Origin of the sequence: Methylocella tundrae, from assembly GCF_901905185.1 — a bacterium.
In the GTDB taxonomy this organism is placed as follows: Bacteria; Pseudomonadota; Alphaproteobacteria; order Rhizobiales; family Beijerinckiaceae; genus Methylocapsa; species Methylocapsa tundrae.
This window is the reverse complement of sequence record NZ_CABFMQ020000098.1, coordinates 1-55,995: the sequence shown is the minus strand read 5'-3', so window position 1 is coordinate 55,995 and position 55,995 is coordinate 1. Positions and strand designations below refer to the sequence as shown.

The 55,995-nt window shown below is 61.1% G+C and carries 54 protein-coding genes (1 of these 54 only partly in view); 22 read left to right on the top strand and 32 right to left on the bottom strand.

Going from position 1 to position 55,995, the window contains the following annotated elements; translation table 11 throughout:
- A protein-coding gene (gene bamE / locus MPC4_RS15265; protein ID WP_174513264.1) for an outer membrane protein assembly factor BamE domain-containing protein crosses the window boundary here: on the bottom strand, positions 1-463 show its 5' portion. 26 nt of this gene lie to the left of the window's left edge; the window shows 463 of its 489 coding nt (coding positions 1-463); the start codon lies at positions 461-463; the stop codon falls past the left edge of the window.
- 221 nt (positions 464-684) lie between these two features.
- Here bamE and MPC4_RS15260 point away from each other — a divergent pair, with 221 nt between their 5' ends.
- The 6 genes from MPC4_RS15260 to MPC4_RS15235 all read left to right on the top strand — a co-directional run bounded on the left by MPC4_RS15260 (position 685) and on the right by MPC4_RS15235 (position 5,674).
- Positions 685-1,212, top strand: a complete 528-nt coding sequence (locus tag MPC4_RS15260) for a ubiquinol-cytochrome C chaperone family protein (protein WP_174513263.1) — start codon at positions 685-687, stop codon at positions 1,210-1,212.
- A 28-nt stretch (positions 1,213-1,240) separates the two neighbouring features.
- The gene (locus MPC4_RS15255) at positions 1,241-1,858 is read left to right on the top strand and encodes a YceD family protein (RefSeq protein WP_174513262.1); all 618 of its coding nucleotides are present in this window, start codon (positions 1,241-1,243) and stop codon (positions 1,856-1,858) included.
- Positions 1,859-2,233: 375 nt separating this feature from the next.
- Positions 2,234-3,313, top strand: coding sequence for a phosphate acyltransferase PlsX (gene plsX, locus MPC4_RS15250; RefSeq protein ID WP_134488182.1), 1,080 nt, complete (start codon positions 2,234-2,236; stop codon positions 3,311-3,313).
- Positions 3,314-3,337: 24 nt separating this feature from the next.
- Positions 3,338-4,330, top strand: a complete 993-nt coding sequence (locus MPC4_RS15245) for a beta-ketoacyl-ACP synthase III (protein ID WP_174513261.1) — start codon at positions 3,338-3,340, stop codon at positions 4,328-4,330.
- A 358-nt stretch (positions 4,331-4,688) separates the two neighbouring features.
- Positions 4,689-5,024, top strand: coding sequence for an integration host factor subunit alpha (locus tag MPC4_RS15240; protein WP_134488178.1), 336 nt, complete (start codon positions 4,689-4,691; stop codon positions 5,022-5,024).
- A gap of 89 nt (positions 5,025-5,113) precedes the next feature.
- On the top strand, positions 5,114-5,674 hold the full coding sequence (locus MPC4_RS15235) for a MerR family transcriptional regulator (RefSeq protein WP_174513260.1): 561 nt from the start codon (positions 5,114-5,116) through the stop codon (positions 5,672-5,674).
- Positions 5,675-5,848: 174 nt separating this feature from the next.
- On the opposite strand, the gene MPC4_RS15230 is transcribed toward MPC4_RS15235, so the two are convergent.
- A complete protein-coding gene (locus MPC4_RS15230; protein ID WP_174513259.1) occupies positions 5,849-6,415 on the bottom strand; it encodes a hypothetical protein in 567 nt (188 codons plus the stop codon).
- Positions 6,416-6,523: 108 nt separating this feature from the next.
- The gene (locus MPC4_RS15225) at positions 6,524-7,393 is read right to left on the bottom strand and encodes an EcsC family protein (protein ID WP_174513258.1); all 870 of its coding nucleotides are present in this window, start codon (positions 7,391-7,393) and stop codon (positions 6,524-6,526) included.
- A gap of 351 nt (positions 7,394-7,744) precedes the next feature.
- On the opposite strand from MPC4_RS15225, the gene MPC4_RS15220 reads away from it, so the two are divergent.
- Positions 7,745-8,389 (top strand): transglutaminase-like cysteine peptidase, encoded by a 645-nt coding sequence (locus tag MPC4_RS15220; RefSeq protein ID WP_174513257.1) that lies wholly within the window; start codon positions 7,745-7,747, stop codon positions 8,387-8,389.
- 134 nt (positions 8,390-8,523) lie between these two features.
- Here the strand turns inward: MPC4_RS15220 and MPC4_RS15215 are convergent, their stop codons facing one another.
- Positions 8,524-8,856, bottom strand: a complete 333-nt coding sequence (locus tag MPC4_RS15215) for a carboxymuconolactone decarboxylase family protein (protein WP_134488166.1) — start codon at positions 8,854-8,856, stop codon at positions 8,524-8,526.
- A gap of 141 nt (positions 8,857-8,997) precedes the next feature.
- Here MPC4_RS15215 and MPC4_RS15210 point away from each other — a divergent pair, with 141 nt between their 5' ends.
- Positions 8,998-9,594 carry a TetR/AcrR family transcriptional regulator gene (locus MPC4_RS15210; protein WP_174513256.1) on the top strand — a complete coding sequence of 199 codons (597 nt, stop codon included), beginning with the start codon at positions 8,998-9,000 and terminating at the stop codon, positions 9,592-9,594.
- A 69-nt stretch (positions 9,595-9,663) separates the two neighbouring features.
- Here the strand turns inward: MPC4_RS15210 and MPC4_RS15205 are convergent, their stop codons facing one another.
- The 7 genes from MPC4_RS15205 to MPC4_RS15175 all read right to left on the bottom strand — a co-directional run bounded on the left by MPC4_RS15205 (position 9,664) and on the right by MPC4_RS15175 (position 19,622).
- Positions 9,664-12,096, bottom strand: a complete 2,433-nt coding sequence (locus tag MPC4_RS15205) for a TonB-dependent receptor (RefSeq protein WP_244629046.1) — start codon at positions 12,094-12,096, stop codon at positions 9,664-9,666.
- Between the two features lie 361 nt (positions 12,097-12,457).
- Positions 12,458-13,474 carry an alpha/beta fold hydrolase gene (locus tag MPC4_RS15200; protein ID WP_174513255.1) on the bottom strand — a complete coding sequence of 339 codons (1,017 nt, stop codon included), beginning with the start codon at positions 13,472-13,474 and terminating at the stop codon, positions 12,458-12,460.
- Positions 13,475-13,773: 299 nt separating this feature from the next.
- On the bottom strand, positions 13,774-15,249 hold the full coding sequence (locus MPC4_RS15195) for a DEAD/DEAH box helicase (protein ID WP_174513254.1): 1,476 nt from the start codon (positions 15,247-15,249) through the stop codon (positions 13,774-13,776).
- A 354-nt stretch (positions 15,250-15,603) separates the two neighbouring features.
- Positions 15,604-16,437, bottom strand: coding sequence for an FTR1 family iron permease (locus tag MPC4_RS15190; RefSeq protein ID WP_174513253.1), 834 nt, complete (start codon positions 16,435-16,437; stop codon positions 15,604-15,606).
- 207 nt (positions 16,438-16,644) lie between these two features.
- Positions 16,645-17,700 (bottom strand): S1C family serine protease, encoded by a 1,056-nt coding sequence (locus tag MPC4_RS15185; RefSeq protein ID WP_174513252.1) that lies wholly within the window; start codon positions 17,698-17,700, stop codon positions 16,645-16,647.
- Positions 17,701-17,769: 69 nt separating this feature from the next.
- The gene (locus tag MPC4_RS15180) at positions 17,770-18,807 is read right to left on the bottom strand and encodes a glycosyltransferase family 4 protein (protein ID WP_174513251.1); all 1,038 of its coding nucleotides are present in this window, start codon (positions 18,805-18,807) and stop codon (positions 17,770-17,772) included.
- Positions 18,807-19,622, bottom strand: coding sequence for a UDP-2,3-diacylglucosamine diphosphatase (locus MPC4_RS15175; RefSeq protein WP_244629045.1), 816 nt, complete (start codon positions 19,620-19,622; stop codon positions 18,807-18,809). The genes MPC4_RS15180 and MPC4_RS15175 overlap by 1 nt, the downstream gene beginning before the upstream one ends.
- 294 nt (positions 19,623-19,916) lie before the next feature.
- Between MPC4_RS15175 and MPC4_RS15170 the strand changes: the two genes are divergently transcribed.
- Both MPC4_RS15170 and MPC4_RS15165 read left to right on the top strand, forming a co-directional pair.
- The gene (locus MPC4_RS15170; RefSeq protein WP_134492362.1) at positions 19,917-20,534 is read left to right on the top strand and encodes a helix-turn-helix domain-containing protein; all 618 of its coding nucleotides are present in this window, start codon (positions 19,917-19,919) and stop codon (positions 20,532-20,534) included.
- Between the two features lie 86 nt (positions 20,535-20,620).
- Positions 20,621-21,832 (top strand): MFS transporter, encoded by a 1,212-nt coding sequence (locus tag MPC4_RS15165; RefSeq protein ID WP_174513249.1) that lies wholly within the window; start codon positions 20,621-20,623, stop codon positions 21,830-21,832.
- Positions 21,833-21,835: 3 nt separating this feature from the next.
- Here the strand turns inward: MPC4_RS15165 and MPC4_RS15160 are convergent, their stop codons facing one another.
- From MPC4_RS15160 to MPC4_RS15150, 3 genes are all read right to left on the bottom strand, one after another.
- Positions 21,836-24,961, bottom strand: coding sequence for a multidrug efflux RND transporter permease subunit (locus tag MPC4_RS15160; RefSeq protein ID WP_174513248.1), 3,126 nt, complete (start codon positions 24,959-24,961; stop codon positions 21,836-21,838).
- 3 nt (positions 24,962-24,964) lie between these two features.
- The gene (locus MPC4_RS15155; RefSeq protein ID WP_244629044.1) at positions 24,965-26,056 is read right to left on the bottom strand and encodes an efflux RND transporter periplasmic adaptor subunit; all 1,092 of its coding nucleotides are present in this window, start codon (positions 26,054-26,056) and stop codon (positions 24,965-24,967) included.
- A gap of 335 nt (positions 26,057-26,391) precedes the next feature.
- On the bottom strand, positions 26,392-27,273 hold the full coding sequence (locus MPC4_RS15150) for a dienelactone hydrolase family protein (RefSeq protein ID WP_174513247.1): 882 nt from the start codon (positions 27,271-27,273) through the stop codon (positions 26,392-26,394).
- Between the two features lie 290 nt (positions 27,274-27,563).
- On the opposite strand from MPC4_RS15150, the gene MPC4_RS15145 reads away from it, so the two are divergent.
- Entirely contained in the window at positions 27,564-28,316 is a 753-nt protein-coding gene (locus MPC4_RS15145; protein ID WP_174513246.1) for a GlcG/HbpS family heme-binding protein, read from the top strand.
- 104 nt (positions 28,317-28,420) lie between these two features.
- On the opposite strand, the gene MPC4_RS15140 is transcribed toward MPC4_RS15145, so the two are convergent.
- A complete protein-coding gene (locus tag MPC4_RS15140; protein ID WP_174513245.1) occupies positions 28,421-28,615 on the bottom strand; it encodes a CsbD family protein in 195 nt (64 codons plus the stop codon).
- A 139-nt stretch (positions 28,616-28,754) separates the two neighbouring features.
- Here MPC4_RS15140 and MPC4_RS15135 point away from each other — a divergent pair, with 139 nt between their 5' ends.
- On the top strand, positions 28,755-29,558 hold the full coding sequence (locus tag MPC4_RS15135) for an ABC transporter permease (RefSeq protein WP_174513244.1): 804 nt from the start codon (positions 28,755-28,757) through the stop codon (positions 29,556-29,558).
- Positions 29,548-30,300: an ABC transporter ATP-binding protein gene (locus MPC4_RS15130; RefSeq protein ID WP_134488136.1), complete on the top strand. Its 753-nt coding sequence runs from the start codon at positions 29,548-29,550 to the stop codon at positions 30,298-30,300. The genes MPC4_RS15135 and MPC4_RS15130 overlap by 11 nt, the downstream gene beginning before the upstream one ends.
- Before the next feature lie 184 nt (positions 30,301-30,484).
- Here MPC4_RS15130 and MPC4_RS15125 read toward each other — a convergent pair whose 3' ends face one another.
- From MPC4_RS15125 to MPC4_RS15115, 3 genes are all read right to left on the bottom strand, one after another.
- Positions 30,485-31,630 (bottom strand): LptF/LptG family permease, encoded by a 1,146-nt coding sequence (locus MPC4_RS15125; RefSeq protein WP_174513243.1) that lies wholly within the window; start codon positions 31,628-31,630, stop codon positions 30,485-30,487.
- 17 nt (positions 31,631-31,647) lie between these two features.
- Positions 31,648-32,553 carry a hypothetical protein gene (locus MPC4_RS15120; RefSeq protein WP_174513242.1) on the bottom strand — a complete coding sequence of 302 codons (906 nt, stop codon included), beginning with the start codon at positions 32,551-32,553 and terminating at the stop codon, positions 31,648-31,650.
- Between the two features lie 111 nt (positions 32,554-32,664).
- Entirely contained in the window at positions 32,665-33,495 is an 831-nt protein-coding gene (locus MPC4_RS15115) for a sulfotransferase domain-containing protein (RefSeq protein ID WP_174513241.1), read from the bottom strand.
- Positions 33,496-33,844: 349 nt separating this feature from the next.
- Between MPC4_RS15115 and MPC4_RS15110 the strand changes: the two genes are divergently transcribed.
- On the top strand, positions 33,845-35,116 hold the full coding sequence (locus MPC4_RS15110) for a glycosyltransferase (RefSeq protein ID WP_244629043.1): 1,272 nt from the start codon (positions 33,845-33,847) through the stop codon (positions 35,114-35,116).
- Positions 35,117-35,206: 90 nt separating this feature from the next.
- Here MPC4_RS15110 and MPC4_RS15105 read toward each other — a convergent pair whose 3' ends face one another.
- Entirely contained in the window at positions 35,207-35,983 is a 777-nt protein-coding gene (locus tag MPC4_RS15105) for an FkbM family methyltransferase (protein ID WP_174513240.1), read from the bottom strand.
- Positions 35,984-36,405: 422 nt separating this feature from the next.
- Here MPC4_RS15105 and ahcY point away from each other — a divergent pair, with 422 nt between their 5' ends.
- Both ahcY and MPC4_RS15095 read left to right on the top strand, forming a co-directional pair.
- Positions 36,406-37,812 (top strand): adenosylhomocysteinase, encoded by a 1,407-nt coding sequence (gene ahcY / locus MPC4_RS15100; RefSeq protein WP_174513239.1) that lies wholly within the window; start codon positions 36,406-36,408, stop codon positions 37,810-37,812.
- Positions 37,813-38,156: 344 nt separating this feature from the next.
- On the top strand, positions 38,157-39,149 hold the full coding sequence (locus MPC4_RS15095; protein WP_174513238.1) for a cytochrome-c peroxidase: 993 nt from the start codon (positions 38,157-38,159) through the stop codon (positions 39,147-39,149).
- A 156-nt stretch (positions 39,150-39,305) separates the two neighbouring features.
- Here MPC4_RS15095 and MPC4_RS15090 read toward each other — a convergent pair whose 3' ends face one another.
- The 3 genes from MPC4_RS15090 to MPC4_RS21530 form a co-directional block, all read right to left on the bottom strand.
- Positions 39,306-39,719, bottom strand: a complete 414-nt coding sequence (locus MPC4_RS15090; protein WP_174513363.1) for an EVE domain-containing protein — start codon at positions 39,717-39,719, stop codon at positions 39,306-39,308.
- A gap of 92 nt (positions 39,720-39,811) precedes the next feature.
- On the bottom strand, positions 39,812-40,840 hold the full coding sequence (locus MPC4_RS15085; RefSeq protein WP_174513237.1) for an NAD(P)H-dependent glycerol-3-phosphate dehydrogenase: 1,029 nt from the start codon (positions 40,838-40,840) through the stop codon (positions 39,812-39,814).
- Positions 40,837-40,971, bottom strand: a complete 135-nt coding sequence (locus MPC4_RS21530) for a hypothetical protein (protein WP_280514820.1) — start codon at positions 40,969-40,971, stop codon at positions 40,837-40,839. The genes MPC4_RS15085 and MPC4_RS21530 overlap by 4 nt, the downstream gene beginning before the upstream one ends.
- Before the next feature lie 12 nt (positions 40,972-40,983).
- Between MPC4_RS21530 and ybgC the strand changes: the two genes are divergently transcribed.
- The 5 genes from ybgC to tolB all read left to right on the top strand — a co-directional run bounded on the left by ybgC (position 40,984) and on the right by tolB (position 45,482).
- A complete protein-coding gene (gene ybgC, locus MPC4_RS15080) occupies positions 40,984-41,430 on the top strand; it encodes a tol-pal system-associated acyl-CoA thioesterase (RefSeq protein ID WP_174513236.1) in 447 nt (148 codons plus the stop codon).
- 191 nt (positions 41,431-41,621) lie between these two features.
- Positions 41,622-42,365 carry a protein TolQ gene (tolQ, locus tag MPC4_RS15075; RefSeq protein WP_134488112.1) on the top strand — a complete coding sequence of 248 codons (744 nt, stop codon included), beginning with the start codon at positions 41,622-41,624 and terminating at the stop codon, positions 42,363-42,365.
- 172 nt (positions 42,366-42,537) lie between these two features.
- Positions 42,538-42,984, top strand: coding sequence for an ExbD/TolR family protein (locus MPC4_RS15070; RefSeq protein WP_174513235.1), 447 nt, complete (start codon positions 42,538-42,540; stop codon positions 42,982-42,984).
- Between the two features lie 6 nt (positions 42,985-42,990).
- The gene (locus MPC4_RS21525) at positions 42,991-44,121 is read left to right on the top strand and encodes a cell envelope biogenesis protein TolA (protein WP_174513234.1); all 1,131 of its coding nucleotides are present in this window, start codon (positions 42,991-42,993) and stop codon (positions 44,119-44,121) included.
- An 80-nt stretch (positions 44,122-44,201) separates the two neighbouring features.
- Positions 44,202-45,482 (top strand): Tol-Pal system beta propeller repeat protein TolB, encoded by a 1,281-nt coding sequence (gene tolB, locus MPC4_RS15060; protein ID WP_244629059.1) that lies wholly within the window; start codon positions 44,202-44,204, stop codon positions 45,480-45,482.
- A 64-nt stretch (positions 45,483-45,546) separates the two neighbouring features.
- Here tolB and MPC4_RS15055 read toward each other — a convergent pair whose 3' ends face one another.
- From MPC4_RS15055 to MPC4_RS15010, 10 genes are all read right to left on the bottom strand, one after another.
- The gene (locus MPC4_RS15055) at positions 45,547-46,263 is read right to left on the bottom strand and encodes a hypothetical protein (RefSeq protein WP_210253666.1); all 717 of its coding nucleotides are present in this window, start codon (positions 46,261-46,263) and stop codon (positions 45,547-45,549) included.
- Entirely contained in the window at positions 46,260-46,811 is a 552-nt protein-coding gene (gspM, locus tag MPC4_RS15050) for a type II secretion system protein GspM (RefSeq protein WP_134488104.1), read from the bottom strand. Before gspM ends, MPC4_RS15055 begins: the two co-directional genes overlap by 4 nt.
- On the bottom strand, positions 46,808-47,935 hold the full coding sequence (locus MPC4_RS15045) for a PilN domain-containing protein (protein ID WP_174513232.1): 1,128 nt from the start codon (positions 47,933-47,935) through the stop codon (positions 46,808-46,810). The genes gspM and MPC4_RS15045 overlap by 4 nt, the downstream gene beginning before the upstream one ends.
- Before the next feature lie 334 nt (positions 47,936-48,269).
- A complete protein-coding gene (locus MPC4_RS15040) occupies positions 48,270-49,199 on the bottom strand; it encodes a type II secretion system minor pseudopilin (protein WP_244629042.1) in 930 nt (309 codons plus the stop codon).
- The gene (locus MPC4_RS15035; RefSeq protein ID WP_174513231.1) at positions 49,196-49,954 is read right to left on the bottom strand and encodes a PulJ/GspJ family protein; all 759 of its coding nucleotides are present in this window, start codon (positions 49,952-49,954) and stop codon (positions 49,196-49,198) included. Before MPC4_RS15035 ends, MPC4_RS15040 begins: the two co-directional genes overlap by 4 nt.
- Positions 49,951-50,376: a type IV pilus modification PilV family protein gene (locus tag MPC4_RS15030; protein ID WP_174513230.1), complete on the bottom strand. Its 426-nt coding sequence runs from the start codon at positions 50,374-50,376 to the stop codon at positions 49,951-49,953. Before MPC4_RS15030 ends, MPC4_RS15035 begins: the two co-directional genes overlap by 4 nt.
- A complete protein-coding gene (locus tag MPC4_RS15025; RefSeq protein WP_174513229.1) occupies positions 50,354-50,815 on the bottom strand; it encodes a prepilin-type N-terminal cleavage/methylation domain-containing protein in 462 nt (153 codons plus the stop codon). The genes MPC4_RS15030 and MPC4_RS15025 overlap by 23 nt, the downstream gene beginning before the upstream one ends.
- On the bottom strand, positions 50,812-51,297 hold the full coding sequence (gene gspG / locus MPC4_RS15020; protein ID WP_174513360.1) for a type II secretion system major pseudopilin GspG: 486 nt from the start codon (positions 51,295-51,297) through the stop codon (positions 50,812-50,814). The genes MPC4_RS15025 and gspG overlap by 4 nt, the downstream gene beginning before the upstream one ends.
- 153 nt (positions 51,298-51,450) lie before the next feature.
- Positions 51,451-52,668: a type II secretion system F family protein gene (locus MPC4_RS15015; RefSeq protein ID WP_174513228.1), complete on the bottom strand. Its 1,218-nt coding sequence runs from the start codon at positions 52,666-52,668 to the stop codon at positions 51,451-51,453.
- Between the two features lie 137 nt (positions 52,669-52,805).
- On the bottom strand, positions 52,806-54,482 hold the full coding sequence (locus MPC4_RS15010) for a GspE/PulE family protein (RefSeq protein ID WP_174513227.1): 1,677 nt from the start codon (positions 54,480-54,482) through the stop codon (positions 52,806-52,808).
- Between the two features lie 296 nt (positions 54,483-54,778).
- Between MPC4_RS15010 and MPC4_RS15005 the strand changes: the two genes are divergently transcribed.
- The coding region (locus tag MPC4_RS15005) for a secretin N-terminal domain-containing protein (protein WP_280514819.1) at positions 54,779-55,995 on the top strand (1,217 nt) is incomplete at its 3' end.

The following is a 55,995-nucleotide window of genomic DNA, read 5'->3' as shown; positions in this document are numbered from 1 at the left end:
TTCCCTTGAGGAGGGTCGATTCGGCGCCGGCCGTCGGTGTCGTCCGCGAGACGAAATCGAACACTTTGCCGTCCTGAATGCCGTAATTGGCGACGCGCTCGACCTTCTTGTTCTTGTCGAAGTAAACGGCGAAGACGCGCTGGTCTATGAGCTTCGGCTGCATGAATGCGAGGCCGTGGTCTGTGACCTGCGTCACGTAGTACCAGGCGTCGCCGCCCACCGTCGACGTCGTGGTCGGCGTTCCAAGAAGGGTCAGGATCTGCTCCGCAGAGGAGCCTACTCTTACCTGATCGAAAGTGCGGGCGTCGGTCTGATAACCGTGGATGACCTGACCGTCATAGCCGAGGCAGCCGCCAAGGCCGAGCGAAAGCGCCGCCGCCAATGCGATTTTCAAGCTGACCGATCGGGAGCCTGAAGCCGGCGCCTTCTTGCTGCGAACATTGGCCGCGATGCCGAACCACATTCTTTGAAGCCTCCGGCTGAAGTCGTGTTGAAGAGATTGAAAGCCGGCCGTCAGTTGCATTTACGGCGAGGCTGAGCGATGCCTAACCTCCGGCTATGTCAAAAGCAAGATATCGCTCCAAGGCTCGAGCCGGAACCGTGCGGCCTTCGCCCCGCAGCAATTTGGCCATTCGAGGTTAAGCCGAGGTGAATTTCAGCCCGGCGAAACGTGGATATTTACGCATGCTTTCGAGCCTTTTCCGCCGCTCAGCCAACCGTCCGGTGCTTGATCGCCTGCATGGCGAGATCATAGCGGCCGCGCGCGAGCCCGCGCTTTACGCCGATTATGGCGTCCCCGACACTTTCGAGGGGCGCTTCGAGGCGATGACCCTCCACGCAACGCTTGTCTTGCGGCGCCTCAACGTCATGGCGGCTCCAGCGCCCGACCTCGCCCAGGACCTTGCCGACGCCATTTTCGCGCATCTCGATGCGACGCTGCGCGAAATGGGCGTGGGAGACGCGGCCGTTCCCAAGCGCATGAAAACTCTTGCCGAGGCTTTCCTTGGGCGCGGCGTCGCCTATGATCAGGCCTTGCGCGCGGACGCCTCGGCGCTCCTCGCGGCGCTCGCGCGCAATGTATATGCGGACCGCGCCGACGCGGCGCGTCTTGCGCGTTATGTAAAGGCTGCGAGCGCGGCCCTTGAGGAAGCTCCGTTTGAAGCTTTCGCCAAGGGGCCTGTTCCCTTTCCAAAGCCTGCGGCGATTATTTGACGACCATAAGGTCAAGGAGGCGATTGCGATGAAATCGAACAGCGACGCCGGCTCCAGGAAAGCGCCGCGAGGGGACGCCCATGCCCCCGCGAGCGAAGTCCCCAATCTGTCGCGCCTCGTCGAGGTGGATAATATTCCGGACGCAGGGCTAGACATTTCAGTGCGGGCCGATGCGGCTGAACGCGCGGCAATCGCTGAAGCCAACGGCCTCGTCGCCGTCGAAAGTCTTGAGGCCGACCTCGACGTGATCAAGGAAAGCGCAAAAAAATTCAGGATCACCGGCCCGCTGCGGGCGCGCATTGTGCAGACCTGCGTCATCAGCCTCGAGCCGTTTGAAAGCGAAATCGAGGCGCAGGTCGAAGCCGATTTTCAGAATTTTGTCGAAAAAGCCGCGCCGCGGGCAAGGTCTGCGCGGCGGGCGGAGGCCGAAGCCGAGCCGGAGCCATCCTTCGCCGCGCAGCTCGATGCGCCTGATCCCGTCGTTAATGGGCGGATCGACGTTGGCGCGCTTGTGGAGGAATTCCTTGTCCTCAGCCTTGATCCTTATCCGCGCAAACCCGGCGTCCAATTCGAAGGCGCCGAATGTCCCGGCGCGCCGGATGAACCAGCTTCTCCCTTCGCGGTTTTGAAAAAGCTGAAGGATTAAGCCTGAGCGGAGGACATCCCGCGGGCGGCGAATTTGGCAAGATTTGCGCCTGCGCCCTGAAACATGGGCTTTTCTCAGAATCCTGCGCCGCGTGTTTTGGGCGCCACTACCATCTCGTAAGTTTATCCTATATTTGAAGCCAAGGGAGCGTCAGAGTCCCATCGAAACTCCATAACGCTGAACGTCAGAAAGCCGGTTCACCTGAGAGCGCCTGATCTCGAAAGCCATGGGAATGACTGGATCAGGCCCTTTGGTTTGCCTCGATTTAGCATGGGCCGTCGCCGATCAGGACGAAATTTCAACTCCTTACCACCTAATCTTTAGATCTGCCGCGAACGTGGCGCCTTGGCGCGCATGACCTGAGTTGCGAACCTTATGATGAAGCCAGTGCGAATAGCGCTCGACGCGATGGGCGGCGATTTTGGACCGGAGGTTATGCTTCCAGGGGCCGCGCGCGCGCTTGAGCGAGGCTCGGATATCGCCTTCTCGATTTTTGGCGACGAAAAGCTGATCGGCCCTTATCTCGCAGCCAATCCAGGGCTCGCCGCCGTCTCCAGCCTGCGTCATACGGATGTCGCGGTCCGGATGGACGACAAGCCGAGCCAGGCGCTGCGCGCCGGACGGCGCAATTCGTCGATGTGGCTGGCGATCGAAGCTGTCAAGAAGAACCAGGCCGACATCGCCGTTTCGGCCGGCAACACCGGCGCATTGATGGCCATGGCGAAAACCTGCCTGCATACCATGCCGAACGTCGATCGGCCGGCGATCGCGGCCATCTGGCCGACCGTGCGGGGCCGGACGATCGTGCTCGACGTCGGCGCCTCGATCGGCGCCGATGCGCAGCATCTCGTCAACCTCGCCATCATGGGGGCTGCGATGGCGAGGATAGTTCTCTCCGTCGAGCGTCCGACCGTAGGCCTTTTGAATATCGGCTCCGAGGAGATGAAAGGGATCGACGAGGTGAAGAAAGCTTCGCGCCTTTTGCGGGAAGCCGCCTTGCCCAACCTTGACTATGTCGGATTCGTCGAGGGCGGCGACATCGGCAAAGGCACGGTCGATGTCGTCATTACGGAGGGGTTTGCGGGCAATATTGCCCTGAAGACGGCCGAGGGCACCGCCAATCAGATGGCGCAGTATCTCCGCGAGGCGCTGAGCGGCGACCTCCTGTCGAAGATCGGCTATCTTCTGGCGCGCAAAGGCTTTGCCGCGCTCAAGGTCAAGATGGACCCCCGCAACGTCAATGGCGGCGTCTTCCTCGGTCTTGATGGAGTCGTCATCAAGAGCCACGGCCATTCAGACGTTTTTGGCACCTCCGTGGCCATTGAAATCGCCTATAAAATCGCGCGCCACCAGCTTCTTGGCCAGATACGCGAGGCGCTCGCCAGATCGCATGAAGCGCGCGCGCCGAAGCTCAGCGGCGCCAGCCAACCTGCAACCGCGCCGTCTCAATCCTGACCGGCTTCGATTGGATCATTTGCTTTGATAGATGCAGCCAAAGGCAAGCTCCGTTCCGTCGTCGTGGGACTTGGCTCTTATCTTCCCAAACGGATCGTCAGCAACGCCGATCTCGAAAAGTCGCTCGACACGACCGATGAATGGATCGTGCAGCGGACCGGGATAAGGCAACGCCATGTCGCGGCCGAAGACGAGCCGACGTCAATACTTGGCCTGAACGCCGCGCGCGCCGCGCTGGCGGACGCAGGCTTGACCGCCGACGCCATTGATCTTGTCATCGTCGCGACCTCTACGCCCGATTATACTTTCCCAGCGGTCGCCACTCAGATTCAGGCTGGCCTTGGCATGCATCACGGCGCGGCCTTCGATCTGCAGGCCGTTTGCTCCGGCTTCGTCTTCGCCGTCGCCACCGCCGACAAGTTTCTTGTATCAGGCTCTCACAAGCGCGCGCTCGTGATTGGCGCGGAGACATTTTCGCGCCTGCTCGACTGGAACGACCGGACGACATGCGTTCTATTTGGCGACGGCGCGGCGGCGATCGTGCTTGAAGCCACGCCCTCCGCGGGAACTTCGAGCGATCGCGGCGTGCTCACCTCGCATCTGCGCTCTGACGGGCGTCATCGCGAAAAGCTCTACGTCGATGGCGGCCCATCCTCGACGAAGACCACCGGCGTGCTGCGCATGGCGGGGCGGGAGGTCTTTCGCCATGCCGTCGGCATGGTCACGGATGTCGTCACCGAGGCTTTCGCCGCGACCGGCACGACAGCGGCGGACCTCGACTGGTTCGTGCCACACCAGGCGAATCGCCGAATCATCGACGCCTCCGCTGAAAAACTCGGCATTGACGCGCGCAAGGTCGTCATCACCGTCGATATGCACGGCAACACTTCCGCGGCTTCGATTCCGCTCGCCCTCGCGGTCGCGCGCGACGATGGCCGGATCAAGCGCGGCGATCTCGTCATGATCGAGGCGATGGGCGGCGGCTTTACCTGGGCTTCCGCGCTGATCCGCTGGTAAAAGGCGCGGGCAATCCAGCGTCAGACGCCTTGATTTGACCTGTGATTTGCTCCAGACTTCGCGGGCCATCGTTTTCAATCAACCGGCGGCGTCAATCAATCCGATAGATTTCGTTTGATCTATACGCCTTCCCGGCCGACGGAAACCTGCGCGAAACGCTGGACTCGCGACTTTCCTCGGCTACACTTTATGTATCGCCTCGGATCGGCTCCGGTCAGGTCCCGGCTTTTGGGCACGGTCACATCGTCTGAATTAAGCTCAGACGCAAGGTTCGCTCGGACAGACAAGAGATTGAAGGATGACAAAGTTTGCAACCATATCCGCAGCAGGTAAGCTTGCAGACACGCCTGCGGAGCAAATGGTTGATGCGCTCCCGAAGCTTGACGCGCGGACGATTACGCGCGTGGATCTCGCCGAGGCAGTCTACCGCTGTGTCGGCCTGTCGCGAAAAGAATCCGGCGCCCTCGTGCAGATGGTTCTGAATGAGCTGTCGGACGCCCTGGCCCAGGGCGAAACCGTCAAATTGTCCTCCTTCGGCTCCTTTGTCGTGCGCTCAAAATCCGAGCGCGTGGGGCGCAACCCTAAGACCGGGATCGAAGTGCCGATTACGCAACGCCGCGTTCTCGTGTTCAAGCCGTCGAGCGTGCTCAAGGGGCGCGTCAATGGCCAGACCGTGACGGAGGACGACGCATAGCCGAAGCGCGCCCTGAATGCCTTGCATGATTTGATCGACATAACCGATTGGGAGCGCGATCGCGCCTACGGCCTGGAGCCCGAAGCGAAATGGACAAGAGCGCCGACGCTTTTCGAACAATCAGCGAAGTCGCCGAAGAGCTTGATCTGCCGCAGCATGTGCTGCGTTTCTGGGAGACGCGTTTTCCGCAGATCAAACCGATGAAGCGCGCTGGCGGGCGCCGTTTTTATCGCCCGAACGACATCGACATTCTTCGCGCTATCAGGCGGCTCCTTTATAGCGAAGGCTATACGATCAAAGGCGTGCAAAGGATCCTGAAAGAGCAGGGCGCGCGGGCGGTGATCGGCGCCGGACTCGCCGCCGCGGACGCCGGCGTTCATGCCGCCTCGCCAGCCGCGCCTCAAGCGCGCGCGGCGCGCGGCGACGATTTATTCAGCCGGCCCGCGGATCCCGCCGTACTCGACGAGGATTCAAATTACACTGTGCCAGAAGGACTGGCCGCGATGAGCGATCAGGCCGCGGCTCATACGGGCGCCGAAACGGGCGGCCGCGCCGGAGCCCTGAACACGGAAGCGATCGGGCGTTTGAAGTCGATCCTGCGCGAACTCGACGAGTGCGAGCGGATGCTCGACGCAGCCCGCCGGCGTTAGGCGGCATTTCCCGGACTGCTGTGATTTTGTACTCATTTCGTCCGAAAGTGGCGCGCGATTTTCGCCGCCGATACTTCGAGCAGAATGAGTCCCGGAATCGCATTCCGCGCTTTAAGCCTTTGTTTTACCGCATGATGTGGGTCAGGAAAGTCTGCAATTTTTCGGCCTCGTGCTTTAGGGGCCAACGTAGCGGATCCTGTGGCCTTTCGCGTCGGTGATCATCGCGCCTTCCGATAGTCCCGAATCGGCGACGGAACGGCCGATGAGGAGAGCGGAATCGCCGCTACCGCCGGAACTGCCGGCGTCGATGGCGAGCAGGGCGTTGCGCTCGCGGCTCGGGAGCCCTTTGATCTCGGATATTTTGGCGAAGTCGTCGGCGCTATGATGAGTGCTTGAGGATCCCGTGAAGATGCGGATGCCGTCCGGCGTCATCACCGCGTCGCCATCCCTCAGGCTGTCGTCATCCATGAAGCCCGTCACCCCATGCGCCGAGGAGGGGTGACTTCTGGCGACGACGATTCGCGGATGGCGCGCCGCGATTTTTCTTCTGTGCTGACGATGCTCATAGCGAAACCCGGGCGGGTAGCCAGGCGCGAGGGCAGGGGACGGCTGAGGCGGGAAAAGGAAATCGAAAAACCCGGCCTGCGCCGGGCTGACAGGCGCGATGAGGGCGACAAAGACTGCCGCGGCGACGCCGGCGCGGCCAGCGCAATTCGTCAGCGAACTTGTCAGGGATTTCATGGAAGCTCCATAGCTGATCGAAGACCAGCGCTATTCAGCCGGAGGAGACGCCTCTGAAGCGCCGCATTATTACCACAATGACGCCATCTCGGGCAAGGCTCCGGCCCGTTACATTTCGCGCGCGAGCCGATTATATTCGGCTCGAACCAGGCTGGCACCATAGATACGCTCCAGCCGGCGAACGGTGAAATGGCCGCGCGCCAACGTCTGGAAGTGATCGACGAATGCGTAATTGATGGCCGCGCCGCTGGCGGCGCCGATGATTGGGACGCTTTGAGCCGCGAGCTTCTGCGAAACCACGACGCCGAAACGCGTGCTGATCTGTGCGATGAGGCGCACGAGCATAGGGGCCGCCTGCTCGGTCAGCCCGCGATCCAGAAAATGGCGGGCCGACTCGCTGACCGACCTGGCGAGCATGACCCGCACCGCGAAATAGCCGGTTTCGAGTGCGCCGCCGCGCTCTTCCCGGCTGCTTGAGCCGGCGTCGCCGCCAAGGGCGAAGACCTCGAGACAGGCCAGGGCGACGTCTGGATCGGTCAGATCCTCGCCTTCGCTTCGGGCGACGTCCGCGATCGAGCGCAGCATGACCGTGGTTGTGAACGGAAGCTCGACCGGCAGCCCGGCGAGACCAAAAGCCCCGCCAGCGGCGCCGGCCATTGTCGCAAGGGATTTGTGCAGCCGTCGCCGATCGCGCATTCCCGCGCTTGAAAGGCTGCGCAAGGCAAGGCCCATGGCGGTATGAATGGCGGTCTCGGCGGCCTTGTTGACAACCTCCGCGACGGGCGCTGGAACGACAAGGCCGATCAAGCCGATCTGGCGGCCGATTAGCGACGTGAGCCGCATTGCGAGGCTCGAGCGCTTCAGTTCGTCGATGGCGCGCCGCAACGACGCCTCGTCGGTGGGCGACAGCGGAACGGCTTCGGCCGGGATGAGATCCCGGCTAGTCGGCGCCGGCTGAATGTTCGTCGAAGGGTTCAAAATGGCGCCTCGTTAACAATGTTTTAATTCTGTAGCGTGGCGAAAGGGCCTTGAGGTTGACCCTGCGTCAGCATCGCATTAACGATTTAGAAACGAATTGGGCAAGGCGCGGTTCGCCAGCTGGATCGTTGAATTGTAGGTGCTCCTGCGCGCTCAGTTCTACAAGAGGGCTGTCTGCGATCCGAAGTAAAATTACGTAAGATTGGGTTGGTTCCACGGAAGAACAGATTAAGCAACGTTCGGCTTCCGCCCAGTGTTCGCTCCGTTAGGATAAAATCCGAGCATCGCATTTAATCGCGCGACAAACCCCCGCTGCGAAGACTGCCGACATGTGACGTTGGAGGCTCGAAGATGGACAGTTGGGTTGCAGGCAGGAAATTGGCCGGGGGGCTTGTTTCGTTCGCAATGCTCTCGGTCTGCCTTTTGTCGCCAAACGCCGCGTCGGCGCATGCCGCGCTCCCCTCAACTGCTTCCTTCACGCCCGTCGGAGAGCCAACCAGCACGCCTTACGGTTGGGCCGATTTCTGCCGCCGTTACCAAGGCGAATGCGACGGCGCCCCGCTCGAGCCGGTCGATATCGTCGCCGCCTCAAAAACGTCGAAAGAGATCGAGCGTGTCAATAAATGGGTCAATGATCATGTCACGCCCGTGACCGACATGGAGCATTGGGGCGTCGTCGATCAATGGGACTATCCGACCGACGGCAAAGGCGACTGCGAGGATTTCGCGCTGATGAAACGCAAGATCCTGCTGGAGGAAGGCTTTCCGCGCCAGGCTCTGCTGATGACGGTGGTCAAGGATTCCAGTAACGAGGGCCATGCCGTATTGACCATCAAGATGAGCGACGGCGATTTCGTTCTCGACAATCTGTCGGGCGAGATGAAGCCCTGGGACAAAACGGGCTATCGCTTTGTCAAGCGCCAATCCCAGAGCGACCAGAACGTCTGGGTTCAGCTTGGCGATCCAACGCCCGCTCCCGATTATGTGTCGCGCTGATCGCTAGCGAGGGAGGTCTTTGCCCGGCGGCTTGAAGAGGACGCGTTTTCGCGAAAAACGCATCCTGCCTCCTAAGCTCTTGTCTAATCGCATGATTTGCGCCCAAAAGCCGGCGGCTTTTGGGCATAGATGCTTTAACCGGCGTCGAAGGCGTGCATCGCGCGTGCCGAGTAAACCAAAGCGGCGCCCGTGTTCAGCGCGATGGCGACGCCGAGCGTTTCTGCCAGCTCCTCCTTTGTCGCCCCCGCCTTGCGCGCCGCTTCCGTATGGAAGGCGATGCAGCCGTCGCAACGCGTCGTGACGGCGACCGCGAGCGCAATGAGTTCGCGCATCTTCGCGCTCAGAGTGGCTGTCTTTGGCGCCGCATCGGAAAGGATCTGATTTCCTTTGAGGATGTCGGGATTGATTTGACCGATCGTTCCGAAAGTTTCGGAGAGTTGCTCGCGGTAGGCTGCCCAATTTTGCATCAATTTTCCTCCTGTATCTATTTATTAGTAGATAGAACATTTATCTATTAATAGATAGATAGGCGGGGATCAAGAGGCAGTTTGCGCATCTTGCCGTGATGGCATACTGGCCTATCAAGGGAAGGTTCAGGCGCGCGACACATGAAAGACACGCGATTGGAGCTGCTGACGAAAGCGGAGGCGCTGGTCAGAAGCCGGGGCTACAGCGGCTTCAGCTATGCGGACCTTGCGCTTGCTGTCGGCGTGCGCACAGCGAGCATTCACTATTATTTCCCCGCCAAGAAGGATCTCGGCGTCGCGCTGGTCGCGTTTTACGACGAAAGATATGACGCGGAGATGGCCGGAATACTTCGCTCCACCGACGATGGGCTGGAGCGCGTCACTGCTTATGCGAGACTCTACCTGAGCGGATTGGAGCAAAAGCTCGGCTGTCTGTGCGCTGTGCTTGCGATAACGCCTGAATTTCTGCCCACTGAAATCAGGGACGCGGTGCGGCGCTTCTTCAGGAAGCATTTTTTGTGGCTCAAGACCGTCCTTGAAGAAGGTCGCGCCAACGGCAGCATCCGGAAAGACATAGACTGCGACCAGCAGGCCCGCGTCGCGATTGCGCTTCTGGAAGGCGCCTTGCTGATGGAGCCGATGCTTGACGGCTCCAGCGGATTCATGAGCGCCATCGCGGCGCTCCAGAGCCAGTTGCGGCCGGCTTCCAAAGGGGATCAGTCGCCGAAAGAGGCATGACCGCGCCGGTCTGGCGTGATCATGCCAAGGCTTCCGGAGGAGAGTCTCGCTTCGGGTCGCCGAAGCAAGCTAGAAAGTGACCTTGACGCCGCCATAGAGCGAGAGGGGCGTCATGGGCGTCTGATTGCGCGGATCGGTCAAAGCCGTGCCATTGGCGATCTGGGCGTTCGTTGTCGTATCGAAAAATGAGCCGTAGGTAGCGTTGCGGTTGTTGAATAGATTATTGACCAGCCCGAAGATCTGAATGTTGTCGGTGAGCTGGTAGGACGCGTGAATATTCGCCGTCCAGTAGAGCGGAAGCTGCGGATTTAGGTTTGAATTGTCGCCGATATAATATTGGCTGCCGACGATCAAAATATCCGTCCCTGCTTTGAACTTTGGCGTGAAGGCATATTCGCCGCCGAACTTCACCGTCTGCCGCGGAATGCCGGGGATATGATCGCCGGGAGTCACCAGCACATTGCCGTTGGCGTCGGCGTAAGGGTTGAAGGGAGACGCCAGCTCGCCGGTGAAGCGGTAGGTCGCGTCGGTGAAGGCGTAGTTCACATAGGCCATGAGATCGCCATTGTGATATTCGAGCCCGGCCTCGACGCCCTGGTGCAGGGTCGCGGGCACATTGGCGTAATAGCCGTGGCCGGTGATGGTGCTGGATAGAGAGATGATGTCGTTTGTGTTTTCGGTGTGGAAGTAGCCTGCCTTCCAGTTGATCCGTCCATCGCCGAATATGTTGTTCGAGGCGCCGCGCAGACCTGCTTCGATCGTGTGCGAGACGACTTGCTGCAGGGGCGGGTCCGAGACGAGAGAATTCTCCAGCAAGCAAGGATTGAGCTTGTTGGCGCAATCAAGCTCCAGCGGGGTCGGGGCGCGGTTGGCTTCCGAATAGCCGCCATAGGCGGAAATCCAGGGCTGGATCTGATAAGTGATCCCGACGACCGGATTGATGCGATCGAAATTATTGGAGCTGTTCAGCTCCGAATTGTAGCCGCCGCTGGCGTCCTGCGTGTCAATATTGGCGATATTGAGCCGGGCGCCCGCCGTCACCGCGAGATCCGGCGTGACGTTGAAGGTATCGAGCGCGAAGACGCCGTAATAGGTCGTCGTGCCCGTCAGCCACGTCGGCACATAGCCAATATCGCCCGCCGTTTGGAGGACTGACCCTGAGCCCGCAAACAGCCCGGTCGGGTAGACGACGAGGTTTGGCTGAATGGCCCCGAGAGTGCTGTTGGAGCTGAAACTGAAAGAGCCGCGGTCGACGCTGCCGCCGAAGACAAAATAATTGTCGTGGCCGAAGAATTTATCTTTGTTTGTCGCCTGCAGGGTCGTGCCGGCCGTCGTCGAATGGGTGACGGTACGGTCGATCGTCCCGTAGACCGTGGTCGGCGAGAAAGGGATCGGATTGCCGTTCTTATCGTGGAGAACGAAAGCGGCGCCGTTTGTTTCCGATGGGAAATTATCGCTCGCGAGGCAGAGAAAGCCCGAAAATCCGGCCGGATCTGCGTTATCGGCGCAATCCTGAAGATCGGAGTCGTTGCCGTCCGTATGCTTTTGCTGGAACGTGCGGAGGTAGAAATTGCTGCCGATCTGCCAGTTCTTGTTGATGTCGAACTTGCCCGTGAAAGCGATCGAGCCGGCGTCGTTCTGCGTCGATTGCGGCGAGGTGAAGACGCTGGAAAGGCTTTGGCTCAAGAGGTTGACCGGCGTTGGTCCAATAACCCCGAGGTTCGATGTCGCGCCCGAGGCGATGAGGTGAATTTCGGCGTCCTGCGTGCGGTAGCCGAGATCGCCATAGACGCGCGCAAGCGTCGACGGTGAGAAATAGCGCCAGCCGCCGTCATGCGCCGCGTCGGCGGTGACATAGAGGCTGAAATTGTCGACCTGCTTGCCATATTGGAAATAGCCGGAGACGCGGCCATAAGAGCCGCCGAGAATCTGCGCCTCAAATCCCTGCCAGTTGAAGCCGTTCTTCATCTCGATGCTGATGGCGCCGCCGAGGGCGTTGAGGCCGAAGATCGGATTGGCGGTGAAGATGTCCGTGCGGGCGATGGCCTGCGGCGGGATCAGATCCCAATTGACTGTGTCGCCGAACGCCTCATTGACGCGCATGCCGTTCTGGTAAACGGCAAGGCCTTGCGGCGTGCCCTGCAGCGGCGAGGCCTGAAAACCGCGATAATAGAGATCCTGTGAAAATGGGTTGCCGTTGACGTCGATAACTGTGACGCCCGGCACGCGCTGCTGCAGCGCATCCGTGACGTTGGGAGATCTGGTGCGCGCGAAATCATCGGGCGTCACCGTCTGCACCATGCTTGGGAAGCTGTTGCGTTCTTCGCCTGTTCCGCCAGACAGCGGCGAGGTCGAAATGACGTCGACCTCAGGCAGCGCGACGACATTCGGATCAGCGGGCGCGGCAGCCGTCGGGCTCTGCGCCAAAGCGCTGGTAAAAGCCAAAGGCGTCAGCCCGGCCGCTAAAAACAATATTTTGGATAAACCGAATTTCCCCAGCACTCTTCCCCTCCCGATCGCTGACGCCTTTGGCCGTCAACAAGTTTCGCGAGAGAGTAGTTTCAGGTTCTGTCTGGAACAAGCATTTTGCGAGGCGAATCCGTACAAAACGCCAAGTCTGTTGCGTAATTACTTCACATCAGCCCTATCTTCGGAAGAATTCTTTTCAAGTATAGAAAAATCCATGAAGTAAAAGACCATTCTGGCGCCCGGCATGAATAAGACTTGGCGCCGCCGTGGCAAAAAGCCGAGGGCTGGCAGGGTCAAGGAGCCGCGCGAGGGCGCCTTGAGCCGATCTTCGCGCGAATAAACGCGCATCAAAGGCGTCATTGGCCTCGCGGCGGCGCGCCCGGAGCCGGTGGCGTCAGCTCGCCAGCAATTCGCGCAGAGCCGCGTCCAGCGTCTTGACGTCGGCCGGGCTCGTCCCTGGGCCCCCGGCGAAATGTCCCCAAATGGAATCGATGACCCGCAGCTCGGCGTTCGGCATATGGGCGACCTCGAAGGCGTTGTCTTCCGGGGGAAAATAGAGATCGGTTTTCGACGGCATGATAAACGCCTTCGATTTGATAGCGGCGAGCGCCTTGGGAAAATCGCCGTTGAACACCTCATTGTTGCTGATGTCGCCATTCTGCCAGGTCCAGAGCATCGTCAGCAGGTTGTTGGCGTCTCGGGGCAGGAAGATCCCCTCCCAGAATCCGACGAGGAAATCCTCCAGCGAGGCATAGCCCATCGCCTTGATGTCGAGTTCTTCGCGATAGAATGCTTGCGAGAAGCCCCAGCCGGCATAGACGCGCGCCATCGCGCGCAGGCCCTTGGTCGGCGGCGACCTGTACCAGCCGTCCTGAAATGCGGCGTCCGCCGTCAAAGCCGCCTTCACGCCTTCAAGGAACACGAAATTGTGGCGCGAGCATTTAGCCGATCCCGCGAAGGGAAGAATGCGCTTCACCATATCGGGGTAAAGCGCGCCCCAATGATACGTCTGTAAAGCGCCCATCGACCAGCCGGTGACGAGTTCGAGGCTCTCGATGCCGAACTTTTCCGTCACCAGCCGGTATTGTTGCCGCACATTGTCATAGGCGGTGACATTCGGAAATCGCGCCTGATTATAGGGTTCCGGCGCGTTGCTCGGCGAGGTCGACAGCCCATTGCCAAACATATTTGGAACGATGACAAAATATTTGCGAGGGTCGAGCGCCATTCCTTCCCCGATCAGCCACTCGTTTTCATAGTGCTGGCCGGAATACCAGGTCGGGTAGACAATAGCGTTGTCTTTTTTGGCGTTCAGCGCGCCATAGGTCTTATACGCGAGCTTGGCGCCGCGCAGCGTTTTCTTGCTTTGCAGAACAACGTCGCCAAGTTCGAAGATCTCATAATCTGTCATCTCTACCTCTGGAATATGTTTGGGCCACCGGTCACCGTGGCAGAGACTGGTCCGGGCGAACCATCGCCGTGATGAGGCGCGCGGCTCAGCGCGCCCCGGCCAGCATATGGACGCGGCTGCGCTTCGACATACGTGTTGCTACGTATGTCGAAAGATTGCGCCCGGCGCGCTGACGCCGCCGGAGCCGCGAATTGATTCTTAAGGGAAAGCGACGCCGATCCGCCGCCGGGCGCGGCGGGTTGGATATGCGCAGGGCTGCGGAGGACTGGCGTGTTGAAGCGACGCCCGCGTCGAGAGGGTCAGCCGACGCTGGTCGATTCGTCTTCGTCCGCGGCGACGGTCTTTCCAGGCTTCAGCTTGACCGGGCGCAGCATGAACATGGGCACATGGTCGCCCATGCCGACGACGGGGGCGTCATCGTCCGCGTGATGCCGACCGCGCTCGCGGCTGGGCGCCGCCGCCCGCGGCTGCGGCTCGGGGGCCGGCCGCTCTTCCACGTGCTGGCGCTGGGGTTCGCTCTTTTCCCTGCGTCGCGATTTTTGCGGAACGTCGGCATCCGCGCGCGGGCGCTCGCCGCGCGAGGAGCCGCCGCGCCTCGAGCCGCGCTCGTGATGCGGCGCTTCGGCCTCGCCTTCATCAGTCAGCTCGGAGAGCGCCTCGCCACTGAGCCAGTCAATCTTGCGGGCGATCAGCTTTTCGATCTCGGCAAGATATTTTTGATCGGCCTTGGTGATGATCGAAATGGCGACGCCGCTCTTGCCGGCGCGTCCGGTCCGGCCGATGCGGTGGACATAATCTTCCGCATGGGTCGGAAGATCGAAATTGAAAACGTGGCTGACGTCGGGAATATCGAGACCGCGCGCGGCGACGTCGGAGCACACGAGGAGTGCGACTTCGCCAGACTTGAAGGCGTCGAGCGAGGCGGTGCGCGCACGCTGATCCAGGTCGCCGTGCAGTGCGCCGGCGTTGAATCCGTGCTTTTGCAAGGACTTATGCAGCAAAGCCACGTCGCGCTTGCGGTTGCAGAAAATGATGGCGTTCTTGAAGTCGGCGGCGCCGCGAAGAAGGCGGCGCAGGGTTTCGCGCTTCGCTGGCCCCGGCGCCGAGGCGACGAGCCCCTGCGTGATGGTCGTGGCGGTGGAAGCGGCGCGCGCCACCTCGATCCGCACCGGATTGTGCAGAAAGGTCTCGGTCAGGCGGGTGATTTCCGGCGGCATGGTGGCGGAAAAGAACAAGGTCTGCCGCGTGAAGGGCACAAGTTTGCAGATACGCTCGATGTCCGGGATGAAACCCATGTCGAGCATGCGGTCGGCTTCGTCGATGACGAGGATCTCGATTGCGGTAAGCAGCAGCTTGCCGCGCTCGGCGAAGTCGAGCAGGCGACCAGGCGTTGCGATCAGCACGTCGGCGCCGCGCATGATCTTGGTTTCCTGATCGCCAAAGGAGACGCCGCCGATCAGCAGCGCGACATTGATCTTGTGATTGACGCCATAGCGCGCGAAACTCTCTTCGACTTGCGCGGCGAGCTCACGGGTTGGCTCGAGAATAAGGGTGCGCGGCATTCTCGCCCTGGCGCGGCCCTGCTCCAGCCGCGACAGCATCGGCAAAGTGAATGCGGCGGTCTTGCCCGTGCCTGTCTGCGCAATGCCGAGCACGTCGCGTCCGGCGAGCGCGTAGGGGATGGCCTGGGCTTGAATCGGCGTCGGCGTCGTATAGCCTGAAGCTTCGACCGCTTGCAGCACTTTCTCGCTGAGACCGAGTTCGTTGAATGTCATTCTGTTCCTGAAATGGGCGTTGATGCTGGATATTATCCGGTTGAGGCTGCAAACCCGCCAGCAAGAGGGAGAGCCTTAGGCTGTCAGGCGATGAATTTCGTCTTGGCCGCCGGGACTTATAGACTGAAGCGTGGGGGCGCGCAGGGCCGAACGGCGGATTAAGCCTGACGCGGCTGCGCGACACGACAAGAATTCAGGCGTTGTCTTGAGAACACTCTTGCCTGAAATCTCTGCCCGAAGCAACGAAATTAGACGCGCGCGCCTCTACGCCCGGCGCAATCAATCGGATCGCGCGATAAAAAAGCCGGCGGCTCTTCTCCGGGGGCCGCCGGACCCGCGCCGGCGCCCGCGTCGTCAGTTGACGGCCAGCCTCGGGTTTTGTTTCACGGATGGCGCCGTCAGTTTCATCAGGCCGAATATGACGAGAAGCGTCCCGACATAGGCGAGCCCCTGCAATTGCGTCGGCCGATCCGTATAGCCGAGAAGCGTGTGGAGCACGCGGCCGGGAATGCTGCTGTCGGACAGGAACGCCGACGTATTCCAGAGCGTCCGTCCAAGACCCGTTGCAATGTCGGCCTGCTCAAGAAAGGCGATGCATTGCGCGGCCATGCCAGCGGCCATGAACGCAATGAGGAGGCTCGTCACCCGGAAAAGATAGCGCACAGGTATGATGACAAGGCCGGTATAGGTCAGCATGCAGACGCTAACGCCCAAAAACACGCCCAAGGCGCCTCCGGCAAAGAGGCTCAAACCTGAATCATGGGTTGAGATCACAACACCATAGAGGAACAGAACAACCTCGGAGCCTTCGCGTAGCACCGCGACGGCGATAACCACCGCCAGGGCCATCAGCGAGCGCGATCCGTTGCTGACCTCGCTGCCGACGCGGCGCAGCTCTGCGCTGAGTTCGCGCCCGTGCCGGGCCATCCAGACGTTGTGCCAGGTCAGCATGATTACGGCGATGGCGAGGATCGAAGCGTTGAAGAGTTCCTGCCCGACGCCTTCGAAGGCGTTTGAAAGGACGCCCGCGAAAACCGCGACGAGGCCGGCGCCGAAAAGGCCGGCGGCAAGGCCGCCCCAGATGAAAGGAAGGCGTCCAGGCATGGTTTTCGTGACGGCGAGCACGATGCCGACGATGAGTCCGGCTTCAACCACCTCGCGCAGAACAATGATAAGAGCCCCAATCACGCCGAACTCCCTCGCGCCGACTCCGCGGCGATACCGAGCTCCTCCGCAAAAAGCGCGCCGCTCGTCAGCGTTGTTCCGGCTCTACACCAGAACCGATGGCCGATCAATCGAAGCCGCGTTTTTTAGAATGATTACAATGGGCTGCCTGCTTCGACAGCGAGCCGGGCAAAAGCCGGCCCGCGTCGAATTGTCCCAGCGCGCAATATTTCATTTGGGCCTCGCGCCGCTGTCGCGCTCGCGCAGCGCAACCCAGAATCTGCGCCTGTCCGACCGGCGAAGTATATCGAGCGGCACCACGCGGTCGATCAGATCGGCGCCAAGCAAGCGTACGAGGTCGCCGGCGCCAGACACGGGATTGCCGTCGACGGCGAGCAGAATATCGCCGCTGAGAAGGCCCGCATGATCCGCCGGACTTTGCGGCTCGACCGAACTGACGACAGCGCCCTGCGTCTGCTGGAGCCCGAGCCGGAGCGCGATTCGCCGCGGCAGAGCGACCGTTCCGGCGCCGACGCCGAGATAGGCGCGGCGCACGCGGCCATGCGCGACAAGTTTGCCGAGGACGAAGCGCGCCGTATTCGCCGCCACGGCGAAGCAGATGCCCTGCGCGCCGGCGATGATCGCCGTGTTGACGCCGATGACGTCGCCATTGGAGGCGACGAGCGGCCCGCCCGAATTGCCGGGATTGAGCGCTGCGTCGGTCTGGATCACATCGTCGATCATGCGGCCATTATTCGAGCGCAACGAACGGCCGAGCGCCGATATGACGCCGGCGGTGACGGTCGAATCGAAGCCGAGCGGATTGCCGATGGCGATGGCGATTTCGCCGGGCCTCAATCTCTTGGAATCGCCAAGCCTTGCGGCGGGAAGAGTCGTGTTTTCGTCGATCCGCACCAGGGCGAGGTCCGTGTCCGGGTCATCGCCAAGGACGCGGCCGGAGAGCGAGCGCCCGTCGAGGGTCGAGACGTCCGCGCGGCGGGCCCCCTGGACAACATGGCTATTGGTCAGAATGAGGCCGTCCGGCGAGACGATGACGCCAGAGCCGGAGCCGCCTCTTCGCCCGTCGCCGCGCCTGATGTCGAGACGCACGACGCTCGGACCCACCTGTTCGACGATGCGCGTCACGCTCTTCGAATAGGCGTCGAGAAGGAAGCCGTCGTCCGCAGCGCCGAGCGCTTCGGAGCGCAGGCGCGCGCCAGCCTCGGAGGGCTCATCCGAAAAGCCAGCCTCGGTTTCATCGAGAATAAAGGAAGGAAAAGACTCCATGTGCGAAAATCCTTGAGTGTTCGCACAATATGGGACGGGATTTTCGTGTGTTAAGAGCCGATGAGGGTTCTAAAAGCCGGGGCTGGCGATGAGGCGCGTGGCACTCGTCGATTTGGCCAGAAGGATATTGTCCAGAAACTGGCGCGCGCTATTGGCCCAGGTGAAGGTCAGCGCATGGGCGCGCGCCTTCTCGCGCGGGATATCGAGCGCCCTGAGGCAGGCGCCGCGCAAATCCTCGTCGAGGATGCCGGCGCCGCTGTCGCCGATGACGTCGAGCGGGCCGGCGACGGGCAGGGCGGCGACGGGCAGCCCGCAGGACAGCGCCTCGAGCAGCACCATGCCGAAGGTGTCCGTGCGGCTCGGAAACACGAAAACATCCGATGACGCATAATGGACGGCGAGGGCGTCGCTGGTCTTCGCCCCAACGAAATGGGCGTCGGGATAGGCGCTCTCCAGGGCCCGGCGCGAGGGACCGTCGCCGACGATGACTTTCGATCCCGGCAGATCGAGCGCAAGAAAGCTCTCGACGTTCTTCTCCGGCGCGAGGCGCCCGGCATAGAGAAAGATCGGGCGCGGCAGATCCAGCTTCAAAGCTTTGGCCGGGGTGAACTGGCTATGATCGACGCCGCGCGACCAATGCATGAGACGCTCAAAGCCGCGGCTTTGGAGGTCGCTGGCGATCGAGGCCGTCGACACCATGACGCCCGAGCCGGCGTTATGGAAGCGGCGCAGCACAGCGTAGGTGATCGCCTCCGGAAGACGGGTGCGGGCGGCGATGTATTCGGGAAAACGGGTATGATAGCTCGTCGTGAAGGGGCGATTGCCTTGCAGGCAGTAGCGCCGTGCGGCATATCCGACAGGGCCTTCGGTCGCAATATGAATGTGGTCGATCGGCGCGCCGTCGAGCCTTTTGCGGATCGCCCTCGCGCTCGCAAAAGCGAGCTTGATCTCGCTATAGGTCGGCAGCGGGATCGAGGCAAACCCTTGCGGCGTCAAGAATTCGATTTCCGCGCCGAATTCGCGTAGCGCCTTCGCCACCGATTCGAGCGAGCGGACGACGCCGTTGACCTGTGGCTTCCAGGCGTCGGTTGCAATCAGAATGCGCATCAGGCGACTGCCTTGGGAGCGGTTCGCGGCGGGGCGGAGGCCGCGGCCGCGTTTCGCTCCTCGGCCGTGCTCTGCCAGCGCAAGATCTCGAGGCGTCCGTCGGCGTGTTCCGCAATGGCGGTGCAGGACTCCACGAAATCACCCGTATTGACATACATGATTCCGTCCATCTCGCGGATTGCGGCGTGATGAATATGCCCACAAACCACGCCGTCAGCTTGATGGCGCCGCGCCGCGTCGGTCAAGGCCAGCTCGAAAGCGCCGATGAAGTTCACCGCGTTTTTCACCTTAAACTTGGCCCATGCTGACAGCGACCAGTAGGAAAAGCCAAGCGATCGCCGGGCTTTGTTGAGCCATAGATTGGCCCAGAGCGCGAAGTCATAAGCCCAATCGCCGAGAAGCGCCAGCCAGCGGGCGTGTTTCACGACGACGTCGAACTGGTCGCCGTGGATGATCAGCAGGCGCTTCCCGTCGGCTGTGACATGAAAGGCGTGATCGATGACCTCCACCCCGCCGAAGAAGATGCCGAGGAAATCGCGCGCGAATTCGTCATGATTGCCGGGCACGTAAACCATTTTGACGCCTTTGCGGACCTGACGCAAAAGCTTTTGTACGACGTCATTATGCGTCTGCGGCCAGTACCAGCCGCTTTTCAGCCGCCATCCGTCGATGACGTCGCCAACAAGAAAAACCGTTTCCGCCTCATTGTATTTCAGGAAGTCGAGGAGCAGATCAGCCTGGCATCCGCGCGTGCCGAGGTGAATATCGGAAAGGAACAGCGTGCGATAATGGTTCGGCTCTCGTTCGTGGTCCACCGGCGCGCTCTGGGCTATTCGATGTGGCGTTATCGACAAAGAGCAGATTCTCATAACTTTTGCATGACGGCGCCCCTCAATGAATAACGAGGCTGCTTGCGTGACGAACAAAATCGTTCGATATTCCAAACGGAATTGGCTCTTTTGCCTGACGCGAGGCCGCCGCTGTTCCTGGCGCGCGATTGCGCGGGCGCCTGACGGAGCCGCGCATTCCGCACGCCGACTGAGGAGTTTGACCTCACCAAATCCCTCAGGATCGGCTCTGCGTCAACGAACCAGATGAGCGAACTGCATATGGGCGTAGAAGGGCGCGACAAGGTCAAGGTTTTGGAGGCGGGCGCGCTCGCCTTGTCGGGCCAGCTCGGCAAAACGGTGCAGAGGCTCCGCAAAGCCTATAATCTGTCGCTGTCCGAGCTTTCCGAACAGTCGGGCGTCGCAAAATCCATCATCAGTCAGATCGAACGCAACGAGACCAACCCCACGCTCGCCACCATCTGGCGGCTGTCGCAGGCGCTCGATGTGTCGATCGAGCGCGTTCTGCAGGCGGCGGACGACGAACCCTTCCTTGAGAAATCCTCGCGCGGGGATACGCCGATTCTCGTCTCCGACGATGGCAAGTGCCGCCTGTCCATCATTGGCTGGATCAAGACCGTTGAATGGCTGCAATGGTATGAGTTTTCGGCCGATCCCGGCGGCGTGCTCGAGTCGGAGGCGCATCAGCGCGGATCCGTTGAAAGCCTTTCGATCAGCGAGGGCGAACTCGAAGTGGAGGTTTCCGGCGCAATCGAGCGTGCGAAGGCGGGCGAAACACTCCGATATCGCTGCGATCGCCCGCATATCATCCGTAACGTTTCCGCCAGACCCGCGAACGCCATGATGGTCTGCATTTTGAAGGCTGCGGCGATGGAATAATGAGGCTTTGCCTCTTCCTCATCCGTAGCGTTCATTGCGCGCGGGACAAAGACCTTGGACGATTCAAAGTTGCGGCGGACTGACATTTGACTCCGGCCAAACACGGAGAGCTGCCCGGCGAAAGCCGCGACCAGACCGCGGTTCAGCTCTCGATCATCGCCGCTCTGCTGTTTCTGCCGCTCGGACTTCATCTGCCTTATTTTCCGGTTTGGCTTTCCGCGCGCGGCCTCAGCGATGCGGAGATCGCGGCGGCGCTGGCGACGCCGATGGTTTTGCGCGTCATCGCAACACCTCTCATCGCTGCCTTTGCGGACAGGCGCGGCATCGGCGTCGCTCTCGCCGCCTGCGCCGTCAGCCTGTTCGCGGGCTATTGCGGGCTCCGCTTCGCCACGGGCTTTGGGCCAATTTTCATCGGCGCGCTGATCGTCGCGGTGGCGATGGGTTCGCTGCCGGCCCTCGCCGACGCCCTGACTCTCACGGAGATCCGGCGCGCCGAGGTTTCCGCGCGGGCGCCCATCGCCTACGGCCATATTCGGGTCTGGACCTCGATCGGCGTCCTCGCCATGATGCTTTCGTCGGGCCGGATCGTCGAGGCCTTTCCAGGCGATCGCATCATCGTCGCGCTTGCCGGGCTTTCGTTGTTTTCGGTCGGCGTCGCCGTGTTCGCCGCTCTCAGGATGAACCCGACGCATGTTTATGCGCCGGGCGAGGGCGGGCGCCTGACGGCCGACGGCGCGCGTCTGCGCCTCGCCATCGTCGGCATCGCGGCGGCGGCCCTGATCCAGTCGAGCCATGCGGAGGTCTATTCATTCGCGACCATCCATTGGCGCGAATCCGGGCTCTCGCCGGATCTCATCAGCGCCGCCTGGGCCATGGGCGTCGCGTCCGAAAGCATTCTCTTCGTCATTGCCGCGCGCTACTTCAAGAGCGACCGCAGCGCCATCACTTTTCTTCTCATTGGCGCGGGCGGAGCGGTGTTGCGCTGGACCGCCATGAGCTTCGATCCGGGGCCTGGCCTCGTCATCGCCCTGCAGGCGATGCATGGGCTGAGCTTCGGCGCGACGACCTGCGGCAGCGTGCTGCTGCTCGGGAGCCTTGCATCCTCATCACACCGCGCGCGGATGCAGGGTTGGCTCGCGGCGGCCTCCTCGCTCAGTCTTGCCGCCGCGACCTTCGTCTGTGGGCGGCTGACGGGCCTTTTTGGCGAGAGAGCCTATCTCGCCATGGCCGCCCTCGCCGGCGCTGGCGCCGCCGCGGCTCTCCTCGCTGGATGGCTGAAGCAACGATTGCCGGAGTGAGCGTTATTCGGCCGCTGAACGGTCGGCGATGCTCTGATGCCGGGCAAACAGGTCATAGTCCGAGTCGGGCCTGTCTTTTTTGTGTTTCTGATGATCCCGCGCGATCAGCGTATAGACCGCGGGCGTCACGAACAGGGTAAAGAGCGTGCCGATGCTCATGCCGGAGGCGATGACGACGCCGATTGCGAAACGGCTGCGCGCGCCCGCGCCCTCGGCGACGATGAGCGGAATCATGCCGACCACCATCGCCGCCGTGGTCATGAGAATCGGACGCAGCCGCACGGCGGCGGCGTGTTCGATCGCCTCCCTGCGGCTCATGCCTTCTTCCTGCTGCATCCGGTTGGCGAATTCGACCATCAGGATGCCATGCTTGGAGATGAGGCCGATGAGCGTCACGAGGCCGATCTGCGAATAGATATTCATGCTTGCGGCGCCGACGACGCCGAGGATGTTCAGGGGCAGCAGCGCGCCGAACATCGACGTTGGCAGGGCGATCAGGATAATCAGCGGATCGCGGAAGCTTTCGAACTGGGCCGCCAGAACGAGGAAAATGACGACGATCGCAAAGACGAAAGTCCACAGCAGCGTGTTGCCTTCCTGGACATATTGCCGGCTCTCGCCCTGATAGTCGACGGTAAAGCCGGCGGGCAGAAACTCTTTTGCCTTCTCCTGCAGGAAGGCGATGGCCTCGCCCATCGTATGGCCCGGGAAAGGCACCCCCTGGAGCGTCGCCGAGTTCAGTTGCTGAAACGTCGGCAGGCCATTTGGCTGCACGCTGGTTGAGACGCTTGCAACGGTCGCGAGCGAGACGAGGTCGCCGCCGGTGGTGCGGACCTGATAGCGGGTCAGCCATTCCGGAGTCAGCCTGAAATCGCGCGGCGCCTGCGCGATGACATGGTAGCTGCGCCCATTCATGCTGAACTGATTGACGTAATTGCCGCCGAGCAGCGTCGCCAGCGAGGAGCCGATTTCCTGCATGTTGAGGCCGAGCCGATTGGCCTTGTCGGCGTCGATCTTGAACTCGATCTGCGGCAGATCAAATTTGAGATCGCTGTCGGTGAAGATGAACAGTCCGCTTTCGCGCGCCGCGGCCTCGATTTTGGCCATGACTTCGGCGATCTGCTTATAGTCGCCGATGCTGCGCACGACGAACTGGATCGGCGGGCCGCCTGTCGATCCCGGCAGCGCGGGCGGCGAGAACGCGATCACCTGCGCGCCCGTGACCGCTGAAAGCTTGGGCTGCAGGGCGGTGAGAATTTCTTTCTGGCTGCGCTTGCGCTGCTCCCAGGGCTTGAGGATCAGACCGCCAAGACCCTGATGCACGCCAGCCGAGCCATTGATGAGAAAAAGGTGATCTTTCTCCGGGATTTGGTCGGCGGCGGTCTGAACCTGCGCGGTCGCTTTCTCCATATAGTCGAGATTGGCGTATTGCGGCGATTTGACCAGGATGAAGATCACGCCCTGATCCTCCTCGGGCGCGAGTTCCTTTGGCGTCGTTACGAACAAGAGGCCGGTCAGCACGAGCACGCCAAACAGAATTAAAATCGTCAGTGCGCGGAAATTCAGCGTCTTGTGCAGGCGGCTTTGATAGGCGGCGCGCAGCCAGTTGAAAAATCGGTCGAGCATGGCCGAAAAACCATGCGGCTTCTGCTCAGGCGCCTTGAGCAGAAGCGAGCACATCATCGGAGACAGCGTCAGCGCGATGACGCCTGATACGACGACGGAGCCAGCCAGCGTGAAGGCGAACTCGCGAAACAGCGCGCCGGTCAGTCCGGAGACGAAGCCGATCGGCGCGTAGACGCAGGCGAGCGTGATCGTCATGGAAATGACGGGGCCGGTGATTTCGCGCGCGCCCTGTAGCGCCGCTTGTTTTGGCGTCATCCCGTCTTCGATGTGACGATAGATGTTTTCGACAACGACGATGGCGTCATCGACGACGAGGCCGATGGCGAGCACCAGGGCGAGCAGCGTCAAAAGGTTGATCGAATAGCCGAGCGCCAGAAGAATGATCATCACGCCGACGAGGGAAAGCGGGATGGTGACGATCGGAATGACCGTCGCGCGGAGGCTCCCTAGGAATAGGAAAATCACCACGATGACGACGACCGCGGCTTCCGCCAGCGTCTTTTCGACTTCAAAGATCGAGGCCCGGATGAATTCCGTCGCGTCATATGCGATCGCCGCGTCGAGCCCGACGGGAAGCTGCGATTTGAGCTCGGGAAACGCCTGCCGCACGGCGTTGATGACTTGGAGAGGGTTGGCGCTGGGGGTTGGATAAATGCCGACGAAGACCGCTTTCAGGCCGTCAAACGCCGAGGAGGAATCGACGGACTCGGGTCCAAGTTCAATATCGGCGATCGCTCCCAGCCTCGTCAGGGCGTCGCCGCGCGCCGACACGACCAACTGGCCAAAGGCCTTGGCGGAATTCAGCGAAGTTTGCGCATTGATGCTGGTCTGAACGAAATCACCTTTGATCTGCCCCGCCGCGGCTGTAAAATTATTGGCCGCCAGCGCCAGTTTGACGTCGTTTGGCGTGACGCCGCGCGCCGCCATCTTGTTCGGATCGAGCCAGACGCGCATGGCGAAGGTCTGGCCGCCGAGAATTTGCGCGTTGGCGACGCCGTCGATCGTCTGCAGCTTCGGCTGTACGACGCGCGTCAGATAATCCGTGATCTGCGAAGGCGTCATGACTTTCGAATTGAAAGACATATAGAGGAGGGCCGTTGAATCCCCGGTCTGCTTCACGACGACAGGATCCAGCGCCTCGCGCGGCAGCAGATATTTGACCTGATTGACTTTCGACAGAACGTCGGCGACCGCCCGGTCCGCATTGGCGTTCAGCAGAAGATTGAGGGTGATCGTCGACGTGTTCTGTTGCGAGTCGGACACCAGAGTATCGATGCCTTCGGCGCTGGCGACGGCCTGGGCGATCGGGGTCGTGATGAAACCTTTGATGACGTCGGCGTTGGCGCCGGGATAAGAGGTGGTGATGGTGATCGTCGTCGAGGACAGTTCCGGATATTGCCGGACCTGAAGCTTGAAGCCGGCCTGCAGGCCGACCAGCAAAATCAGCAGGCTGACGACGCTGGCGAGCACCGGCCGACGAACGAAAATATCGGTGAATGACATTCTCTATTCCTTCGGCCGGACGGCCTGCGGCGTCAGTTTCGCATCTGGATCAATGCGAACGCTGGCATCCGGCGTCAGCTTCACCTGGCCCTCACTAACGATCTTCTCGCCCGGCTTGACCCCCTCAAGAATGGCGACCCGATCGCCACGCGCTTCCCCAACGCGCACGAACCGGCGCTCCAGCTTCAAAGGGACGTCGCCGCTGGCCGTCGCTGCCTGCGCGCCGCCGCTGGCCGTTGCCGCCTGCGCGCCGCCGCTCGGCGTCTCGGCGGGCACGACAGCGAAAACGCTATCGCCGTAGAGCGAATAGCTGATCGCGGTGCGCGGCAGCGTGACGACCTTTTCGGGTTCGCCGGCGTTGACGCTCACATTTGCGAACATCCCCGGCAAAAGCTGTTTGTCTTTGTTGTCGAACTGGCCGCGCACCAGAACATTGCGACTCTCTGGCGAAATGCGCGCGTCGATCGTCGCGACCTGCCCATGAAAGGTCTTGCCGGGAAAAGCGTCGACCGTGACGTCGATCGACTGTCCCGGCTTCAAAACGTCCAGCCATTTCTCCGGCACGGGAAAATCGACATAGATCGGATCCAGTTGCTGCAGGGTGATCATGCTGGTCCCTGGCGAAACATACTGCCCGAGATCGATTTTACGGATGCCAAGCCGGCCCGAAAACGGCGCGACCAGCTTCTTCTGGGCAATCACGGCGCGTATGCGCTCGACCGATGCGGCCGCGGTGTCGCGCGCCGCCTGCGCTGAATCGAAATTCGCTTTGGCGGTATTGCCTGTCGCGCTCAACTGACGCTGCCGCTCCAGAGTGAGATCGGCGTTTTTGAGGACGGCGAGATAATTCTTGAGATCCGCTTGCTCGACAAAATTGTCGATCTCGAACAAAGGCGTGCCTTTTTCGACATCCTGCGCTGACCGGACATTGACCGCGACCACGGCGCCGCCGACCTGGGGAGCGACGTCAATGCCCTGCACTGCGCGAAAGCTGCCGATCGCGGGGAGGATCGGCGTCCAGGTCTCAGCCTTCGCTTCGGCGACCGCCACGGTCAGGGGAGGGCGCCCCATCTGCGAGATGAATTGTTTGATCATCTGCGGCTTGACGATGAACTGGAAATAGCCGAGCCCAGCGCAAAGTCCGGCCAAGATCAAAAAGACTGATATAAAAGTGATGCTGCGCTTCAAGGTCAACCAGACTGGCTTGGGGTGAAACAATACGCTAAGCAACGAAAGTGTAACTGGTTCATGGCCGCCGGCGCAGAACGCCGTTTGCAAAGAGCGTTCCCGCAATCAAAGCGCAGAGTTTCAACGGCCGCAAATTGTTTTTCTACAGGATGTAGAGCGAATAACATCGCTGACAATATTAAGCATTCGTCATAATTCGTTTGTAGGACCTCTAAAATCACGTCTAGACGAAGCGGCGGCCCTCAATCGAGGACGCCATATTTTTTGAACCAGGCGGTCGCGCGCCGCCATGCGTCTTTGGCTGCCTCCTGGCGATAGCTCTCCCGATAATCGGCAAAAAAGCCATGTGGCGCGCCGGGATAGATCCTGAATTCCGCCGTCTTGCCGGCGTCTTTCAATCGGCTTTCCATCTGCCGCACCTGTTCTGGCGATATGCCCTGATCTTCCGCGCCATATAGCCCGAGCACCGGCGCTTTGACGTCTCCGGCCAGATCGAAAGCATTCTTCGGCATGAAGGCGTTCGGCGGATCCATCAGGCTCCCATAAAAGGACACCCCCGCCTTCAACGCCGGATTATGCGTGGAATAGAGCCAGACGGTGCGCCCGCCCCGGCAAAAGCCGATGATGCCGAGACGGCTCTCATCGCCGCCCTGCGCCTTCGCCCAGGCGACGGTCGCGTCGAGGTCGGCGAACAATTCCTGATCGGGCTTGCTGTTCACGAGCGGCATCAATTGCGCGAAATTCGTAATCTGCGTCAGATCGCCCTTGCGGAAATAGTAATCGGGCGCAACCGCGAAGGCGCCTAATTTGCCGAGCTGGCGCACGACGTCCTTGATGAACTCATGCAGGCCGAAAACCTCCATCGCAACGAGAATGATCGGCGGGTTGGCGACGCCTTCCGGCCTTGCGAAGTACAGCGGCATCTCGCCATCGCTCGCCTTCACGGCCGCAGCGCCCGCGATGAGGCCTTCCGCGCTGGTTTTGATCACATCGGCGCGCACAGGGCCGGTCGCCAATGTATAGCCCGCCGCGGCGGCTGTCGAAGTCGCCATGAAAGCGCGGCGGGAAACAGGTAAGGGGAGCGTCAGGCCTGCGATGTCGGACATTTTGGCGTCAGCGGGCATGGGAGTCCTCTCCGTTCTCGCCAGCCCTTTACATGAATTGCGCGCCGCCCGCTCGTTTATCTTTGGTAAGGATTCGTCGGAACGCCTCATGCCTTCCAGCCGCGATCGTCGCAGACACAGCGAGTCGCTAAGCGGATCAAAACAGATCCGTAAGAATTAATTTAAGTCAATTCTTTGTGATTGTGCTAATTGTCGCACGGGCGGACTTTGCATCAGCGACGAAGCCCCGCGCGCAAAGCCTCGCCCCTAAGCAAGTTGATTTCAACAACTTCGGCAGGAGGGAGGAACATATGAAAAAAAGAGCTTTGCTAATCGGCCTTGGAATGCTGGCGACGCAGCCCTTTGCGACCGCCGCGATGGCCGGGGATCAGTGGTCGAGCCAGTGCGACATTCCCGAAGCGGTCATCACCAAAATCCAAAGTCAGCTCAAGACCGTCGTGAATTTGCCAGATCATAATGGGGGAATTTTCGCGCCGAACCGCATGTGGTCGGCGATCGTCGATCGAAAAGGACAGTTCTGTTCGATCATCAGCATTGGCGACGCATGGCCAGGAAGCCGGGCCATCGCCATTGCCAAGGCGGAGACGGCGAACGATTTCAGCAATGATGGCCTCTCGCTCTCGACCGCCAATCTGTATGCGCCGACGCAGCCGGGCGGATCGCTCTACGGCCTCAACAACTCCAATCCTTTCAATCCTGATTATCTCGCGCAAAATTCGCTTTCGCCGAATTACCATATCGCCTCCAATAGCGACAATTGGGGCGGCGGCAATGGTCCCAAAGTGCCCGGCGGCATCATTACCTTCGGCGGAGGCGTCGCCCTCTACGTCGGCGGCAAGGTGATCGGCGGATTAGGCGTCAGCGGGGACAGTTCCTGCGCCGATCATGCCATCGCCTACCGCATGCGCAAGGCGGCAGGCTTCGATAAGATCCCATCCGGCGTCGGTCCGGGCGGAACGGACAACATCCTTTACGCGGCGGCCGGCACGACGCCGACGGGATTCCAGCATCCCCATTGCTTCCCGCAGGACATCACGCCCTAATCCACGGGCAAAAAAAAGCGCGCCTCCCTGGGGAGGCGCGCCCTTGCGCTCTGATTGTCCTGGCCCCGCGGGCGCGGCCCCAGAACGTCGCGGCGCGAAAAAGACTAGCGTTTGACGCTATCGGCGACCTTGCGGCCCGCGTCCTTGACGTCGCCCACCGATTGACGCACCGATCCTTCGGCCTTGTCAGCCTTGCCCTCAGCGACCAGCCTGTCATCGCCAGTCACCTTGCCGGCGGCTTCCTTGACGGCGCCCTTGACCTTATCGGCTGCGCCTTTGATGTGCTCTTTATCGACCATAATAGGCTCCTTTCCTCGGTTTGGACCTGAACGTCGGACCCATCTCATGGTTCCTGAGGCCGCGTTGACGAATTGACCTCAAACTGGTCTACATCCGCGGCATTGCGCAGCTCCCAGTGACAGAACCGGTTTTTGAGGAATGAACTTAGCGACGCCGTTTGAAAATGCTTGGCGCTATCAGGAATTGATCAGGGCCGTTGTGCGCCGCGAATTGGCGGTCAGGTTTCGCGGTTCGATCCTTGGCTGGCTCTGGGCGGTATTTGGACCGCTGGTCATGCTCTCCGCCTATACGGTCATTTTTTCGAGCGCCGTTGGCGTGCCCGCGTCGGCCAAGGGAGCGGGCGTCGGCGGCTATGCCTTGTCGATCTTCACCGGCTTGATCATCTTCAACCTTTTCAGCGAACTCGCCTATCGCTCGCCCGGAATGCTGCACGAGCAGGCCGCGCTCATCAAGAAGTCGATCTTTCCGAGCGAGACGCTGGCCTGGACGGCGACCATCAGGGCGTCCGTCTATGCGCTCATCAGCCTTTGCGTCCTGCTGGTTTTCAAGATCGCCGTGACGCACGGGCTGCCGCTGACGGCATTGCTCGCGCCCTTTGTCGCCGTGCCGTTCTTTCTGGCCTTGCTCGGCGTCTCATGGTTCCTGATGGCGCTCGGATCGTTCACGCGCGACGTGGCGCATCTCATGATTTCGATCGTGCCGGTGTTCATGTTCGCGACCCCGATCTTCTATTCGATCGACGATGTTCCGCCGCATTTGCGCCTTTACGTGCATTTAAATCCCATAGGCAATTATGTCGAGATGATGCGCGATCTCCTTTTGTTCGGTCGATTGCCGGGCGCGCTGCTCTATTTCGGGACGGTTGCGGGGTCGCTTTTCGTATTCTACTTCGGCTATCGTTTCTTCATGCAATACAAGGCCGTGTTCGTCGATGTCATCTGATCCCGTCATCAGCTGCAGCAATGTCGGCAAGGCGTTCCAGCTCTATCTGCGCCGGAACGACCAGCTGAAACAGGCGCTTTTTGGACGCTGGAAGCAGTTTTACCATCAGCACTGGGTGTTGAAGGACGTCAGCTTCAAGGTTCAGCAAGGCGAAACCGTCGGCATTATCGGTCGCAATGGCGCGGGCAAAACGACGCTCTTGCAGATCATTTGCGGCATCACGCGGCCGACTCAGGGCGCTGTCAAGGTGGCCGGGCGGATCGCTCCGATCCTCGCGCTCGGCTCCGGCTTCGACCACGAACTGACTGGCCGCGAGAACGCTCTGATCGGGGGCGCCATCCTTGGCGTCAAGCGCTCTGTCATCGAAGCGCGGCTCGATCAGGTCGCCGCCTTCGCCGACATCGGCGAGTTTTTCTATCAGCCCCTGAAAATGTATTCGACCGGCATGGCCGCGCGTCTGGCTTTCGCGGTCTGCGCTCACGCCGACGCCGACATTCTGATCGTCGATGAAGCTCTTTCGGTCGGAGACGCCGACTTTCAGGCCAAATGCGACGCCTACATCCATAATTTCGCCAAGCGCGGAACCATTATCGTCGTCTCGCACGATCTTGAGATGCTGTCGATGCTCTGCGACCGCATCATCTGGATCGACGATGGCGCTGTCCGTGAATTGGGCGATTCGCGCGCGGTGATCGAGGGCTACCGGCACTCCACCGACGACAAGGCGACGGCGACGCTTTAGCTGTCCGCCGGTTTCTTCAAGTCCTCAAGCAGGAAGCGCTCAGATTGACCCCGCTTTTCGCCGGTGGCGCGTCCTTCGGCCGCAGGCAACGCATGCGGGCGCAAATCGCGCGTTGTGGCCTTTAAGCCTTTATTTTAACGCGTGATGCTCGTCCGGAAAGTCCGCGACTTTTCGGCGTCAGGCTCTAGCCGCTGGCGAAGGCCGGGGCCGCGACGGGTTCCTTGACCTTCGGGAAATCCGCATTCTGCCGCCAGATCAAAAACAAGGCCGTGATGAACTCGGCGACGATCGCGAGAGCGACGACAATGACGAGGCGCGGATTCTGACGCACCAGCGATTCCGATCCGACGAGAATGGCGACGTGGATCAGCGGGATGATGAGAATCATTGATGTCGTCGCCGCGGAGCCGCGTCCGGTTGCCGCCGAAACGGTGAGCACAAGGCCGACGGCGAGCAAAGAGTGGCTCAGCGCCAGCAATGGGATGGCGCAGCGTTTGGTCGCCTCGCTCATCCATTCGGCGTAGCCGCGCGGATCCCAGGCGGCGATCGGTATGGAGGCGAAAAATTCGCCGAAGGGCAGTTCGAAAACGCCGCGCCAGTCGCGCTTCGGCAGGCCGCCGGCGCCCTGCATGTCGACAGGGATGGCGTATTGCTCGAAATTCGCGTTGCGTATTGATGAACCGCCATCGGGCAGCGTCTCGATCGAGCCATGATTGAGAACGATGACGACGCCCTGCTCGTTGCGGCGAAATTCCGCCTCATCGGCGTTGATGATCTGCTCTTCGTTCTTTTCCGTGGAGAACTGGTGGATGAACATGCCGCTGGCGACGTCGGAAGATCGCCAGCGCTGGAAATAGAGCGTCCGCGCGCCCTTGTCGAAAGTGTAGAAATGCGCCGGCTCGAGCATCCGGTGATTGAGCGAATTGCGGATGACATAAATGACGTCGTGCATCTGGCCGACGTAGGAGGGCGCGAAAAAGGATGACAGCCAGTAGCCTATGCCGACCGCCGCGCAAGCGACGACGATCGCTGGAGCGCAGAGCGACCATACCGAAAGGCGCAGTGAATATAAAACGGCGATCATGCCGTCCGACGACATGCGGCTGAATTCGAGGGCGACGGCGACTCCGACAGCCATCGGCAGAGCGAGATAGAGCACGGTCGGCAATGTCCCAAGCAGCGCCGGGACCAGCAGGCCGCCGCGCACCGCCGCCGCCGGGAGCGTCTGGAACAGGGAGGTCATGACGAGAGGAACGCAAAGCGTCGTCTCGATCAGCATCGCCGTCAGCGCAATCCGCTTGGCGAGATAAAGGGTAAGCAGCCGAGGCATCAGGTTTCCGGTCGCGGTCAGGCCTTCATGCGGGCCTGCGCCCGTTTTGCATAATCGAGCCACGCCTTGTCGAAAACACGGCGGCTTGGAAGCGAAACGGCGCCAGCCCAATGCGCGAAGAAAATGCGATTGCCGGCGCCGTCGAGGGGAAGCCCCTCCGCGTCGAAACTGACGTCCTTGGCTTTATAGAAGCTTTCGTCGGAGGCGCCGGCGACGCGTTCCGTGAGCGAAGCGATCTTGAGGCCGCGCCGATGCGTGACGAAATTGCTCAAGGGCTGGGCGAACAGCATGCCATGTTTGCGCACGTCATGAAAAATCGCCTCATCCCTTTCGATCACCTCATAGAAATGCTGAAGCGACAGAATCCTGTTCGAAGTCAGGAAGAAACCATCGTTGAACAGTCTGACGTCGCGCAGGAATTCATATTTGGCGCGCTTCTTGTTGTAGACATATTCCTCGCTGGTCGAGGCCATGATGAAGTCGGTGCTGCCGGGTTCAAGCTTGCCAAAAACTTCGCTGATGTCGCGAAAAAGGATCGTGTCGACGTCGATATAGAGAACCTCGTCGAGGGGCAGGGCGAGCGACAGAAATTTCCGCAAGCGGCGGCGATGACCCGGGAACAAGGGATAAAGCCGGCTCGCGAGCGCGTCGAGTTCGCGCGAATCCTCCGTGACAAGATGCGCGCCATAGATCTCCGCGGCGCGCTTGGTCACAGCTAGATTGTCGTCGTAAGGGATAAGATAGAGAGGCGTTTGCGCGTTGGTCGCGTAATAGCTCTCAAGAAACGGCAGCAGCCAGTCGGCAATGCGATCATTGGCGACGATGGCGACGCCCGTCGCCGCCGATCGGCCGGGCGAAAGGCTCGTCGACGTTTGCGCGGCAGCGTTGTCGATCGTCTGTTCGTCGATATGGGATTCGCGCATCAGCTCAAAATTGGTCGGGTCTGCTTGTTCAACGATGGCCCATAGCGCAATGCCGCGTTCAAGTAAAATAAGGCCGTCCCTCGCGCCGGACAGGTTTTCGTTCCAGCGTCTTCATTCCAGCGTCTCCTGGACGCATTCGGCGCTGTTCACGAGGTAGCCGAAGCGCTGCAGGGTGGATCTGGCCTGGTCCATGAAGAGCTTCAAGGCGTCAGCGGGCATTTCGTCCTTATGGCTGCCCGCCACGCCACGGCGAAAAAAGAACGGGCCGGATTCAAATGTGTGGTCGGTCCGGCCGAACCCCATTTTCGCTTCTTTATCGCGTAGCTGGCGGAAGGAACTCGCCGCCGCCACCGCGGAAAGATGGCCTACATCGCGCTGCAGGCCGGCGAATTCGCAGAAGCGCTGAAGCTGTCTGACCGGTTCGCGCAGAAGGTCTTCGTACTTGATCACGATTATTTCCGCGCCATGGGGATTCTGCGCCCAGGCGTCCACATGCTCGTTCCAATGGCAAGGGTAAAGATCCGTTTCCGGACTGACGAAATTCAGGAGATCAAGTTTTTCTCCATCGACAACCTCACGATAATGCCGGTAGGACACCATCACGTCGCGGCCGTCGCGCAAAAGATAGACCACGCGTCGATAGTCCGGACGAGGGAGCGCATGCGACTTGAAAAACATCGGCGTCGCATAGCGCCGGTAGTGCTTGTTGTAATGGACGTCGGGAACGAGTTCATGCACCAGCGCCGGCGGACTCCATCTGGGGTCGACGCCAAATGCGACGCCGGCGATCAAATTCTGGAACCAGGTATTGCCTGATTTCGGGTATCCGACGATGAAGAGGTCATCGGCGCGGCACTCGCTGATTGGCGTGAACCCCTCGGGGAGGGGATCTTGATGTCTTAAGGCTTGCAAATAGGCCCCAACTTTTCCAAAAAGCGACATGTAGCGATCGCCTCCCTTTCAATAGCCGATTTTTCTCGATGGCGGCGGCGGCTCTGGATGGCTGCGTTGGTGAAGCTGAGAAAGCCCCGCAATGTGACAGATTCATTTCTGTTTGGACAGATCCAGGTTGCCCGTCTCGCCACAACTTCCGTGAAGGCGCGAGTTGGTGGGCGTAGTCGCGGAAGGAATGCGGCATCTTCTGAAGGACATTTTGAACGTGCCGCGTCTGATCTCTTGTATTGCGTGAGATATTCTCCCGATGAGCGTGTGATATTTTCCTGCCGCCATCGTCGCTTCATGATGGATGGCATTGACGCGCGTGGATGCGCATTTGAACGGAACCGTAATCATGATGCTTCCCGGGCGCCAAGATTCGCACGGCTCGGCGGCCGTCTCCGGCAATCTGCCCATGGACGGCAAAGCCGTGCTTCTCGTGCATCCGGCCTGGCATTCCTGCGGCAGCCATCAGGTGTTTGTATCGCAGGCGCGCGCCTATCGCAGTCTTGGCGCGCGCGTCATCAGCCTCGCGATCGCCGACTCTCCTGGCGCCGTCGAAGGCTCGGGCGCGCATAAAACCTACGCCGCCGCCACGCGCGATCTTGAGGCCGACGCGCGGCTTTATTCCGGGATGCCGGTGCTTTCGGTGCTCAATCCAGCCTTCCTGGGGGCGGCAAAGCTCTGGCTACATGGAAACTTCGCGAAAATTCTCCTTGAAAGCGCCAAGCTTGCGCCAATTCCGGCGGCGCTCAGGGCGGAGCCGCGAATCGATCTCATCCATTGCAATCACTTCTTTTGCATGCCGGTGGCGATGCGCCTCAAGCAGAGACATGGCTGCGCTATTTTGCTCGACACTCATGATCTTCAGGCGCGCCAATATGCGCTGCGGAATGAAGCGGGCTGGACATTGCCGCCGCCTGCGAATTTTGAAGATATGCTCGCAGTCGAGCTTGCCGCCATGCGTGACGCAGACGTTCTTCTCCACCTGAACGATGAAGAGGCTGCAAGTTTCAAAGTTCTGCTGCCCGCCATGCGGCACGAACTGCTTTATCCCGCCGTCCCGGCTGTCGCAGCGGGGCAGGGCGGAGCCGATCTCATCATAGTCGCCAGCGCCAATTACGCCAATTTCCTCGGCGTCCTCTGGTTTCTGGAGAAGGTTTTGCCGCTTGCGCCCGGCGTCGGCGTCAAGATCGTCGGCAATATCGACGGCGCTTTTCGCACGAGGGCCCCGGCGCTGCTGAAACGCCATGCCGCCCTGTTTAAAGGGCGCGTCGCCGATCTTGACGCGGTCTATGCGAACGCCGCCGCCATCCTTCTGCCGACGACCGAAGGTCATGGCATCTCTATCAAGACCATCGAGGCGATGTCCTCCGGCGCGCCCTTGATCGCGACCCCGCACGCGTTTCGAGGCATGAATCTCGACCCGGCGCAGTTGAAGAACGTCACTCTGGCCGCGGACGCGCGGAGCTTCGCTGCGGCCTTGCTGCGGGCCGATGCGGAAAGAGGAGGAGCGCAGATCGATCAAGGCGCCTCCGACACGCGCCGGACCTATCAGGAACGATTTTCTTTTGAGGCCTATCGCTCCGCTCTCGTGAAAATCGCCGCCCCCCTCGTTCGGGGGTAAAGCGGCCGGCCGCCAGTCAGAGTTGAAGAAAATCGGCAGGCAGCGCCCGGACCGTGCAGGCCGACGAAATTGCTTGCCTCGTAATCGGCCTTACGCGCGGCCATCTTCGCCTCTGAAGGCGGTCAGAGGGAAGGAGTCATTGACCGTAAATCCAAGCTTGCGAAGCATAGCAGAAATTTCCTCCTCCTTCCGATTAGGCACTTTATGCACCTCCATCGAAATTTGCTTGATGCGGGAGGAAAGATCCTTGTCGAGAGACTCGAGTATGGAATACTCCGAACCCTCGCAATCAATTTTCAGCAGACTAATTTCGCCGTCTATATTCGAGATGATCGAGTTGATAGATCTTGACTTCACTTTAATTTGCGTGGCGCCCGAGTTTCCCCTCTGGTCGACAGAGTCCATCAGCGTGCTGAAGGCGGACTTTGGATGAACGAAAAAACTCATTTCACCATCTTTGCCGCTGACGGCCTCGTTAAAGGTGATGACGTTTCCTAATCCATTAAAATTAATATTTTGATTTAAGCGCTGATGTATTAGAGGATCAGGCTCAAAAGCAATAACTTTCCCCGTCTGGCCCACCTTTGCTGAAGCTAGCGCTGTGAAGGCGCCAAAATTCGCGCCAATATCTAATACGATGTCGCCTTTCGATAGAGATACGCCGTGCTTTAAGTAGTCTTCTTGTATTAAGTTTTCAAAAATTGTATACCACTCGCCGCATTTGGCCTTTAGCTCGAATTTAAATCCTTTACACTCGGCGACGTAGTTGTTTCGCTTTAGTCTTAGTAGGTCTAGCACGAGCGGGATAGGGTCCGAGCTTGCTCTATAGATGGACGTCACTTGTACGACTTTTGCTTTAACATCCATGAAGAATCTCCACTCCGGCAATTAACGCTGCTCTGCCATTAAATGGCTCTCGCAGTGATGGCGCGGTCGGATGGTCAGATCTTCAAAGCTAGTTCATGGTTGATCCAGGCGCTATTGCGGTCTCTACCTAGGTTTCCCAAATTCGCGATTGGAACGCCGACATGACACTAACGCGCAGCGGCATTTGGCGCTCTTCGGCTCCAGCTTGTTGTTTGGGGCGACGGTCTGGGCGTCGGCCCAATGACCTACGTGCCAGTTGCAATCCGCCCTCAATCTGGAGTCATCGAAAATATCGCGCCGCGCCCTGACGCTGCTTGTGAACCGTTGAAATCTCCCATATAAAGACTTGCTTATATCTTTATTGCCTACGCCGCGCTGTCCTGATATAGAGCCGCGATCGCAATTCGGGAGCGTCAAACGCCATGACCCATTCGTTCAATGACTACGCCATCACGGATATCAAGCTGGCCGAGTGGGGCCGCCGCGAATTGGCGATCGCCGAAACGGAAATGCCCGGCCTGATGGCGACACGGGCGGAATACGGTCCAAGCCAGCCGCTGAAAGGCGCCCGCATCGCGGGTTCGCTGCATATGACGATCCAGACGGCGGTGCTGATCGAGACATTGAAGGCCCTTGGCGCCGATATCCGCTGGGCCTCATGCAATATTTATTCGACGCAGGATCACGCCGCCGCCGCCATCGCCGCCGCCGGCATCCCGGTCTTCGCGCGCAAAGGCGAGAGCCTCTACGACTACTGGGAATACACCCATAAGATTTTTGAATGGGAAGACGGCGGCGCGCCGAACCTCATTCTCGACGACGGCGGCGACGCCACCATGCTCGTCCATCTCGGCATGCGCGCGGAAGCTGGCGATACGGCCTTCCTCGAGACGCCCGGCAATGAGGAGGAAGAGGTTTTCTTCGCGGCCATCAAGCGCCGCCTTGTCTCCCATCCCGGCCTCTACACGAAATATGGTCAGGCCATCAAAGGCGTCAGCGAAGAGACGACCACGGGCGTTCACCGCCTCTACCTCATGGAGCGTGACGGCAAGCTTCTCTGGCCCGCAATCAACGTCAATGATTCCGTCACCAAGTCGAAATTCGACAATCTCTATGGTTGCCGCGAATCTCTCGTCGACGGCATCCGGCGCGGCACGGACGTGATGATGGCCGGCAAGGTTGCGATGGTCGCGGGCTTCGGCGACGTCGGCAAGGGCTCGGCGGCCTCGCTGCGCAACGCCGGCGCGCGCGTGCTCGTCTCCGAGGTCGATCCGATCTGCGCGCTGCAGGCGGCGATGGAAGGTTATGAAGTTACGACAATGGAGGACGCCGCTCCCCGAGCCGATATTTTCGTGACCTGCACCGGCAATATCGACGTCATCACGATCGACCATATGCGCGCGATGAAAGACCGCGCCATCGTCTGCAACATCGGTCATTTCGATTCGGAAATTCAGGTCGCTGGCCTGCGCAACCTCAAATGGCATAATGTGAAGCCGCAGGTCGACGAGATCGAATTCACGGACGGCAAGCGGATCATCCTTCTGTCGGAAGGGCGCCTCGTCAATCTCGGTAACGCCACCGGCCATCCGTCATTCGTGATGTCGGCGTCCTTCACCAATCAGACGCTGGCGCAGATCGAACTCTGGACCAAGCAGGGCCATTATGAGCGCAAGGTCTACACGCTGCCAAAGCACCTCGACGAAAAGGTCGCAGCGCTCCATCTCGACAAGATCGGCGTGAAGCTCTCAAAGCTGTCTCCGGCGCAGTCGGTCTATCTCGGCGTGCCGCAGCAGGGCCCCTTCAAGCCGGATCATTACCGCTACTGAGCTTTACCACGGCGGAAAAACCTTGAGCGCGGTCGTCGTCTTTGCACGTCGGTCGCGCTTTCGTCTGCCTGGACCTATTTCCGAAGGAAAAATCCGCGATTTGCGTTGAGAGGTTGCCCGCGCGCTTTGCCGCGAGGAGGCTGCTTGCGGCAAAGAGCCTCGATCAATTAGTCGTTTATGGACGCAAATCCGAGGTTCGTCTAAGTAGACACTCACGCTGCGCTTTTCAACTGAGGCTTCGAAGCAAGTAGAACTTCGCGTGTATTCTAGGTTTCTGCAAGCATTAGGCGACTCAGAGGCGACAGCGTCCCGATATATTCGGATGACGCCCTCGGAGATATCTTATGAAACGCCGCATCCTCGCAATTATGCTCGGAGCTTGCGTGACTGTGTTCGTTCGACCAGTCCGCGCAGAAGAGCCTATCCAGCCAATCGCTCCCGCTAAAGTAACAAATCCCGCTCTCGTCGAACTCGGCAAGAAGCTCTATTTTGACCCTCGTCTTTCCAAATCAGGCGCGATCTCGTGCAACTCCTGCCACAACTTGAGCTTGGCTGGGACAGACAATCTCAAAATGTCGATCGGCGACCACTGGCAGCCGGACCCCATCAATACGCCGACGGTGCTCAATTCGCGCCTGAACCTCGCGCAATTCTGGGACGGGCGGGCCAAGGATCTGAAGGCGCAAGCTGGCGGTCCAATGGTCAATCCCGTCGAAATGGCCTCGACGCATGAGTTGGTGGTCAATGTCGTGCAGTCGATCCCGGCCTACGCCACAGAGTTCAAAGGGGCGTTCGGATCCGACGGCGTCGACATCGATCGCGTGACAGCGGCGATCGCCGCCTTCGAGGAGACGCTCGTCACGCCCAACTCTCGCTTCGACAAATGGCTTGAGGGCGATAAGTCGGCGCTGACCAAGACGGAACTCGAGGGCTATGCGCTGTTCAAGGATAGCGGCTGCGTCGCGTGCCATAACGGCCCTGGAGTGGGCGGCAATTCGTTCCAGAAAATGGGCGTGGTCGAGCCCTATAAGACGTCGAATCCCGCGCAGGGCCGGGTCGCCGTGACCGGCGACGACGCTGATCGTTTCAATTTCAAAGTGCCGATGCTGCGCAATGTCGAGCTCACCTATCCCTATTTCCATGATGGCGAAGCGGCGACGCTTGAGCAAGCAGTTGAGACGATGGGCAAGCTCCAGCTCGGCCGAACCTTCACGGAGGAGGAAAACGCGAAAATCGTCGCCTTCCTCAAGACGTTGACAGGCGATCAGCCGCAGATCGTTCTGCCGCACCTGCCGCCGTCAACCAAAAAGACCCCGCAGCCGCAACCCTTTGGTTGAGCGCGCGATTTTAGGGTGGATAGAGGAGAGCTCCGCAACGCGCATCAGCGTCGGGTCAAAACGGGATGACTCGTCGATGGCGGACAGTCTCTGTTCGCTATCGACCGGAGCTTTTCCCTCTTCCCGCGCCGCCGCTTCGGGTGCGCCAGGCGCCCTTCAAACCCCGCCCTCCGCGCAAATAATCTGCCACTCGTCGTCGCTGACCGGCTGCACCGACAGCCTTGAATTATTGACGAGCACCATATGCTTCAGCTGCGGATCGGCCTTGATCGCCTCCAAGGTCACGGGCCGTTTCAGCGGCGTTTTGGCGCGGACGTCGACCATGCCGAACTTGCCGGTCGGATCGCTGTCATCCGGGTAATAGGGCTTGATGATCTCCACGATGCCGACGATCTGCTTTCCTTCATTCGAATGATAGAAGAACGCCTCTTCGCCGACCTTCATCGCCATCAAATTCTGTTTCGCCTGATGATTGCGCACGCCGTTCCAGAAGGTGCCTTTTTTGCCCGCCGCGACCTGGTCGTCCCATGACCATTTATTCGGCTCGCTTTTGATCAGCCAATGCGCCATTTCGTCCGTCCCCGCCACGCGAAGTGATTCTGCCCGGCGCAATCTATCCGCTTGGACGGCGGAGTTTACGCGAAAATTCAGGAAATTCGGCTTTATACGCCCTCGGCTTTGGAGGGGCGCGCCAACAATTCGGCGATCGCCTCGTCGATGGTGATCCGCTCGGCCAGCACCGCGTCGACGGCTTTGGCGATCGGCATGTCGACTCCTGCCGCGTTGGCGAGATCGACGAGAACGCCGCAGGTGTAAAGACCTTCTGCAAGGCCGATGCGGGCGGAGGCCTCGGCGATGGTCTGGCCGCGCCCGAGCGCAACGCCAAGCGAAAAATTGCGCGACAGCGCGGATGTGCAGGTCAGCACGAGATCGCCAAGGCCGGAGAGGCCCATCAATGTCGCGGGCTCCGCGCCGAAAGCGCGGCCAAACCTGATGAGCTCCGCGAAGCCGCGCGCGACCAGCGCCGCGCCGGCGCTAGCGCCAAGGTCTCGCCCGGCTGCGACGCCGTTTGCGACGGCGAGGACATTCTTCGCCGCGCCGCCAAGCTCCACGCCGCGCATGTCGGTTGAGGAATAGACGCGAAATCCAGGACCCGCGAGCCGGCCAGCGAGGATGGCGGCGAGTTCTGCGTCCGCGGCGGCAAGAGCGACGGCGGTCGGCAGACCGCGCGCGACATCCTGCGCAAAACTCGGACCGGAGAGGACCGCCGGCGGATGGTCCGGCAGCACTTCGCTCACGACTTCGCTGAGGAAATGGCCCGTGCCATGTTCGATGCCTTTGGCGCAGACGACAATTGGCGCCTTGCTCCCCGCGACGAACGGCTCGAGCGATTCGAGGAGACCGCGCAGCGCCTGCGCCGGCACGACGGCCAGGATGACATCGGCGTCCGCCGCCGCCTCCGCGAGATCCGAGGTGGGGCGAACGTTCGAGAGGAGCGGCACACCGGGCAGACGCCGGGCGTTGACGCCGGTCGCCTGCATCTCGGCGACATGGTCGCAATCGCGCGCGAAAAGCGTCACAACGGTTTCAGCGCGCGGCTCGCGGCCGCCGCGCGCGGCGAGATTGGCCAGCGCCGTGCCCCAGGCGCCAGCGCCGAAGACCGCTATTCGACCGCTGCGCCCATTGGTCATGATGTTTCCCCATCCGCAACCGATTGTTCGTGAGCCAATATGCCGACCATGTCCGCCGGTTCGGCCACTCCGGCCAAGCTTGAGCGATCGCTCGCAAAAAAGCTAAGCTTTTTCGTGGTCAGAAAACCCATTGTCCGAGGCTCATGCGACACAAATCTGAACAACCGGCCAGCCCTGCGGACGAGCCGCACCGCTTTGACCTGCGCGTCTATTATGAAGATACCGATTTTTCCGGCGTTGTTTATCACGCCTCCTATTTGCGATTCCTGGAGCGCGGGCGCACCGAATTTCTGCGCGCTCTCGGCATTGGACACCGCGAGATTTTCGAGCAGGGGAAGGACAGCTATTATTTCGCCGTGCGGGCCATGACGCTCGATTTTCGCAAGGCCGCTCTCATGGACGACAAGCTCAGCGTCGAGACGCGGACGGATTCGATCGGAGGCGCGTCGATCGAAATGGGCCAAAAGATTTTGCGCGGGGGAGAGCTTCTGGTCGGCGCGAAGGTCAAAATCGCTGTCGTCTCGGCAGGAAAACCCATCCGTCTCCCCGCGTCGCTCCTCGATAAGCTCAGGGCGGGACCAAAAACCTGAATGGCGGCCTTGTCCATTCCGGACGGTAACCGGATTTTAACTGCGCTGACGGTTAAACTTTGGGTCAGATAAAGCCGCAGAAATGACCGATTTTGGCGTCAAGAGGAATCGGCTTTGCGGAGCATTGGGCGTTCGCGCAGCGCAAGGCGATAGCCTTCCATTCAAATTCGCCAGCCGATGAGGACGATGAGATGAACCCTGCGGATATCGCGGCCACGGGCGTGGCGGCAACCGGTTTTGCTCCGGGAAGCGAAGTCTCGCTCCTGTCGATGTTCCTGTCCGCCCATATCGTCGTCAAACTCGTCATGCTGGGATTGCTTGGCGCCTCCGTCTGGTGCTGGGCGATCATCATCAACAAGGCCATTTTGCTCCGCCGGACCCAGCGCGCGATGGCGCAGTTCGAGGAAGTATTCTGGTCGGGGGCCTCGCTCGACGAGCTTTACGCCACTCTGTCGTCGCGGCCGACGACAGGCACGGCAAGCCTTTTCGTCGCCGCGATGCGGGAATGGCGCCGCTCCGTGCAAGGCGGAGTTTCCTCGTTCATGGGATTGCAGGCGCGCATTGAAAAAGTGCTCGACGTCTCGATCTCCCGCGAAGTTGAGAAGCTGGAATCAAATCTTCTTGTGCTGGCGACGGTCGCCTCCGCCAGCCCCTTCATCGGCCTCTTCGGGACGGTCTGGGGCATCATGACGTCGTTCCGGTCGATCGCCGCTTCGCGCAACACGTCCTTGGCGGTGGTTGCGCCCGGCATCGCGGAGGCGCTTTTCGCCACCGCCATCGGCCTTTTCGCCGCCATTCCGGCGCTGATCGCCTACAATAAGCTGCAGGGCGACGTCGCCAAGAAACAGGCGCAGCTCGAAGGCTTCGCGGATGAATTCTCCTCAATCCTGTCGCGTCAGATCGACCAGCGGACGGCGCACGACCAGGCAGCCTGAGCATGATTTTTCGGAGCGTTTTCAACGGAAGCGATGATCGTCTCGCTTCCGGGAAACGCGGTGAATGGAACAGAGCTGAAAGTCGCGGACGCTTCGGCTGTCCTTCAAGCGGACACCACGCCGGCCGCGACCGACCGCTTCCTATCCGGCGCTTGCACGGGAGTTTTTGAACATGGCCATGTCGGCGATTGCAGCGCGCAAGGGCGGCCGCGGACGGCGCGGCTCGCCCCGCTACCGGCCGATGGCCGATATCAACATGACGCCGTTCATCGACGTCATGCTGGTGCTCTTGATCATTTTCATGGTCGCAGCGCCCTTGCTGGCGACTGGCGTGCCGATCGACCTGCCGCAAACGAAATCAGCGGCGCTGAATGTCGAGCAAAAGCCGCTATCCGTCGCCATCGACGAGAAGGGCGCCGTCTTTGTCATGGACCAGCCGGTGGAAATGAACCAGCTCGCCGACAAATTGAAAGAGCTCGCGAAATCAGGCTTTGACGAGCGCATCTATGTGCGCGGCGCCAATCAGGTGAATTACGGCAAGATCGCCGAGGTCATGTCGATCATTACGACCGCCGGGTACAAAAAGGTCGCTCTGGTCACCGACCCCAGCAAGAATTGAGCTTCAATGTCGTTGCGGGACAACCCGGGAGCTGCGGTCTCAGGCGGCATGCATGCTTTGCTGCTCGCCGCCGCGCTGCTGTCCTTTTCGCACACGGCCAAATTCGAGGATGCGCAGGAGAGCGTCCCGGTCGACATGGTCAGCGATCAGGAATTCAACCAGATCATGAAAGGCGAAAAAACCGCCGCGAAACGCGAGAAGCCGCAGCAGAAAGTCGAGAAACTGGCCGAGGTCGCGGAGGCGAAACCGCAATCGACGCTGCCCGACGCCAAGGTGGATATTCCAGCGCCCCCGACCCGCGCCAAGCTTGAGGACGATCCCGGCCGCGACGACGCGAAAAGCGCGCCAAAGCCGCCGGAGCGGCCGGTTCAGGACAACGCTAAAGCCGAGCCCAAGCCGGAGCTAAAGCCCGAGGTCCAAAAGCCCGTTGTCGCGGCTGCGCCGCCGCCAGCGCCGCCTTCGGCTGAATCGCCTGACGCCGTCGAGCCGAAGCCCGTCGCGCGGCCGAAAGCGGAGCCAAAAAAGGTGACGGCGACGGAGCCAAAGCCAAAACCGGCCGAGCCGCCGAAGAAGGCCGAGCCGAAATTCAAGCCTGATGAATTGGCGAAGCTGCTCGAGCAGGAAAAGCCGCAGAAGGATCAGCCGCCGAAACCGGCAGCCAAACCAAAGTCGGGCGAGGAAGCCGCTGATCCCGCGGACAAGTTCGATGCGAGCGACATCAGCCGGTTCCTCAACAAGGAGGCGCCGCAGAAGAAAGCCTCGACCGGCCATGAGTTGCAGCAGGTCGCCTCCCTCGGCGCGGCGACGGCGAGCGCTTCGAAAATGTCGCCCTCGCTCTGGGCGCAACTCGACGGACTGCTGCAGGATCAATACAGGCATTGCTGGAATTACGTCGGCGTCGCCAGCGAACAGAAATATGTGCCCGAGATTCATGTTCAATACGGGCAGGATGGCGCAGTGATGGGTCAACCGGAACTGCTGAATCCGCCATCCGACCCCAATATGCGTTCACTCGCCGAAAGCGCCCTACGGGCCGTCCGGCGTTGCAATCCGTTGCGCATTCCCGCGCAGTACCAGCCTTATTATGACCAGTGGAAAGGCCGGGTCGTTCGCTTCGATCCGGAGGACATGCTTTGACAATTTTCAATCTGACGGCTCGCTTATGGAAGACCCGGTTAGCCCGGCTGATCGCGGCTCCGCTCGCATTATGCGCGGTCCTGCTCACGCAGCCATTCGCCGGATGGGTCACGAGTCCGGCTCACGCCGAGGACCGCTACCTCGACGTTCGCCGCGGCGAATTCAAGCCGGTTTCGATCGCGGTGACGCCTTTTGCCGGAGATCCCGCCGCGGCGGCGCAAGCCACCAGCATCATCACCAATAATTTCAAGCGCTCCGTGTTCCTCGCGCCGCTCGACTCGAAAACCTTCGTCGAGCCGATCGCCAACCCGGATCAGACGCCGAACATGGACGCCTGGCGCGCGCTCAATGCGCAATTCGTCGTCACCGGGCGGAGCGGGCGCAGTCCGGATGGCCGGCTGCAAACCGAATTCCGTCTTTGGGACGTTTCCACAGGCCAGCAGGTCGCCGGCCAGCAATATGTGACGGACCCCAATAACTCACGCCGCGTCGCGCATATCGTTTCCGACGCGATCTTTTCGCGGATCACCGGCGAGGGAGGCTTTTTCGATACCCGCGTCGTCTTCGTTGACGAAACGGGGCCGCCCGAACATCGGCGCAAGCGCCTTGCGATCATGGATCAGGACGGCGCCAATGTGCGCTATCTGACGCGCGGCGATGATCTCGTCGTGACGCCGCGCTTTTCGCCGTCCTCGCAGGACGTCACTTATATGTCTTTCGGCCCGACCGACCCGAAGGTCCTGTTGCTGAACATCGAGACTGGCCAGCGCGAAGTCGTCGGCAATTTCCCCGGCATGACTTTCGCGCCGCGGTTTTCGCCCGACGGGCAGAAGATCGTGATGTCGCTGGCGCAAGGCTCGGCCTCCAATCTCTTCACGATGGACGTTCGCTCGCGCACGACGACGCGGCTCACGGATTCGAGCGCGATCGACACGTCCCCCTCCTATTCTCCGGATGGAAGTCAGATCGTTTTCGAGTCCGACCGCGGCGGCAGCCAGCAGATTTATGTCATGTCGGCGAATGGCGGCGCGCCCAAGCGGATTTCATTTGGCGAGGGGCGCTATTCGACGCCAGTCTGGTCGCCGAAGGGGGATCTGATTGCGTTCACCAAGCAGAAAGCGAATACATTCGCGATCGGGGTGATGCGGCCGGACGGGTCTGGCGAGCGAATTTTGACCGAGGGCTTTCACAATGAAGGGCCGACCTGGGCGCCGAACGGGCTCTATTTGATGTTCTTCCGCGATCCCGGCGGCTCCAGCGGAGCGAAAATCTATATGATCGACGTTTTTGGCAGGGCTGAATTTCCTGTCCCGACGCCGAGCTTTGCGTCCGATCCGACCTGGAGCCCGCTGCTGAATTAAGCGCAGTTCGCTTCAAGCCATAACAACGCGGCGTCAGGCCGGACGCCGCGACGCAGATTGAGGCCTAAGGCTGCTGACAAGGCCCATGCGGCGGGCAGGGCGGCGGATTAGAGAAGGGGTGGGGCGAAAAACGGCCTCCGGGGGGCGGCGGCGCCGGGCTTGTCGAGGCCATAACGCCGACAGGAGGCGCGAATGGCGATCCCGCGGTCTCTGCGTTGCGGGCCGGCAGCTCCAGCTTCACCTGCTGATTGTCCTTCTCGAGCGTCGTCGCTCTAAGATCGACCGAGCGAACGACCCAGCCATGATCATCCTGACCCACGTGAAGCGTGATGGGCTTGCCCGACGAATCGGAAAACAGGCCCAACTCCGCCTCCCCTCCGTGGACGACGCCGACAAGCGTGATCTGCGGTTTTTCTGGCTCCGGGGGCGGAGGCGGCGCGCTGACTTCGACCTGGGCCGGCGCCGTGATCGGGGGCGGCGGCGGACGCCGCGATGCGGAGAAAAGCGGACGTTCGCGCGTCGCATGCAATGAGTCGATGGGGATCGCCCAGAGCGGATTGGCTGTTCCCGATATCGGCTGCGCGGCGGGCGCGTCCGCGCGTCGCGGCTCGATGTCGATATGTTCGACCGGCGCGGCGAGGCGCGCCGGAGACGCCGAGCTGAGATCGTTGTGGTCGGCGCTCAGCTGAGCGTCGCTGGGACTTTGCGCCCGGGCGAGGGCCGCCGCGCTGCAAAAGGCCGCCAGCGCCAAACCGAAAAGCGCCCTGTCGCGCCGGATCATTTCGCCACCTGCCATTGCCCGGCGACGTCGATTTGGATGCGCATTCGTTTGTCTTCCGAATCAGCGCCGGCTTGCGGCGCCTGGACGATCAGTTGTTCGACGAAAAGAAAGGGCATGCCTGCTTCTATATCATAAAGGAGCGGCTGCAACGCGGTTTGGCTCAGTTCGCAGTTCGCGGTTAGCACGACGTAGCCCTGGCTCGCCTGAGATCCCTGCAGATCGATCTGCGAGGACAGCACGGCGCCGCCGACGGCCGTGACGGCGTTGACGATGCGCTGCTGCAGATCGGCGCCGGCGATCGTCACCGTAGGCCCATCGAGGAAAGGCGAGCCGGCGGCTTCATCGTCGCCGGATTGATCGCCCGATTTTCCGTGGTGTTCAAGCGCCGCGAGCCGGCCGGAGGCGGCGGCATAGTCGGCATAGGCGTCGCTCAATCCAGATAATGTCACCGAGATGACTGCGAGCAAAGCGATCACGGCGGCGGCATAGGCGAGGGCCGCTGGCGCATGCGATTGATTGAGGCGTTTCCAGAGTTCGGCGCTGGTCATTGGCTCGCAGCCCCGGGCGCGCGGAAGACCGGCGCGATATGCGCTTCGATTGAGAAATGCTGAGCCGTCTCCGACTGCGAGCGCGTCGTCGCCGCGAAAAACGTCGCATGTGTGAAATGCGGCGATTGCTCGATGAGGTGGATCAACTCAGGCGCGTCATGCGCGAGGCCGACGATCTGCACTTTGTTGCCCTGAATGTGCATCTCGGTCAAATAAGCGTCGTCGGGCAGGATGCGCGAAAGCTCTTCGTAAACGATCACGGCCGAGGGCGTATCGCGCTTTCTTTGCCGCAGCGCAAGCGCCGCAGCGCTGTTCGCGTCGCCGTTTCGATGCAGCGCGGCGCGGCGTTGCGCGATGCTTTGGTTGATCTCATCGCGCTGCGCTTCGAGCGCGCTTCCGGCGATGGCGGAAAAGATCACGGATGCGACGCAGACAAACGCCAGCGCGCCGATGAGAACGATGAGACCGCGCCGAAGCCGGCGCGCTTCGAGGACGCCCTCGAGTTTTTGTTCGAGCACCTTGATCGGGGCCGCGCCTTCTGGCGCCTGCGTCGAGATCGTGACGGCCTGGACGCGAAGGCCCCGAACGGCGTTGACGTAAGGCGCGAGCCGCGCGCGCGCCGTCGCCGCGACAGTCACCAGCATGCGCTCGCCGGACGCCTCCTTCGAGGGGCGCCAGCCGAAGGCGGCCTCCGCGGGGCTCCAGGGCGTCAGCCTGTCAATCTGGGCGCGGATGATGCCTTCGAGAAAATCGGTGGCGCGGCGCGGCAGCTGAAGCGGCCGGATCAGGAATCGGTCCGGTCGCAGCACGAATTCGACTCGTGCGTGCGACACGAACGGGGCCAAGGTCGCTGCGTCCTTCGGCGCGATGACGCCGTCGACAATATGGATCGCGCCGCGCGGCAACTCGGCTTGCGCCTTTTCCCGCGCCGCCCTTTGCCGGATCGTCAGCTTCGAGGAGGCGTCAGGCGCCGACGCCGCTTGCAGCAGGAAGCCACCGTCTTCCTGTTCGACAAGACGTGCGAAGCGCGGCGGGCGCAATGCTTCGCCCGCCGCGAGAATCGCCGCCGCGACTTCGTCGATCCAAGCCGAGGCCCGATTGAGGATCTTGTGGATCCAACTCATGTCATGTCCATTTCGGCGGCCAGAATGGCCAAAGTGAGGGCATTTTCAAGCGAAACGCCGCCCTTCAGCGGCCAGAAAATGCGAAAAGAGAAACAGCTAAGCTTCCCTGGCGAAAAAAACTTTAGAGCAGAATGCGTTCCGGAGGAATCGCATCCGGCTTTTAAGCCTGCCTTAACGCATGACGTGGAGCGAAAAGTCTGCAGCTTTTGGGCGTCATGACCTAGAGCATATTCCGATCAGATCGGTTCGATCCGATCGACAAGAATATGCTCAAGTTTATGAAGCTGGAGCGATTTCTGATCGATCGAATGACTCCATTCGATCGGAAAGCGATCTAGAAAACGCCGTCGAAATCATCGCTCCAGGCGAGGATGGCATAGGGCTCCGTGTCTTTGTCGTTCTGGAGGATGACCGCCTCGGCGTTCACGCGCCGCCCGTCCTTGAGCCGAATGGCCATGTTGACGCGGTTCGCTTTGCGAGGGTCGAGCGAAACGCTGTCCTTGGCCTGACCGAGCTGGGACAGGATCGCTTTGGGATCGCTCGTCCTGCGGGTGTCGAGGAGCGTTTTTGCAAGGTCGGGCGTCATGTGGGGCAGCGACTGGATCACCTCCGGGGGCGCCGCCATCACATCGATCTGCGGGATTCCATTGTAGATCGTCAAGAAAGGCATCGCGCTTTCGACGAGTTCCGGCGGCAGACCCAGCACGAACCGGAGTTCCGCGACATTCTGAAATGGCGATTGACGGGGTAAATATTTCAGCCCGGCATCCTTATAGGCGTCGGCCTCCTTGTTTTGACCGGCGCCCTCGTTTTTTTTGCGCCATCCGATAATCCTATCGGCGTAATAGGCCGCGTCGCTGGGCTTTGCGCCGAGCGTCTCGAACAGGCCCGCAAGCAATTCCTTCGTCGCCGCGTTGAGGTCGACGCGCGCTCCCTCGGTGCGGAAATTCACAGCGACATTGGCGCCCGCTAGCTGAAACCGGAAATCGCCAGTCGGACGGGGATCGTCAGGCGTCCGGCCGGTCAGCTGCAGCGCGGTGAGTTCAAGCCCGGCTGAAATCAGGGCGTCCGACTGCAGCCTGTCGCTGGAAACGCGCGCCGCGAGCGCGCTATTGCCGACATAGATCGCATAGCATGACGCGAACGTCGCGAGCGCCGCGATAATCCAGAGCACGGCGACGATGATGAAGCCGGCCTCTCCTTGCTCTCGGGGGAGATCCCTTGGCTCTCCGGGGAGATCCCTTGCCGTCGACGACAGCCTCAAAGGACCTCTCCGTTCGCTGGTTTCGTAGCGTCGTTCGGCGGCGGCTGACCACCGCCTTTGGTCGACTGTCCGCCGCCGCACTGCGACGAGGGCGTGGCTGAGGCGCAGATGGCGGCTGTGTTGACATGAATGAGGGTCGCCGTCGAAACGGCGAGAGTCTCGCCCGAATCCGCATTGCTGACGGTGATGCGGACGGCGGCGGGCAACACGGTCGCCTTGTCCCAGCTGTCGACCCAGGTCCGGTCGGGTCCCGCGAAAGCGAAAGATAAACGCAATGGGGCGCGCAACAGGAGGCTTGCGTCTGAAAATTCGAAATCATCAGTGCTGACGCCGACGCTGGCGGCCGGCGAGAATGCGATGCGCGAGCGCACCAATCCGCCTTCCTTTTCGCTGTTTGCGAATCGTATGATCTCGAGGCCCGTGGGCGCTGGCCCGGTGGAGGGTTTAGGGCCGATTGGCGATCGCACAAACGTCACGGCGGATTCCGAACCGTAGAAAAGGACGCCTTCTTCGCCGATTGGCGCGATGAATTCGGCGGCGGCGAGGTCGGAGGCGACGCGATCAAGCCCGAGGCCGACGAGTTCGGTGCGCTGGAGAAGAGAGAAGCCGGCCTGCCAATGCGGAGACCATTGCGCCGTGACGACCGCGAGAATCGACAATATGAGCCCCATGAGGGCGACCGCCACGAGCGTTTCGATAAGCGAAAAACCATGCTGCGCCAGGCCGCGGCGCGCGATCGCGCGCAGAGCTTTCATTTGTCCGTCCTCGGGACAAGACGGAGCGTTTCGACCTCGACAAGCGATCCCGATGGAGAGCGAACCTTTATGGCAATCGCCTCGGGGACCCAGCTTGGCGGCTCTTTCCCGGCTATTGGCGGCGATGGGTCGATAAAGGGAGAGGCGGAGACGCTCCAGGTCCCGCCAGAAGCGTCGCCGGCAAGATCCGCGGCGACGAGCTTCGACCGCTCGGGCAGGGCGGTTTCGACCTTACGCAACGTCGAAACAGCCACGAGCCGCTGATCGATCTGATGCACGGCGCGAATATTCGTCCCCATCAGCGCTCCAATGGCGCTGATACAAACGGCGACGACGGCGAGCGCGATCAGAACCTCGATCAGCGTGAATCCCGCTTCGGCGCCCGCGGACGCGCGGGCCTCAGAAGGTCTTCTTTTGCACAATCTCAACGCCTCCGGTCAGCCACGCGACGCGGATCTCGAACGTGGCGCCGAGCCGCGAGAGAGATAACGTGCCGCCGCAGGAGAGTCCCGACCCGAAAAAGGAAATGCTCGTTCCCGCGTCGTGCTGGTCGCAGCTATCGGCGAGGATTGCGCTGAAAGCGACATCCACTGGCACCCTGACGGACCCCCCGCCGGCGCCCGAGCGGACCGTTCGCGCAACCGTGTTGATTTCCGTCGAAACAGGAGCGCCCCGGCGCAGCGCCGCGTTGCGGTCGGATTTGAGCACGGCCGCGGTCGCGACGGCCAGAGCCTCGAGCCGCGAGCGCGAGGTGCCGTGCGGAAACGCCGGCAGCGCAATCGCCGCCAGCATCGCAATGATGGCAAGGACGCAGACGATTTCAAGCAGGGTGAACCCGCTCTCGCCCCATCGCTCCTTCATCGCCCCTCCGCTTTCTTCGTGCCTCCGATTTCCCAGCTCTTGATGTCGGCGGCTAAGCCGGTTCCGCCTTCCTGTCCGTCGGAGCCAAGGGAGATGATCTCATAGGGGCCATGTTCCGAAGGCGAACGATAGATATAGGGATGAGCCCAGGGATCATTCGGAACATTGGCGTTCTTGAGGTAGGGGCCATTCCAGGCGTTCGCGCCGCCCGGGCGTTGCACGAGGGCCGCGAGCCCTTGCGCGGTCGACGGATAGCGTCCGAGATCGAGATAATAGAGATCGAGCGCGCCGGACAGGCTCTCGATCTGAATTGTAGCGGCCTTGACCTTCGATTCGGAAAGATAGTTCAGGACGCGCGGACCGACGAGGCCCATGATGAGCCCGATGATCGTGATGACGACCAAAATTTCGACCAGCGTAAAGCCAGCCTCGCCATGTCTTTCGTCCGCCGGCGGTCCGGCGCGGCGATCGGCGGCGCGCATCGTTAGCCCGAGCGCCGCGCGCCTCGGATGGAGTTCAACTCGCGCGGTCCGGCGTTCGCCTATGGTTTTGGCAGGCCCGTCTTTTTTCTTCATGTTGTAATCGCTTCCAAATTCAAGAATTTGTTACCGTCAGGGCATCGCTCACCCGACCGCTCACCCTACCACCTGGCTGACTGACATGAGCGCCGTCATGATCGATACGATCAGTCCGCCGACTATGACGCTGATGCTGATGATGGCCAGAGGACCGATGACCCCGACGAGCTTATCAAGGCTGCGTTGCAGTTTGACTTCATAGTAGCCGGCAATTCGCTCGGCGAGCATCGGCAGCTGGCCCGATTCCTCGCCGAGCCTGAGCGTGCGGATGGCCATCGGCGGAAGCGCCTGCGTTTCGCTCAGCGCATCGGACAGCTTGCCGCCCTGACGGACGATGTCGACGGTTTGGCCCCAGGCCTTCGAGCGCCCCGTCGTCGCCATCATATCGGCGAGGATGCGCAATGTCGCGGTGAGCGTCACTCCCGCCGTGAGCAGCACGCCGAGATTGCGGCAAAAGACCGCCGTCCGCTGATAGCTCAAGACTTTGCTGAGCAAAGGCATGCGCCCGAGCGTCTCCATGATCGCGGCGCGCACCTTCTGCTGGCGCAGCAGCAGCCACGCGCCGACGGCGAGCGTGACGAAGCCGGCTCCCAACGCCTGAATGTGGGCGGAGAAAAAATCAGACAGGTTGAGAAATCCGGTGACGATCGGATCGAGCTTGGCGTTGAAATCGCGCAGCACGGCGCCGAACTGCGGCAGCACGAATGTCAGAAAGAAGGTCAAAACCGCGCCGGCGGCGGACAGAACGAATGCGGGGTAGCGCAGGGCGTCGACGACCTTGCGGCGCAACGCCTCGGAGCGCGTGCGCTCCGCCGCCAGCGCCTCGAGCACGGGCACAAGATTGCCGGACGTCTCGCCGACGCGCACGAGGGCGACGTACATTGGCGAAAACAGCGAAGGGTAATGCGATAGCGCATCGGCGAAGCTTTCGCCGCCGAGAATTGTTGCGGTGATCTTGGCGATGGTCGGCCGCAAACGTCCGACGTCCGAATCCGTCGCGACGAGATCGAGCGCTTCATTGATGCGCGCGCCTGTCTTGAGGAGCAGCGCCAGGTCGCCGGTGAAGAAGGTCACATCCTCAAAGCGCGGGGCCGCGCCGACGCTGATCGTCCACCAGGGAGACCCGGTCCGGCCGCCATCGTCGCGCACCGTTTCAATGGGGATGAGGCCGAGATATTCGATGCGCAGCGCGACTTCCGACGCGCTCGCGGCCGAGATCGTTCCGCTCACCACCTCGCCAGTCTGGGTTAAGGCCTGATAGCGAAAATTCAACATTTGGAACGTCTTGGCATGTCGAGTGAACTTTGCAGCGGGATCGCGAAAGCTATTACGTTACGCGGCTGTGGTGTTCTTATCGCTAATATTTTATGCCTTTTCGTAGTCGATTTGGAAGTCCTTGAAAAGACCTTTGGCTAGCGCAGCGTCGTTACGCGGAGCACTTCAGCGGTGGACGTTATGCCTGCGCGGCATTTTGCTACGGCGTCCTCGACCATGGTCGTCATGCCGGACCGGCGCGCGGCAAGATCGATCTGATGCGCGTCAGCCTGCGGCCCGACGAGGTCGTAAGCCTCTCCCCGCAATTCGAGCATTTCGAAGATCCCGTTGCGGCCGCGATAGCCGACGCCGCCGCAGCGTTCGCATCCCGCCGGCTCGCAGATGCAGTCGTCCGCCCTAAGGCCGAGAGCGCTGAGGCGGGGATCCTCAGCGAGATCATCATTGGTCAGGGTCCGTTGGATCTTGCAGCGGTCGCAGAGAACGCGCACGAGACGTTGCGCGATGACGGCGCGCAGGGTGGACTTGAGAAGAAAGCCTTCAACGCCGAGGTCGAGCAGCCTCGGGATGGCGGCGGCGGCGGATTCGGTATGCAGTGTGGTCAGGACGAGATGGCCCGTCAGCGCCGCGTTAACGGCGATATTCGCTGTCTCGGCGTCGCGCACTTCACCCACCATGATGACGTCTGGATCCTGGCGCACGAATGCGCGCATCGCAGTGGCGAAAGTGAGACCGATCGCGGGCTTGACCTGGCTTTGGTTGATGCCTGGAATTTCATATTCGACCGGATCCTCGATCGTCAGAATTTTGCGCGACGGCTGATTGAGCAAGGAGAGCATGGTCGCGAGCGTCGTGGTTTTGCCGCTGCCGGTCGGCCCGGTGACGATGATCATCCCATGCGGCAGAGCAAGCAGCCGCGACACGATCTTTTCGTCGGCCGCGGATAATCCCAGTCGCGCGACGTCGAGCAGACCGCGATCTTGCGGCAGCAAGCGCAGCACCGCGGATTCTCCATATTGCGTCGGCATCGTTGAGACGCGGATGTCGACGTCGGATCTTGCGATGCGCTGGCGGGCCGCGCCGTCCTGCGGCAGGCGCCGCTCGGCGATGTTAAGCCCGGCTAGGATCTTGATGCGGGAGATCAGCGCCTGCGGCAACGTGTCTTTCGGGGCCGGAACCGCCCGCAGCAGCCCGTCGACGCGCATGCGCACCGTAAGCGCATTGCGAAAGGGTTCGATGTGGATGTCGCTGGCGCGTAGCTCCACGGCTTTTTCAAGCAAATCATTGACGGCGCGGACGACAGGGGCGCCGCTTGCCAGATCGCGCAGGCTTTCAATGTCGTCGTCGGCGCCTGCGGATCGGCGCTCATTCTGAGGCGCGGCGTCCTCTCCGCCGAGCCGCTCGCCAAGGATGATCGCGATGTCCTCGAAGGAGGCGACCTCGACCGCGACGGAAACGCCAAGGACGATTTCGGCGGCGCGCAGGGCGGCGCGGTCGCTTGGATCCGCGGCGGCGAGCTTATGCTCGCCCTCGGCGGTCACGAAGGGAAACACCGTGGTCTCGCGCAAGAAGCGGGGCGCGAAGCGATCGCATAAGGATTTCGCCGACACGAGTTCAGGCAGGCTCAGACGCGGCATGCCATAAAAATGTGCGACTTCGTCGGCAAACCCATGAGCCGAGAGATCGCTTGCTTCCCATAATTTGCGTAAGGTCGGCTCCGTGCTCCCCTCGGTCGCGGAGTCGAGCGGGGTTTCCGACGACAAGTGTCTTTTGTCCACAAGATGCTTGGCGAATTCGTTGAGTGGATTTTGATTCATAGCGTCCTGCCTGCCAATGAGACTAAGCTAGCCGTTCGGCGAACCACGAAGGGATCACTGGGAAAATGGGACCTGACCGACGCTGCCGGCGTATAGCTTGACCTCTACCGTAAGAATGGCGAAGATTTACATTATAGTGTCAAACTGTGACGATATTCGCTAGCGGGCTTTGGACGCGCATCAGTTGGTCGCTTTTATTCGGGTTGGGGTTATTGTTCAGAATTCAGCGCCGCGCCAAAGTTTATCTTTCGAGCCGATTGGTTTCGATCGCTTTGCTCCTGTGGGCGGCGGCGTTTGTGGCGTCGTGCTCTCAGCTGCCATTGACGGGCGGCGGCACTGAATCGCCAGACGCGTTTGACAAGGTTCGCGGCCTCGATCTTCAGCCGAGATTTCCCAAAGGAGCCGACACGGCCAACACGGGGGCCTCGGGCAGCGACCGGCCGGCGATCTACTATGGCGTCGAGGGGCCGGCGGGCGGAGCGGGCTCCGTCGCATCCGCGGCCGGCGGCGGGGGCGCTGGAGCCGGCGAAGGCGTCGACCTGAATTTCGACAACGCGCCGGTGACGGCTGTCGCGAAAGTCATTCTTGGCGACATTCTGGGCGTTGGCTATTCGGTCGACCCGCGCGTGCAGGGTTCGATCACGCTGTCCTCCGGCCGCCCGGTTCCGAAATCGCGGCTGCTGTTCGTGCTCGAGAGCGCGCTTCGCACGGCCAATGCCGTGTTGACCCATGACGCCGGCGGCTATCGCATCATCCCGGTCGACGACGCCGTCGGCAATGGCGGCGTGGACCACGCCGGCGGCGAGCTCGAGCCCGGCTATGGCATGACCATCGTCCCGGTGCAGCATGTCGCCGTGCCGACGATCATGAAGCTTTTGGAGGGGTTTGCGACGCGGCCCGGCTCGATACGCGCTGATCCTGGAAATAATCTGATCATCGTGGTCGGCAATGGCGTCGAGCGCCGCACCGCCGTCGAGACCATTCTCAGCTTTGATCAGGACTGGATGCGCGGCCAGTCCGTCGGCATTTTCCCGGTGCGCAACACGAGTCCGGAGCCGGTTGTCGCGGAGCTCGAGAAAATTCTCGATTCCGGCGAGGCCGGCCTCAGCCAGAACATGGTCAAGCTGCAGCCGATCGCGCGCTCGAACGCGATCTTGGTGGTGGCCCGCAAGCCCGAGCTGCTGCGCGCCGCGGCGACGTGGATTTCCCGCCTCGACGGATCGTCGATGACCAGCACGGGGGTCAAGGTTTACCGGGTCCGGTATGGCGACGCCAAGCAGATCGCCAAGCTGCTGAATGACTTGTTCACGGGCGGCGCCGGCGGCGGCCTCGACTCCGGCGCCAATCAACTGGCGCCGGGCTCCGGCAGTCTCTCGGCGGCGGATCGATTGACGGGCGGCGGATCGGCCTCATCCTCGGGCCTTGGCGGCGGCGGCGGCGGTGGCGGCGCAGGCGCGGGAATGGGCGGCGGGATCGGAGGGGGCGCTGGAACGGGAACGGGAACGGGAATGGG

Excerpts from the sequence above, each read along its gene's own strand:
- MPC4_RS15260 (WP_174513263.1), top strand. The coding sequence starts at position 685 with ATGCTTTCGAGCCTTTTCCGCCGCTCAGCCAACCGTCCGGTGCTTGAT.
- MPC4_RS15255 (WP_174513262.1), top strand. The coding sequence starts at position 1,241 with ATGAAATCGAACAGCGACGCCGGCTCCAGGAAAGCGCCGCGAGGGGAC.
- plsX (WP_134488182.1), top strand. The coding sequence starts at position 2,234 with ATGATGAAGCCAGTGCGAATAGCGCTCGACGCGATGGGCGGCGATTTT.
- MPC4_RS15240 (WP_134488178.1), top strand. The coding sequence starts at position 4,689 with ATGGTTGATGCGCTCCCGAAGCTTGACGCGCGGACGATTACGCGCGTG.
- MPC4_RS15235 (WP_174513260.1), top strand. The coding sequence starts at position 5,114 with ATGGACAAGAGCGCCGACGCTTTTCGAACAATCAGCGAAGTCGCCGAA.
- MPC4_RS15230 (WP_174513259.1), bottom strand. The coding sequence starts at position 6,415 with ATGAAATCCCTGACAAGTTCGCTGACGAATTGCGCTGGCCGCGCCGGC.
- MPC4_RS15220 (WP_174513257.1), top strand. The coding sequence starts at position 7,745 with ATGGACAGTTGGGTTGCAGGCAGGAAATTGGCCGGGGGGCTTGTTTCG.
- MPC4_RS15215 (WP_134488166.1), bottom strand. The coding sequence starts at position 8,856 with ATGCAAAATTGGGCAGCCTACCGCGAGCAACTCTCCGAAACTTTCGGA.
- MPC4_RS15210 (WP_174513256.1), top strand. The coding sequence starts at position 8,998 with ATGAAAGACACGCGATTGGAGCTGCTGACGAAAGCGGAGGCGCTGGTC.
- MPC4_RS15200 (WP_174513255.1), bottom strand. The coding sequence starts at position 13,474 with ATGACAGATTATGAGATCTTCGAACTTGGCGACGTTGTTCTGCAAAGC.
- MPC4_RS15195 (WP_174513254.1), bottom strand. The coding sequence starts at position 15,249 with ATGACATTCAACGAACTCGGTCTCAGCGAGAAAGTGCTGCAAGCGGTC.
- MPC4_RS15185 (WP_174513252.1), bottom strand. The coding sequence starts at position 17,700 with ATGGAGTCTTTTCCTTCCTTTATTCTCGATGAAACCGAGGCTGGCTTT.
- MPC4_RS15180 (WP_174513251.1), bottom strand. The coding sequence starts at position 18,807 with ATGCGCATTCTGATTGCAACCGACGCCTGGAAGCCACAGGTCAACGGC.
- MPC4_RS15170 (WP_134492362.1), top strand. The coding sequence starts at position 19,917 with ATGGGCGTAGAAGGGCGCGACAAGGTCAAGGTTTTGGAGGCGGGCGCG.
- MPC4_RS15160 (WP_174513248.1), bottom strand. The coding sequence starts at position 24,961 with ATGTCATTCACCGATATTTTCGTTCGTCGGCCGGTGCTCGCCAGCGTC.
- MPC4_RS15155 (WP_244629044.1), bottom strand. The coding sequence starts at position 26,056 with ATGATCAAACAATTCATCTCGCAGATGGGGCGCCCTCCCCTGACCGTG.
- MPC4_RS15150 (WP_174513247.1), bottom strand. The coding sequence starts at position 27,273 with ATGCCCGCTGACGCCAAAATGTCCGACATCGCAGGCCTGACGCTCCCC.
- MPC4_RS15145 (WP_174513246.1), top strand. The coding sequence starts at position 27,564 with ATGAAAAAAAGAGCTTTGCTAATCGGCCTTGGAATGCTGGCGACGCAG.
- MPC4_RS15140 (WP_174513245.1), bottom strand. The coding sequence starts at position 28,615 with ATGGTCGATAAAGAGCACATCAAAGGCGCAGCCGATAAGGTCAAGGGC.
- MPC4_RS15135 (WP_174513244.1), top strand. The coding sequence starts at position 28,755 with ATGAACTTAGCGACGCCGTTTGAAAATGCTTGGCGCTATCAGGAATTG.
- MPC4_RS15130 (WP_134488136.1), top strand. The coding sequence starts at position 29,548 with ATGTCATCTGATCCCGTCATCAGCTGCAGCAATGTCGGCAAGGCGTTC.
- MPC4_RS15125 (WP_174513243.1), bottom strand. The coding sequence starts at position 31,630 with ATGCCTCGGCTGCTTACCCTTTATCTCGCCAAGCGGATTGCGCTGACG.
- MPC4_RS15120 (WP_174513242.1), bottom strand. The coding sequence starts at position 32,553 with ATGCGCGAATCCCATATCGACGAACAGACGATCGACAACGCTGCCGCG.
- MPC4_RS15115 (WP_174513241.1), bottom strand. The coding sequence starts at position 33,495 with ATGTCGCTTTTTGGAAAAGTTGGGGCCTATTTGCAAGCCTTAAGACAT.
- MPC4_RS15110 (WP_244629043.1), top strand. The coding sequence starts at position 33,845 with ATGATGCTTCCCGGGCGCCAAGATTCGCACGGCTCGGCGGCCGTCTCC.
- MPC4_RS15105 (WP_174513240.1), bottom strand. The coding sequence starts at position 35,983 with ATGGATGTTAAAGCAAAAGTCGTACAAGTGACGTCCATCTATAGAGCA.
- ahcY (WP_174513239.1), top strand. The coding sequence starts at position 36,406 with ATGACCCATTCGTTCAATGACTACGCCATCACGGATATCAAGCTGGCC.
- MPC4_RS15095 (WP_174513238.1), top strand. The coding sequence starts at position 38,157 with ATGAAACGCCGCATCCTCGCAATTATGCTCGGAGCTTGCGTGACTGTG.
- MPC4_RS15090 (WP_174513363.1), bottom strand. The coding sequence starts at position 39,719 with ATGGCGCATTGGCTGATCAAAAGCGAGCCGAATAAATGGTCATGGGAC.
- MPC4_RS15085 (WP_174513237.1), bottom strand. The coding sequence starts at position 40,840 with ATGACCAATGGGCGCAGCGGTCGAATAGCGGTCTTCGGCGCTGGCGCC.
- MPC4_RS21530 (WP_280514820.1), bottom strand. The coding sequence starts at position 40,971 with ATGGGTTTTCTGACCACGAAAAAGCTTAGCTTTTTTGCGAGCGATCGC.
- ybgC (WP_174513236.1), top strand. The coding sequence starts at position 40,984 with ATGCGACACAAATCTGAACAACCGGCCAGCCCTGCGGACGAGCCGCAC.
- tolQ (WP_134488112.1), top strand. The coding sequence starts at position 41,622 with ATGAACCCTGCGGATATCGCGGCCACGGGCGTGGCGGCAACCGGTTTT.
- MPC4_RS15070 (WP_174513235.1), top strand. The coding sequence starts at position 42,538 with ATGGCCATGTCGGCGATTGCAGCGCGCAAGGGCGGCCGCGGACGGCGC.
- MPC4_RS21525 (WP_174513234.1), top strand. The coding sequence starts at position 42,991 with ATGTCGTTGCGGGACAACCCGGGAGCTGCGGTCTCAGGCGGCATGCAT.
- MPC4_RS15055 (WP_210253666.1), bottom strand. The coding sequence starts at position 46,263 with ATGATCCGGCGCGACAGGGCGCTTTTCGGTTTGGCGCTGGCGGCCTTT.
- gspM (WP_134488104.1), bottom strand. The coding sequence starts at position 46,811 with ATGACCAGCGCCGAACTCTGGAAACGCCTCAATCAATCGCATGCGCCA.
- MPC4_RS15045 (WP_174513232.1), bottom strand. The coding sequence starts at position 47,935 with ATGAGTTGGATCCACAAGATCCTCAATCGGGCCTCGGCTTGGATCGAC.
- MPC4_RS15035 (WP_174513231.1), bottom strand. The coding sequence starts at position 49,954 with ATGAAAGCTCTGCGCGCGATCGCGCGCCGCGGCCTGGCGCAGCATGGT.
- MPC4_RS15025 (WP_174513229.1), bottom strand. The coding sequence starts at position 50,815 with ATGAAGGAGCGATGGGGCGAGAGCGGGTTCACCCTGCTTGAAATCGTC.
- gspG (WP_174513360.1), bottom strand. The coding sequence starts at position 51,297 with ATGCGCGCCGCCGATCGCCGCGCCGGACCGCCGGCGGACGAAAGACAT.
- MPC4_RS15015 (WP_174513228.1), bottom strand. The coding sequence starts at position 52,668 with ATGTTGAATTTTCGCTATCAGGCCTTAACCCAGACTGGCGAGGTGGTG.
- MPC4_RS15010 (WP_174513227.1), bottom strand. The coding sequence starts at position 54,482 with ATGAATCAAAATCCACTCAACGAATTCGCCAAGCATCTTGTGGACAAA.